The organism is Streptomyces sp. NPDC005494 (assembly GCF_042872025.1).
Classification (GTDB): domain Bacteria; phylum Actinomycetota; class Actinomycetes; order Streptomycetales; family Streptomycetaceae; genus Streptomyces.
Genome location: NZ_JBIAJR010000009.1, coordinates 224,710 through 278,996 on the forward strand (window position 1 = coordinate 224,710; position 54,287 = coordinate 278,996).

At 72.3% G+C, this 54,287-nt stretch carries 54 protein-coding genes, 5 tRNA genes and 1 pseudogene (1 of these 60 running past the window's edge); 38 read left to right on the forward strand and 22 right to left on the reverse strand.

What is annotated here, in order from left to right; translation table 11 throughout:
• From ACFYQ6_RS25435 to ACFYQ6_RS25450, 4 genes are all read left to right on the forward strand, one after another.
• Positions 1-754, forward strand: partial view of a PLP-dependent aminotransferase family protein gene (locus tag ACFYQ6_RS25435; RefSeq protein ID WP_388765065.1) — the 3' portion only. The gene continues 695 nt to the left of window position 1, outside the view; only the last 754 of its 1,449 coding nucleotides appear in the window; its start codon lies beyond the left edge, outside the window; its stop codon occupies positions 752-754.
• 10 nt (positions 755-764) lie between these two features.
• Entirely contained in the window at positions 765-1,202 is a 438-nt protein-coding gene (locus ACFYQ6_RS25440; RefSeq protein WP_388765067.1) for a GNAT family N-acetyltransferase, read from the forward strand.
• Between the two features lie 70 nt (positions 1,203-1,272).
• Positions 1,273-1,848 (forward strand): histidine phosphatase family protein, encoded by a 576-nt coding sequence (locus ACFYQ6_RS25445; RefSeq protein ID WP_388765069.1) that lies wholly within the window; start codon positions 1,273-1,275, stop codon positions 1,846-1,848.
• Positions 1,849-1,974: 126 nt separating this feature from the next.
• Complete coding sequence (locus ACFYQ6_RS25450) at positions 1,975-3,138, forward strand: serine hydrolase domain-containing protein (RefSeq protein ID WP_388765071.1); 1,164 nt, start codon at positions 1,975-1,977, stop codon at positions 3,136-3,138.
• On the opposite strand, the gene ACFYQ6_RS25455 is transcribed toward ACFYQ6_RS25450, so the two are convergent.
• From ACFYQ6_RS25455 to ACFYQ6_RS25475, 5 genes are all read right to left on the reverse strand, one after another.
• Positions 3,132-3,800: a response regulator transcription factor gene (locus ACFYQ6_RS25455; protein ID WP_356740002.1), complete on the reverse strand. Its 669-nt coding sequence runs from the start codon at positions 3,798-3,800 to the stop codon at positions 3,132-3,134. The two genes, ACFYQ6_RS25450 and ACFYQ6_RS25455, sit on opposite strands and share 7 nt — an antisense overlap.
• The gene (locus ACFYQ6_RS25460) at positions 3,797-5,101 is read right to left on the reverse strand and encodes a histidine kinase (RefSeq protein WP_361574429.1); all 1,305 of its coding nucleotides are present in this window, start codon (positions 5,099-5,101) and stop codon (positions 3,797-3,799) included. Before ACFYQ6_RS25460 ends, ACFYQ6_RS25455 begins: the two co-directional genes overlap by 4 nt.
• A complete protein-coding gene (locus ACFYQ6_RS25465) occupies positions 5,094-6,281 on the reverse strand; it encodes an acyltransferase (RefSeq protein ID WP_361574427.1) in 1,188 nt (395 codons plus the stop codon). The genes ACFYQ6_RS25460 and ACFYQ6_RS25465 overlap by 8 nt, the downstream gene beginning before the upstream one ends.
• Positions 6,274-7,233: an alpha/beta hydrolase gene (locus ACFYQ6_RS25470; RefSeq protein ID WP_388765074.1), complete on the reverse strand. Its 960-nt coding sequence runs from the start codon at positions 7,231-7,233 to the stop codon at positions 6,274-6,276. The genes ACFYQ6_RS25465 and ACFYQ6_RS25470 overlap by 8 nt, the downstream gene beginning before the upstream one ends.
• Before the next feature lie 138 nt (positions 7,234-7,371).
• Positions 7,372-8,154, reverse strand: a complete 783-nt coding sequence (locus ACFYQ6_RS25475) for a LysR family substrate-binding domain-containing protein (protein ID WP_361574423.1) — start codon at positions 8,152-8,154, stop codon at positions 7,372-7,374.
• A 37-nt stretch (positions 8,155-8,191) separates the two neighbouring features.
• Between ACFYQ6_RS25475 and ACFYQ6_RS25480 the strand changes: the two genes are divergently transcribed.
• Positions 8,192-8,611 (forward strand): DUF5997 family protein, encoded by a 420-nt coding sequence (locus ACFYQ6_RS25480; RefSeq protein ID WP_361574421.1) that lies wholly within the window; start codon positions 8,192-8,194, stop codon positions 8,609-8,611.
• A gap of 314 nt (positions 8,612-8,925) precedes the next feature.
• On the opposite strand, the gene ACFYQ6_RS25485 is transcribed toward ACFYQ6_RS25480, so the two are convergent.
• On the reverse strand, positions 8,926-9,558 hold the full coding sequence (locus ACFYQ6_RS25485) for an SRPBCC family protein (protein WP_388765077.1): 633 nt from the start codon (positions 9,556-9,558) through the stop codon (positions 8,926-8,928).
• An 85-nt stretch (positions 9,559-9,643) separates the two neighbouring features.
• Positions 9,644-10,717, reverse strand: a complete 1,074-nt coding sequence (locus ACFYQ6_RS25490; RefSeq protein ID WP_361574417.1) for a hypothetical protein — start codon at positions 10,715-10,717, stop codon at positions 9,644-9,646.
• A 139-nt stretch (positions 10,718-10,856) separates the two neighbouring features.
• Between ACFYQ6_RS25490 and ACFYQ6_RS25495 the strand changes: the two genes are divergently transcribed.
• Together ACFYQ6_RS25495 and ACFYQ6_RS25500 are read left to right on the forward strand one after the other, a co-directional pair.
• A complete protein-coding gene (locus ACFYQ6_RS25495; RefSeq protein ID WP_388765079.1) occupies positions 10,857-11,552 on the forward strand; it encodes a hypothetical protein in 696 nt (231 codons plus the stop codon).
• A 13-nt stretch (positions 11,553-11,565) separates the two neighbouring features.
• On the forward strand, positions 11,566-11,964 hold the full coding sequence (locus ACFYQ6_RS25500) for a hypothetical protein (protein ID WP_388765081.1): 399 nt from the start codon (positions 11,566-11,568) through the stop codon (positions 11,962-11,964).
• Positions 11,965-12,191: 227 nt separating this feature from the next.
• Here the strand turns inward: ACFYQ6_RS25500 and rox are convergent, their stop codons facing one another.
• Positions 12,192-13,619 (reverse strand): rifampin monooxygenase, encoded by a 1,428-nt coding sequence (gene rox / locus ACFYQ6_RS25505; RefSeq protein WP_361574411.1) that lies wholly within the window; start codon positions 13,617-13,619, stop codon positions 12,192-12,194.
• Between the two features lie 500 nt (positions 13,620-14,119).
• On the opposite strand from rox, the gene argC reads away from it, so the two are divergent.
• The 5 genes from argC (at position 14,120) to ACFYQ6_RS25530 (ending at position 19,069) form a co-directional block, all read left to right on the forward strand.
• On the forward strand, positions 14,120-15,148 hold the full coding sequence (gene argC / locus ACFYQ6_RS25510) for an N-acetyl-gamma-glutamyl-phosphate reductase (RefSeq protein ID WP_361574409.1): 1,029 nt from the start codon (positions 14,120-14,122) through the stop codon (positions 15,146-15,148).
• 88 nt (positions 15,149-15,236) lie between these two features.
• Positions 15,237-16,391, forward strand: coding sequence for a bifunctional glutamate N-acetyltransferase/amino-acid acetyltransferase ArgJ (gene argJ, locus ACFYQ6_RS25515; protein ID WP_388765083.1), 1,155 nt, complete (start codon positions 15,237-15,239; stop codon positions 16,389-16,391).
• Positions 16,388-17,314, forward strand: coding sequence for an acetylglutamate kinase (argB, locus tag ACFYQ6_RS25520; RefSeq protein ID WP_361574405.1), 927 nt, complete (start codon positions 16,388-16,390; stop codon positions 17,312-17,314). The genes argJ and argB overlap by 4 nt, the downstream gene beginning before the upstream one ends.
• The gene (locus tag ACFYQ6_RS25525; RefSeq protein ID WP_361574403.1) at positions 17,311-18,507 is read left to right on the forward strand and encodes an acetylornithine transaminase; all 1,197 of its coding nucleotides are present in this window, start codon (positions 17,311-17,313) and stop codon (positions 18,505-18,507) included. The genes argB and ACFYQ6_RS25525 overlap by 4 nt, the downstream gene beginning before the upstream one ends.
• A gap of 25 nt (positions 18,508-18,532) precedes the next feature.
• Positions 18,533-19,069 (forward strand): arginine repressor, encoded by a 537-nt coding sequence (locus ACFYQ6_RS25530; RefSeq protein ID WP_073751528.1) that lies wholly within the window; start codon positions 18,533-18,535, stop codon positions 19,067-19,069.
• 7 nt (positions 19,070-19,076) lie between these two features.
• Here the strand turns inward: ACFYQ6_RS25530 and ACFYQ6_RS25535 are convergent, their stop codons facing one another.
• A complete protein-coding gene (locus tag ACFYQ6_RS25535; protein ID WP_388765086.1) occupies positions 19,077-19,778 on the reverse strand; it encodes a L,D-transpeptidase in 702 nt (233 codons plus the stop codon).
• A 64-nt stretch (positions 19,779-19,842) separates the two neighbouring features.
• A pseudogene (locus ACFYQ6_RS25540) lies at positions 19,843-19,974 on the reverse strand (pyridoxamine 5'-phosphate oxidase family protein); the annotation flags it as partial.
• A gap of 251 nt (positions 19,975-20,225) precedes the next feature.
• Here ACFYQ6_RS25540 and argH point away from each other — a divergent pair.
• Together argH and ACFYQ6_RS25550 are read left to right on the forward strand one after the other, a co-directional pair.
• Positions 20,226-21,659 (forward strand): argininosuccinate lyase, encoded by a 1,434-nt coding sequence (gene argH, locus ACFYQ6_RS25545; RefSeq protein WP_388765088.1) that lies wholly within the window; start codon positions 20,226-20,228, stop codon positions 21,657-21,659.
• Between the two features lie 63 nt (positions 21,660-21,722).
• Complete coding sequence (locus tag ACFYQ6_RS25550; protein WP_361574396.1) at positions 21,723-22,694, forward strand: aldo/keto reductase; 972 nt, start codon at positions 21,723-21,725, stop codon at positions 22,692-22,694.
• Between the two features lie 83 nt (positions 22,695-22,777).
• On the opposite strand, the gene ACFYQ6_RS25555 is transcribed toward ACFYQ6_RS25550, so the two are convergent.
• Positions 22,778-23,278, reverse strand: coding sequence for a hypothetical protein (locus ACFYQ6_RS25555; RefSeq protein ID WP_388765091.1), 501 nt, complete (start codon positions 23,276-23,278; stop codon positions 22,778-22,780).
• A 96-nt stretch (positions 23,279-23,374) separates the two neighbouring features.
• On the opposite strand from ACFYQ6_RS25555, the gene ACFYQ6_RS25560 reads away from it, so the two are divergent.
• Entirely contained in the window at positions 23,375-23,926 is a 552-nt protein-coding gene (locus ACFYQ6_RS25560; protein ID WP_361574392.1) for a TetR/AcrR family transcriptional regulator, read from the forward strand.
• Entirely contained in the window at positions 23,923-25,470 is a 1,548-nt protein-coding gene (locus ACFYQ6_RS25565; RefSeq protein WP_388765093.1) for an MFS transporter, read from the forward strand. The genes ACFYQ6_RS25560 and ACFYQ6_RS25565 overlap by 4 nt, the downstream gene beginning before the upstream one ends.
• A gap of 124 nt (positions 25,471-25,594) precedes the next feature.
• Here the strand turns inward: ACFYQ6_RS25565 and ACFYQ6_RS25570 are convergent, their stop codons facing one another.
• Positions 25,595-26,266, reverse strand: coding sequence for a lysophospholipid acyltransferase family protein (locus ACFYQ6_RS25570; protein WP_361574388.1), 672 nt, complete (start codon positions 26,264-26,266; stop codon positions 25,595-25,597).
• Between the two features lie 232 nt (positions 26,267-26,498).
• Between ACFYQ6_RS25570 and ACFYQ6_RS25575 the strand changes: the two genes are divergently transcribed.
• The 3 genes from ACFYQ6_RS25575 to ACFYQ6_RS25585 all read left to right on the forward strand — a co-directional run bounded on the left by ACFYQ6_RS25575 (position 26,499) and on the right by ACFYQ6_RS25585 (position 28,965).
• Entirely contained in the window at positions 26,499-27,662 is a 1,164-nt protein-coding gene (locus ACFYQ6_RS25575; protein WP_361574386.1) for a glycerophosphodiester phosphodiesterase, read from the forward strand.
• A gap of 192 nt (positions 27,663-27,854) precedes the next feature.
• On the forward strand, positions 27,855-28,424 hold the full coding sequence (locus tag ACFYQ6_RS25580) for a sigma-70 family RNA polymerase sigma factor (protein WP_361574384.1): 570 nt from the start codon (positions 27,855-27,857) through the stop codon (positions 28,422-28,424).
• A gap of 37 nt (positions 28,425-28,461) precedes the next feature.
• Positions 28,462-28,965 carry a GNAT family N-acetyltransferase gene (locus tag ACFYQ6_RS25585; RefSeq protein ID WP_361574382.1) on the forward strand — a complete coding sequence of 168 codons (504 nt, stop codon included), beginning with the start codon at positions 28,462-28,464 and terminating at the stop codon, positions 28,963-28,965.
• A gap of 22 nt (positions 28,966-28,987) precedes the next feature.
• Here the strand turns inward: ACFYQ6_RS25585 and ACFYQ6_RS25590 are convergent, their stop codons facing one another.
• A complete protein-coding gene (locus ACFYQ6_RS25590; RefSeq protein WP_388765096.1) occupies positions 28,988-29,437 on the reverse strand; it encodes a hypothetical protein in 450 nt (149 codons plus the stop codon).
• Positions 29,438-29,439: 2 nt separating this feature from the next.
• Positions 29,440-29,799 carry a hypothetical protein gene (locus ACFYQ6_RS25595; protein ID WP_361574379.1) on the reverse strand — a complete coding sequence of 120 codons (360 nt, stop codon included), beginning with the start codon at positions 29,797-29,799 and terminating at the stop codon, positions 29,440-29,442.
• Positions 29,800-30,393: 594 nt separating this feature from the next.
• On the opposite strand from ACFYQ6_RS25595, the gene ACFYQ6_RS25600 reads away from it, so the two are divergent.
• The 8 genes from ACFYQ6_RS25600 to ACFYQ6_RS25635 all read left to right on the forward strand — a co-directional run bounded on the left by ACFYQ6_RS25600 (position 30,394) and on the right by ACFYQ6_RS25635 (position 41,444).
• On the forward strand, positions 30,394-31,461 hold the full coding sequence (locus tag ACFYQ6_RS25600; RefSeq protein ID WP_356739944.1) for an ATP-binding cassette domain-containing protein: 1,068 nt from the start codon (positions 30,394-30,396) through the stop codon (positions 31,459-31,461).
• The gene (locus tag ACFYQ6_RS25605) at positions 31,458-32,129 is read left to right on the forward strand and encodes a methionine ABC transporter permease (protein ID WP_356739942.1); all 672 of its coding nucleotides are present in this window, start codon (positions 31,458-31,460) and stop codon (positions 32,127-32,129) included. Before ACFYQ6_RS25600 ends, ACFYQ6_RS25605 begins: the two co-directional genes overlap by 4 nt.
• A gap of 74 nt (positions 32,130-32,203) precedes the next feature.
• Positions 32,204-33,070: a MetQ/NlpA family ABC transporter substrate-binding protein gene (locus ACFYQ6_RS25610; RefSeq protein ID WP_361574374.1), complete on the forward strand. Its 867-nt coding sequence runs from the start codon at positions 32,204-32,206 to the stop codon at positions 33,068-33,070.
• A 142-nt stretch (positions 33,071-33,212) separates the two neighbouring features.
• Positions 33,213-33,860 (forward strand): GNAT family N-acetyltransferase, encoded by a 648-nt coding sequence (locus ACFYQ6_RS25615; RefSeq protein WP_356739938.1) that lies wholly within the window; start codon positions 33,213-33,215, stop codon positions 33,858-33,860.
• Positions 33,861-33,981: 121 nt separating this feature from the next.
• The gene (cbiE, locus tag ACFYQ6_RS25620) at positions 33,982-35,217 is read left to right on the forward strand and encodes a precorrin-6y C5,15-methyltransferase (decarboxylating) subunit CbiE (RefSeq protein ID WP_361574371.1); all 1,236 of its coding nucleotides are present in this window, start codon (positions 33,982-33,984) and stop codon (positions 35,215-35,217) included.
• A 332-nt stretch (positions 35,218-35,549) separates the two neighbouring features.
• Entirely contained in the window at positions 35,550-38,891 is a 3,342-nt protein-coding gene (gene cobT, locus ACFYQ6_RS25625; protein ID WP_388765100.1) for a nicotinate-nucleotide--dimethylbenzimidazole phosphoribosyltransferase, read from the forward strand.
• A gap of 405 nt (positions 38,892-39,296) precedes the next feature.
• Positions 39,297-40,550, forward strand: a complete 1,254-nt coding sequence (gene cobA, locus ACFYQ6_RS25630; RefSeq protein WP_361574367.1) for a uroporphyrinogen-III C-methyltransferase — start codon at positions 39,297-39,299, stop codon at positions 40,548-40,550.
• 69 nt (positions 40,551-40,619) lie between these two features.
• Entirely contained in the window at positions 40,620-41,444 is an 825-nt protein-coding gene (locus ACFYQ6_RS25635; RefSeq protein ID WP_388765103.1) for a TrmH family RNA methyltransferase, read from the forward strand.
• Here ACFYQ6_RS25635 and ACFYQ6_RS25640 read toward each other — a convergent pair.
• On the reverse strand, positions 41,417-42,787 hold the full coding sequence (locus ACFYQ6_RS25640; protein WP_361574363.1) for a serine/threonine-protein kinase: 1,371 nt from the start codon (positions 42,785-42,787) through the stop codon (positions 41,417-41,419). The genes ACFYQ6_RS25635 and ACFYQ6_RS25640 overlap by 28 nt on opposite strands.
• Positions 42,788-42,993: 206 nt before the next feature.
• On the opposite strand from ACFYQ6_RS25640, the gene ACFYQ6_RS25645 reads away from it, so the two are divergent.
• From ACFYQ6_RS25645 to ACFYQ6_RS25665, 5 genes are all read left to right on the forward strand, one after another.
• On the forward strand, positions 42,994-43,254 hold the full coding sequence (locus ACFYQ6_RS25645; protein ID WP_361574361.1) for a hypothetical protein: 261 nt from the start codon (positions 42,994-42,996) through the stop codon (positions 43,252-43,254).
• Positions 43,255-43,675: 421 nt separating this feature from the next.
• The gene (locus ACFYQ6_RS25650; protein ID WP_356739924.1) at positions 43,676-43,882 is read left to right on the forward strand and encodes a hypothetical protein; all 207 of its coding nucleotides are present in this window, start codon (positions 43,676-43,678) and stop codon (positions 43,880-43,882) included.
• A gap of 263 nt (positions 43,883-44,145) precedes the next feature.
• The gene (locus ACFYQ6_RS25655) at positions 44,146-45,102 is read left to right on the forward strand and encodes an aminoglycoside phosphotransferase family protein (RefSeq protein ID WP_388765106.1); all 957 of its coding nucleotides are present in this window, start codon (positions 44,146-44,148) and stop codon (positions 45,100-45,102) included.
• 61 nt (positions 45,103-45,163) lie between these two features.
• Complete coding sequence (locus tag ACFYQ6_RS25660) at positions 45,164-45,451, forward strand: zf-TFIIB domain-containing protein (protein WP_361574357.1); 288 nt, start codon at positions 45,164-45,166, stop codon at positions 45,449-45,451.
• A gap of 129 nt (positions 45,452-45,580) precedes the next feature.
• On the forward strand, positions 45,581-46,930 hold the full coding sequence (locus tag ACFYQ6_RS25665) for an OFA family MFS transporter (RefSeq protein WP_388765108.1): 1,350 nt from the start codon (positions 45,581-45,583) through the stop codon (positions 46,928-46,930).
• Between the two features lie 155 nt (positions 46,931-47,085).
• Here the strand turns inward: ACFYQ6_RS25665 and ACFYQ6_RS25670 are convergent.
• The 5 genes from ACFYQ6_RS25670 to ACFYQ6_RS25690 all read right to left on the reverse strand — a co-directional run bounded on the left by ACFYQ6_RS25670 (position 47,086) and on the right by ACFYQ6_RS25690 (position 47,531).
• Positions 47,086-47,160: transfer RNA gene (locus ACFYQ6_RS25670), tRNA-Val, on the reverse strand.
• Positions 47,161-47,183: 23 nt separating this feature from the next.
• Positions 47,184-47,255: transfer RNA gene (locus tag ACFYQ6_RS25675), tRNA-Val, on the reverse strand.
• A 19-nt stretch (positions 47,256-47,274) separates the two neighbouring features.
• Positions 47,275-47,346, reverse strand: a tRNA-Val gene (locus tag ACFYQ6_RS25680).
• A gap of 1 nt (position 47,347) precedes the next feature.
• Positions 47,348-47,421 (reverse strand) — tRNA-Cys (locus ACFYQ6_RS25685).
• Positions 47,422-47,458: 37 nt separating this feature from the next.
• Positions 47,459-47,531: transfer RNA gene (locus ACFYQ6_RS25690), tRNA-Gly, on the reverse strand.
• 145 nt (positions 47,532-47,676) lie between these two features.
• Between ACFYQ6_RS25690 and ACFYQ6_RS25695 the strand changes: the two genes are divergently transcribed.
• The 3 genes from ACFYQ6_RS25695 to ACFYQ6_RS25705 all read left to right on the forward strand — a co-directional run bounded on the left by ACFYQ6_RS25695 (position 47,677) and on the right by ACFYQ6_RS25705 (position 50,450).
• Complete coding sequence (locus ACFYQ6_RS25695) at positions 47,677-48,729, forward strand: chorismate-binding protein (protein WP_361574353.1); 1,053 nt, start codon at positions 47,677-47,679, stop codon at positions 48,727-48,729.
• The gene (locus ACFYQ6_RS25700) at positions 48,726-49,547 is read left to right on the forward strand and encodes an aminodeoxychorismate lyase (RefSeq protein ID WP_361574351.1); all 822 of its coding nucleotides are present in this window, start codon (positions 48,726-48,728) and stop codon (positions 49,545-49,547) included. The genes ACFYQ6_RS25695 and ACFYQ6_RS25700 overlap by 4 nt, the downstream gene beginning before the upstream one ends.
• A gap of 66 nt (positions 49,548-49,613) precedes the next feature.
• On the forward strand, positions 49,614-50,450 hold the full coding sequence (locus ACFYQ6_RS25705; RefSeq protein WP_361574349.1) for a GNAT family N-acetyltransferase: 837 nt from the start codon (positions 49,614-49,616) through the stop codon (positions 50,448-50,450).
• A 248-nt stretch (positions 50,451-50,698) separates the two neighbouring features.
• On the opposite strand, the gene ACFYQ6_RS25710 is transcribed toward ACFYQ6_RS25705, so the two are convergent.
• On the reverse strand, positions 50,699-51,214 hold the full coding sequence (locus ACFYQ6_RS25710; protein ID WP_361574347.1) for a DsbA family protein: 516 nt from the start codon (positions 51,212-51,214) through the stop codon (positions 50,699-50,701).
• A gap of 154 nt (positions 51,215-51,368) precedes the next feature.
• On the opposite strand from ACFYQ6_RS25710, the gene ACFYQ6_RS25715 reads away from it, so the two are divergent.
• The 3 genes from ACFYQ6_RS25715 to ACFYQ6_RS25725 all read left to right on the forward strand — a co-directional run bounded on the left by ACFYQ6_RS25715 (position 51,369) and on the right by ACFYQ6_RS25725 (position 53,446).
• On the forward strand, positions 51,369-51,830 hold the full coding sequence (locus ACFYQ6_RS25715; RefSeq protein WP_361574345.1) for a hypothetical protein: 462 nt from the start codon (positions 51,369-51,371) through the stop codon (positions 51,828-51,830).
• 287 nt (positions 51,831-52,117) lie between these two features.
• Positions 52,118-53,128: a LacI family DNA-binding transcriptional regulator gene (locus ACFYQ6_RS25720; protein ID WP_388765111.1), complete on the forward strand. Its 1,011-nt coding sequence runs from the start codon at positions 52,118-52,120 to the stop codon at positions 53,126-53,128.
• Positions 53,129-53,290: 162 nt separating this feature from the next.
• The gene (locus ACFYQ6_RS25725) at positions 53,291-53,446 is read left to right on the forward strand and encodes a hypothetical protein (RefSeq protein ID WP_356739906.1); all 156 of its coding nucleotides are present in this window, start codon (positions 53,291-53,293) and stop codon (positions 53,444-53,446) included.
• Between the two features lie 51 nt (positions 53,447-53,497).
• Here ACFYQ6_RS25725 and ACFYQ6_RS25730 read toward each other — a convergent pair whose 3' ends face one another.
• On the reverse strand, positions 53,498-54,055 hold the full coding sequence (locus ACFYQ6_RS25730; protein ID WP_361574340.1) for a CGNR zinc finger domain-containing protein: 558 nt from the start codon (positions 54,053-54,055) through the stop codon (positions 53,498-53,500).
• Between the last annotated feature and the right edge of the window lie 232 nt (positions 54,056-54,287).

Sequence of the window (54,287 nt, forward strand, 5' to 3'; positions counted from 1 at the left end):
GCCCGACCTGCTGGAGGAGGCCTTCCGGGCCACCGGGGCCAAGGTCTTCGTCTGCCAGCCGCTCTTCCACAACCCCACGGGCGTGATCCTCGCCCCCGAGCGGCGCGAACGTGTCGTACAGGCCGCCCGGAAGGCCGGCGCCTTCGTCGTCGAGGACGACTTCGCCCGCCACCTCGCCCACCAGGACGCCGGACCCCTGCCCGAGCCGCTGGCCGCCCACGACCCGGATGGTGTCGTGATCCACGTGCGCTCCCTCACCAAGGTCACATCGCCCAGCCTCCGCGTCGGGGCCCTCGCCGCCCGGGGGCCTGTCCGGGAGCGGCTGCGCGCCATCCAGGTCGTCGACAGTTTCTTCGTACCGCGACCGCTCCAGGAGGCCGCACTCGAACTCGTGGGCGCCCCGTCCTGGGACCGGCATCTGCGTACCGTGGCAGCGGAGTTGGGCAGCCGCCGCACCGCCGTGACGGCGGCCGTGCGCACCCTGCTCCCCGAACTCACCCTGACGCACGTGCCGTCGGGCGGCGGCAGCGTCTGGCTGCGGCTCCCCGGCCCGGGAGCCGACGAGCCCGCCCTGGTCTCCGCCGCCCTGCGGGCCGGTGTCGCCGTGGCGCCGGGCAGCCCGTACCACTGCGCCGAACCCCCCGCCGGACACATCAGGCTGAGCTTCGCGGGCCTCTCGGGACCGGCCGAGATCGCGGAAGGGGTACGCAGGCTGCGCACCGCCTGCGACGAGCTGCCGACGTCCGGGCGATAGCCTCCCGTCCATGACCGACACCGACACCGCCGGGCGGCGATACGAGATCTCCTCCGACCCGGCGCGCCTCGACCACGCCCGCATCCACCACTGGCTCTCCACGGACGCCTACTGGGCGCAGGGCCGCACCCGCGAGCACCAGGACCGCGCGATGGCGGGCTCGCTCAACTTCGGTGCGTACGACCTAGCGTCGGGCGAGCAGAAGGCCTACCTGCGGGTGGTGACGGACCACGCCTCGTTCGCCTGGCTGTGTGACGTGTACGTCGACCGCGACGCCCGTGGCCACGGCCTGGGGACCCGGATCGTCACCACCGCCCGGGACCACCTGGCCTCCCTCGGCGTGAGCAGGCTGGTCCTCGCGACCCGGGACGCCCACGGCGTCTACGCGAAGACAGGGTTCGCCCCGCTCGCCGAACCGGACATGTGGATGGCCCTCCAGTTGAAGTGACCCGAAGGCGCCCGTACGCCGCCCGCTCGCCCTCTTGACCGGCGCGGCGTTCGGCTCCACGATCGCGCCCATGAGTGTTCGCGTCTCACTGGTCGCCGCAGCACGCAGCTCCGCCCTGCTCGCCGAGCGCTTCGACGACGACCGGCCGCTCGACGCCACGGGCTGGCACGAGGTGAGGCTCGCCGCGCACTCCCTGATCCCGCTGGCCGCCGCCGAGCTGCGCTACTGCTCGCCCACGCCCCGCAGCCGTGCCACCGGCGACGCCCTCGGCTTCGCGCCGCTGGTCCAGCCCGCGTTGCGCGACTGCGACATGGGCCGGTGGCGAGGGATGACCCTTGCCGACGTGGCCGCCCACGAACCGGCCGGGGTCGACGCCTGGCTCGCCGATCCGCGCGCGGCCCCGCACGGCGGCGAGTCGCTGCTCGGCTTCATATCCCGCGTAGGCGGCTGGCTGGACACCCGGCCGGTGCGCGAGGGCTGGATCGTCGCCGTCGCCGAGCCCGCCGTCGTCCGCGCCGCTCTCGTGTACGCGCTGAAGGCCCCGCCGTCGACGTACTGGAACGTCGACGTGCGCCCGCTCTCCACCGTGACACTCAACGGACTGCCCGGCCGCTGGAGCCTCAGCCTCGAACTGCCGCCGGGCTGACGTGCCGGACCGGGCTGACGTGCCGGACCGGCGGACGTGCCGGCCCGGCGGAAGAGCGCGGCCCGGCGCCTTCCCGCCAGTCCGACCAGTCGGTATGGTGCGTGCCAACGAGACGAGGAGACGCCCGTGCCCCAGATCCATGGCCACTGTGACGACCGGTTCGCGGCGGTGCGCGACGCGTTCGCGGCGAACTTCGCCGAGCGTGACGAACTGGGGGCCGCGGTCACCGTCCTGCTCGACGGAAACCCGGTGGTGGACCTCTGGGGCGGCTGGGCCGACGGGGACCGGAGCCGCCCGTGGGAGCGGGACACCGTGGTCAACGTCTGGTCCACGACGAAGGGCCCGACCGCCCTCTGCGCCCACATCCTCGTCGACCGCGGACTCCTGGACCTGGACGCCCCGGTGTCCGCGTACTGGCCCGAATTCGCCGCCGCGGGCAAGGAGTCCGTCCTCGTACGCCATCTGCTCTCGCACCGTTCGGGCGTCGCCGGGCTGCGGGACCCGCATACCCTGGCCGAGCTCTACGACTGGGAGCTGACCACGGCCCGGCTCGCGGCGACCGAACCCTGGTGGGAGCCGGGCACCCGCTCCGGATACCACGCCATCTCCTACGGTTTCCTCGTCGGGGAGGTCGTCCGCCGGATCACCGGCCTGCTGCCCGGCGAGTTCCTGCGGCAGGAGATCACCGGGCCGCTCGGCATCGACTTCACCGTCGGCCTCCCCGAGAAGGACGCCGGCCGGGTGGCCGAGCTCGTCCAGCCGAAGACCGTCTCCCGCGAACAGGCCGCGCTGTTCGCCCAGATGGAGCCCCTGGCCATCGCCTCGCTGCTCAACCCCGGCACCGGCACCGCCGCCGCCAACACTCCCGAGTGGCGGGCCGCCGAGATCCCCGCCGCCAACGGCCACGGCACCGCCCGCGCGGTCGCCGCCCTCTACGGCATCGTCGCCGGCCGGGGCACCCTGGACGGCCGGCGGATCCTGTCCCAGGAGGCGGCGGAACGTGTCCGCGAAGGACAGGGCAGCTGCCGGGACCTGGTCCTGGGAGCGGGCTTCGCCCACGAGACGGAGCTCGGCCTCGGTCTCTGGCTGAGCGGCCCGAACTCGTCGTACGGTCCCAACCCGCGCGCCGTCGGCCACGACGGGGCGGGCGGCTCCTGCGGTCTCGCCGACCCGGAGGCCGGCATCGCGCTCGGTTACGTCATGAACCGCATGGGCCCGAACATCGCGGACGACCCGCGCAAGATGGCGCTGATCGACGCGGTGTACGACGCCCTCCCGGCAGCTCAGTAACCCGCCGGGCGCACCAGCCCCGACTCGTACGCGTACACCGCTGCCTGGGTCCGGTCGCGCAGACCCAGTTTCACCAGGATCCGGCTCACATGGGTCTTCACGGTCTGCTCCGCCACCACCAGGCGCACCGCGATCTCCGCGTTCGACAAACCCTGTGCGATCAGGGACAGCACCTCCGTCTCCCGCTCGGTCAGGTCGCCGACGCGCTCCCGCGAGGGGGCGCGCGGCCCGGCACTCACCCGGGAGAACTCGGCGATCAGACGCTTGGTGATGTTCGGGGCGAGCAGCGCGTCACCGGCGGCCACCACCCGTACCGCCTGGGCGAGTTCGTCGGCCGAGGCGTCCTTCAGCAGGAAGCCGGAGGCACCCGAGCGCAGTGCCTCGTACACGTACTCGTCGAGGTCGAAGGTGGTCAGGACGAGAACACGGGCCGTCGCGCCGGGTGCCCCGGTGATGCGGCGCGTGGCGTCGATGCCGCCGAGCCGGGGCATCCGTATGTCCATCAGGACGACGTCGGGGTCGAGTTCGGCCGCCTTCTCCAGCGCGTCCACACCGTCCACCGCCTGGCCGACGACCTCGATGCCGGGCTCGGCGTTCAGGAGCACGGTGAAGCCCTGGCGGACCATCATCTGGTCGTCGGCGATCAGCACGCGGATGGTCATGTGAGGTCCTCCAGGGGGAGCGTCGCCACTACTTCGTAACCCCCGCCGGGGGTGGGGCCGTGCGTGAACTCGCCGCCGAGCATGACGGTGCGTTCCCGCATGCCGAGCAGTCCGTGGCCCCCACGGCCCGCCTTCCGTCCGGGCGATGCCGGGGCGGTGTTGGCGACGCGGACGGTGATCGCGTGGGAGTGGTAGCCGACCTCGACCGTGGCCCGTGCCCCGGGGGCGTGCCGGAGCACGTTGCTCAGGGCCTCCTGCACGATGCGGAAGGCCGAGAGCTCCACCCCCGGCGGCAGTGGGCGGCGCAGGCCCGTGCTCCGCGCCGCGACGGTGACGCCCGCGCTCCGTACCTTGTCGATCAGTTCGTCCAGCCGGTCCAGGGTGGGCTGCGGGGCGTGCCGCACCCCGTCCGCCACCGCGTCCTCCGAGCGGAGCACCCCCAGGACCCGGCGCAGCTCGGCCAGGGCCTCCACGGCGTTCTCCCGTATGCCGGCGAGATTCTCCCGGAGCTCGGCCGACGGGTTCTCGACCAGATGCGGGGCCACCTGCGCCTGGATGGAGATCACCGACATGTGGTGGGCGACCACGTCGTGCAGCTCGCGGGCGATCCGGTTGCGCTCCTCCAGAAGGGTGCGGCGGGCGCGCTCCTCCTCCGTCAGCCCCGACTGCACCACGAGCTGACCGCGGGCGACCCTGAGGGCGCGCAGTGCCGAGCCGATCACCACGGTCGTGATGACGGCCAACGCCCCCACGTCAAAGGCGTAGTTGTGGGCCCGGGTGGTGAAGCCACCGGCCAACAGCCCCGCCAGCAGGCTCAGCGTGAGCGCGAGGACCGCCCTGCGCGGCTGGACCCGCAGGGTGAGCAGGAAGAGTGCGCCGGCCTGCAGCGCGATCTCGGGTCCCGACCACGGAAACATGTCACCGGGTGTGGTCGCGGACTCCGCGATCCGCACGCTGACCACCATGAGGACCAGCGAGACCCACCACGCGTACAAGGGCTGCCACATGCCCGCGAGGAGAGCGAGCGCCTGGCAGACGACGAGGAGCACCGCGTACTCGGGCACGGCGGCACCGTGGGGGACCAGGTCGGACACGTGCCACAGCGAGACCGTCGTGGCGCCCAGCGTCAGCAGCATCCCGAACGCGGGCCGCCACACCGGGGCGCCGGGCGCGCCCACGGGCGGCAACGGATCGACGGGTGAGGTCCACAGATCCTCGCGCAGCATGCGGGGCAGCCCGCGCACCGCCGTCACGACCCGGCTCCAGGCCCCCGCCCCCGTCATGCCGTTCAGCTTAGGCATGACGCGACTCCGGGGTGCACGCGGGGGAACCCGACGTCACGACGGTCGAACGCCCGCCGCGCTCCTGTTCGTACGCCCCGAAGGCCGCCCGAAGACCCAGCAGCGCCAGGGCGAACACCGGGAGCCACGCGAACCGGGCGAGCACCCAGCCGAGGTCGTCGGGGACCGTGTGCAGGCCGGGCAGCGGACCGCCCAGGAACAGCGTGGTGGACGTGACCACGATCATCGCGGTCTGGTGCCACAGGAACACGGTCATCGCGGACAGATTCAGCAGGGCCACGGCCGCCCACACCGCGGGCCGCGCGAGGGCCCGCCGCAGAGGTCCGAGCAGCAGCAGGGCCGCCCCGCACTGGGTGAGTCCGAAGGTGACGGCGGCGAGCGTCGGCGGGTCGAGATTGGAGAGAGCGGCGCCCGGCACCCCGACCATGGCGGCGGGGTACCCGGCGAACGACACCAGCCCCGCCGTGGCCACCACGCCTCCGAGCAGCAGCGTCCAGCCGGTCCGGCGGTCGCTCAGCCCGCCCCGGGCCCAGGCCGCGCCCAGGCAGTAGGGGACCAGCCATCCGGCGGGCACGTCGATCCAGCCGAGGGCGGCAGGACCGTCGAGCCCCAGCCGGAGCAGGTCGACGTGCAGCACGACGGCGAACGGCCACACCGGGTGCAGTCGTGCCACCAGCGGGGTCACCGCGGTCAGCGCCGCGAACACCAGCAGGAACCACAGGGGCGACCACACCAGCTTGCCCAGCGTGCGCACGGTGGTCTCGTCCACCCCCGAGACCAGCATCACCCCGGCCGCCACGGCCCATACGACGGTCACCGCCGCCACCGGCCGGAAAAGACGTGCCGTCCGGACCCGCAGCCACCTCCCGTAGGACTCCCCCCTGGCCCGGGCGGCGGCGTAGCCCTTCGTGTTCACCTGACCGCCCACCAGGAAGAAGACGGCGAGCGTCTGGAACACCCAGGAGACGGGGGCGAGCCGGGGCATGTGCTGAAGGGGACTCGCGCCGTGCACCGTGCCGCTGTCGGCGACCAGTGAGGTCACCAGCCAGTGGCCGCACACCACGCCCAGGATGGCGAGGGCACGCAGGCCGTCGACCGCACGGTCGCGGTGCCGGGGTGTCGCCGCGTCGATCCGCCGCACCAGTTCCCGTACACCGCCGCGGCGCGCGAGGTCACGCATCACGGCCCCCGGTCGCGCCCGTCACGATCGCGGCGATGCCGCGCAGCGAGACCGAACCCGGTCTCAGGTAGTCGCTGTGCGCGGCGTCGCCCGCGTCGAACACCTCGGCTCCGAACCCCGGCGACACCGGATCCGCCCCGAACCCGAACGTGAGGAACGGCAGTCGCAGAGCCGTGTGCGGGACATGCCCGACCCAGTCCTCCGCTCCCGTACCGGCCCATACCGTGGCCCGGGTCCGCAGGCCGGCGGCGCTGCCGGACCCCGTCCCCGGACTTCCGTACAGCACGATGTCCGCGACGTCGAGCCCGGACGCGGCCCTGGCACAGACCACGGAGCCGTAGGAATGGCAGAGGAGCGAGATGCGGGCGGCAGGCCTGGCTCCGGCCAGCTCCCGCACGAAGGACCGCAGGACGGGCGCGGCTTCCCCGGCCCGCCCCGTGGTCAGGGCCGAGGGGCTCAGCAGGTCGGGTGTCCGGTAGCCGAGCCAGGCGACCACGGCCGATCCGCCGCCCAGCTCGCCCAGGAGCGTTCCGGCGTCACGCCGTAAGCGCCAGTAGTGATCGAGGCCGACGCCCGCCCCCGGCACCATCACGGCGATCCGCCGCGCCGAGGACAGGTCTCCGAAGACCTCCACGCTCCGGCCACCGTCGCGTCCGTCGAACATCAGGAACGTACGCCCCGGAGCCGCCATGGCCGTGAGTGCCGCGGCCCGCCGCCGGTCGCCGTGGCGGGCGGCCGTCTCGCGCGCCGCCCGGATCTCCTCACGGCCGACCGCGTATCTGGCGTCCAGCGCCGAGGCGCCCGCCCCGCCCAGCGGGGTGAGGGCGGCCGGCGCGGGTGCCGGAACCGCTGCGGGGCGGGCAGCCCCCGAGACGGGGAGCGCCACCGAGGCGGTGACGAGTGCGCTGAGCAGCGCGCGCCGAGCGCGGCTGCTCCATGGGCGGGACGCCATGGGAGGTCCTTCCGTACCGGACGGTCTCGTTGAATCCGGTACCGAAGGTATGGAGCGGGCCGTGCGACCGGCGTCCCGCCGGGGAGCGCACCTGCCGCGTAGCTCCGAAGTACTACGGGTAGGGGTGCGGGCCTCCCGTCACGGCCGGCGGCGGGGCTTTCCGCGCTTGGCCGCGGCCCTGGGGTTCTTCGCGCCGCCGCCCTTGGCGCTCTTGGCGCCGCCCCTTGGCGTCTGGCCGGCCGCCGGTTTGCGCGGGGTGCCGCTCTTCTTCGCGGCGTCGCGCCCGGCCTTGGGCTGCGGCGGTGTCGGGGGACGGCCCCGGGTGCTGTTCACCGTGCGCCCACGGACGATCCCGATGAACTCCTCCACCAGGTCGGTCGTCCTCTCCTCCGGCCACGACAGCGCGATCCGCGACTCGGGAACGCCCGTCAGCGGCCGGTAGGTGAGGTCCTTGCGGTGGTGCAGGCGGGCCAGCGACTGCGGTACGACGAGCAGCCCCACCCCCGCCGCCACGAGCTCGACCGCGTCCGCCGTCGTGGCGGGCCGCTCGAACGCGGGCCGGCCCGGCGGGCGCTCCCAGTCGAGGACGTCGTCGAGGGGGTGCAGCACGATCTCCTCGGCGAGATCCTCGGCCGCCATCTCCTCGACGGCCGTCGCGTCGTGGTCCTTGGGGATCACGACCACGGTCGTCTCGGTGTAGAGCGGGATCGCGCTGAGGTCCGTACGGTCCACGGGCAGCCGCACGAAACCGGCGTCGGCGCCGCCTTCGCGCAGCAGGTCCGCGGCTTCCGCGGCGGGCACTCCGACGAGGGTCAGCGGGGTACCGGGCAGCCGCTCGTTCCAGATCCGCACCCACTTGGTCGGGGTCACGCCGGGGACGTAGGCGAGCCGGAACGCAGGGGGTACTTCCGAGCCTGTCACCCCGCCAGGTTACCGGCCGTGGTCGGAGGCGGTGCACATGCTCGATACCCTGGACACCATGACGTCGCACCAGACCACCCAGACGATGAAGCCCGCCACCGCGGCGAAGAAGCTGGGTGTGTACCTCGAAGCCACCCCCGCCGAGTTCCAGGAGGGCGTCGTCTCGCGCGCCGAGCTGAACGCGCTGCAGTCCGACCCGCCCCAGTGGCTGCAGGAACTGCGCCGCAACGGCCCGCACCCCCGGCCCGTCGTCGCCTCGAAGCTGGGCGTCTCCATCGCCGGCCTCGCACGCGGCGGTGTCACCGAGCCGCTCACGACCGAGCAGATCGACGCGCTGAAGCAGGAGAGCCCGGAGTGGCTCGAGAAGGAACGCGCCACCCAGGCCGAGGTCCGCAAGGAAGCGGTCCGCATCAAGGAGCGCAACGCCGCACGCGCCGAGCAGACCGACCGCGACTGACGGTCCCGCCGGGGACGCCCGCCTCCGGGCCGCCGGCCACGCGCGGGACGCGGGGGCGGTGACCGGGTCCTGGCCGCAGGCGCCGATCCGGACACATCCGGGGGACGGCCCGCCGGCCCTGTGCGCGCCCCTTGGTGTCGTACGCCGTACCCGTGATCGCCGTCCTTGCGGCGGGGGCGCCGATCCGCACCGCCGCGGCTGCGGGACCGCTCCTGTGAGGGTGGTCCCGGCTGCGGGGCAGGGCACGAAGGGCGTCTGCGGCTGCCGTCCCGTTGCGGCGACCGCGTCCCGAAGTTCTCTGCCGGCGCGGCGGTCTATTCCCCCGTGTAGAACGCGATCGTGGCCACCGTCGTGGCGGTCACGATCTCCGGGTCCGCCCCGGAGGCCGCGAACGCGCGCCCCCACTCCTCGCCCGAGCGCGCCACGAAGGCCTTCGCCGCGGGTGAGTTCTGCCACTCGACGGCGTCCTCCGGGCTGAGCCCGCCGCCCGTCAGGTGCCAGCCGAGCCCCAGAAGGGCCAGGTCCCAGCCGATCCCGACGGCTCCCGGGCCGTACTGGCTCCGGAACTCCTCCGGAAGCACGGACGCGTGCTCCAGCTCGAACACCGTGCCACCGCCGTTCGCCGGTGCCAGGCGTACCTCCACCTCGCTGAAGCCGGGATCGGGCCCGAACAGCCAGGACACCCGGAGCCGTTCCCGGGGCACGCACTCCAGGATCTCGCCGCCGGCGTTCCCCTCCAGCTGGTAGCGTCCGCCGGCCCGGAACTCCCCGGTCACCGGGAGGAACCACCGGGCGATCCGCTCCGGCGAGGTCAGCGCGTCCCAGACGTCCGGGGCCGCGGCGTCGAAGGTCCGCCGCAACAGGACCGTCCCGGCCTCGTCCGACGCCACGTGGCGCGTGCCTACCTGCCGGTGCACGCGCTCGATCGCGTCGAGGATCTCGTCCATGGCCGCTCCCTGTCCTCCGCCTGCCGGTCCGCTCGGTGGTGCCGGGCACCCGAGCCCATGTAACCGAAGTTCCGTCCGTCCCGCCTCAGCCGGCACAGGCGTCCGCCTCGGCCCAGCGGCTGAGCGTCCCGGTCGTGTCGTCGTAGGTGAGCCAGGTGCCGTCGCCGAGCGGGCGTACGTAGCTGTCGACGGGGCCCCCGGGGTACTCGACCGTCCCGCGCACCTCCAGGGTGCGGCCGTCGAGCAGCCGGTGGCGAGGGCGCCCGAGGCCGTCGGAGCAGGTCACGGAGGCGATGACGGTGCGGGCGTCGACGAAGCCGCAGTCGTGGTCCCAGCGGGGCGGGTCGTCCTCCTCGTCGTCCGGATCGAGGCAGGCCTCGGCGATCGTCGTGCCGTCCAGCGCGTGCAGTTCCAGGTCCGACCCGTAGTGCTCGACCGTCAGGAAGCCCGGATGCGCGGGGTGGGCGTCCATCAGGATGCGGTCCGTACGCCGGCCCAGATCCCAGCCTGTCAGCACCTCGCCGTCCCAGCGCGCCCAGTGCAGCAGAATGCCGTCCTGCCCCATACCGATGCACAGCCCCATGTGGACGCCGTCCGGGTGGCGCAGATGACGCGAGCCGGCTGCGGCACTGTCCAGCGGGATCCGGCCGAGTTCCCGGCCGTCCCGGGCGTCCAGGAGGACCCAGAACTCCTGCCAGTTTCCGCCCTCCTGCTCCGTCACGACATGGGCCCAGACGAGCCGGCCGTCCGCGGACACCTGGCAGGAGCCGTGTTCGAGGCCGCGGCACACCTCCTGCTCGTCCCCCGTGTGCGGGTGGCCGATCTCGGGTCCCCAGCAGGCGTGCCGGTACTCCCACAGGGTCTCTCCACCCGGGCCGACGGCGCGGACCGCGCGCTGACCCGAGAAGACCGCGAAGGTGGTGTCGGGGCTGACCGAGTGAACGCCCCGGTCCCATCCAGGCCAGGGAAGGGGGAAGACGGCGGCAGGGGCCCGCTCGCCGGCGAACACCTCGTGGAGGTCGTGGACCTCCAGCTCGTGCCCGTTCTGGAGGAGGGCGCGAGGCAGCCGTTCCCCGCTGACCTCGAAGGCGCAGCCGTTGACCAGCGCGCCGCCACCCGGCAGCGTCACCGACTCGCGCAGTTGTGCGGTGATCGACATGGCGGCAAGGTAGCGGACCCCACTGACACGGGCCGCCCGGTCCGGCCCGCGACCGCGCGGACACCTGGTTTTGATCTTCGACATGTGCATGTCCTAGGGTCCGGAGTTCAGGCGGTGGCGGAGCGGCGGGGGAGCGGACATGCGTGGGGTGCGGGCCTTGGCGGCCGTGGCGGTCATGGGAGCAGCGGTGGCGGGTCTGGCCGGGTGCGAGGACGGCTCGGACAGCGCGAACCCCGCAGAGATCGGCGCGATCGGCGGCGCGGTGGACCCACCGGCCCCGGAAAGCGGTGCCCGCAACGGTGGCGCGGGGGGAGAGGGCGAGCAGTCCGGCGGGCTCAGCACGCGGCAGAGGTTCATGCTCGACAACCTCCCGGAGTCCGGATCGGTCATGGCCGCCGGTGAGTTCCTGCAGCGGTTCACGACCTGCGAGCAGTACAGCATCGACCCGTCCGACACCCGCTACTACCCGATGGACGAGCAGTTCGACGAGAGCTGGGGTGTCCGCTTCCGGGGCACCTGCGACGACGGGGGCCACGGCTACATCCGCGTGTTCTGGACCGGAACCGACGGCATGAGGACGCTGCAGAACGCCTACCGTGCCGACATCGCCGAGCGGGTCAAGACCTCGCCCGACGCCGGCATCGAGGGAGGATTCGGCGTCGGCAAGGACTTCGCCGTCATCGCACCCGACCCGGACACGCTGGGAGACCTCTCCGCGTCCAACCTGCTCGTCCTCAACTGCAACCCGGACTTCGAGGCGAGCGGCGACGTGAGTACGGCCCCCGCCCAGGCGGACGGCTGCGTCCTGACCGACGACTTCCACTCGGCTGACTGAGGGGTACGGGGCCGTGCTGCTTCCGGAGGACGCCGTGGCCGCCACCGCGCTGATCGAGGTCGTCAGGATCTCCGCCCTCCCGGCCGGACGGAGCGACCCGTATCCGGGCGAGGTGGCCGGCCACTGGGCCGACGGCGAGGCCGCCGCAGCCCTGGCCCTGATCGAGGCCCTGCCCGCCGGCGAACAGCACCGCTGCGGCTTCTCGCCGGGCTGGGGCATCCGGGCGTACGACGACACGCTCGGCCTCGCGCTGTACGAGGCGGCGTTCTGCTTCCGCTGCCACGAGGTCCGGATGCGGGGCACGGCTGTGCCGCCCGCCCTGGCCACGCAGTTCTTCGACGCGGACGCCCCGCAGGCCCAGGAACTCCTGGCCCTGTTCCGTGCCGTGACCCGGGGCCGCCCGACCGGATGAGCGCCGGCGGGAGGTGCGACCGGCCGGGGCCGGGGGAGGCGGCTCCTCCGGCTCGCCCCGACGGGCCTGGCCGGTTCGCCCCCACCGGCCTGGCCGGTTCGCCCCGACCGGCCTCGTCGGCTTGCCGGGCCCCGCGGGCCTGGCCGGTTCGCCCGGACCGGCGGGCCCGGCCGGTTCCTCCGCCGCCCCGTGCTCCGAGGCGCCCGTACCCCCGGAAGCCCGCAGGGTCACACGGTGGCGGCGCCGAACCACCTGGGCAGGTGCCCGAGCAGGTCCTGCTGGTCCTCGCCCACCCACGCCACATGGCCGTCCGGCCGCAGGAGTACGGCGGGCGCGTCCAGTTCCTTGCTGCCGTCGACGACGTGGTCGACCCGGTCCGCCCAGCCCGCCACCGACAGCCGTCCCGCCGGGTCGAGCAGCAGCCCGCGCCCTTCGTGCATCAGCCCGTAGAGGCGACCCCGCTCCAGCTCGACGTCCCGGAGCCGCAGGCCCAGCAGTTCGTGGCCTTCCCCGAAGTCGTAGCGGATGCCGATGCCGATGATCTTCGAGATCACCTGCCGGTTCACCTCCTCGATCTCCATCAGCTCCGACATCAGCCGGCGCACCGCCCGGGGACCCGGCCGGTCGGACATGAGCTCCATCTGTGCACGGGTGTTGTCCAGTACGGCGGCGGCCACCGGGTGCCGTTCGGTGTGGTAGCTGTCCAGGAGCCCTTCGGGGGCCCAGCCGTTCACCTCGGCGGCCAGTTTCCAGCCCAGGTTGAACGCGTCCTGCACGCCCAGGTTGAGCCCCTGGCCGCCGGTCGGCGGGTGGATGTGCGCCGCGTCGCCGGCCAGCAGCACCCGGCCCGCCCGGTAACGCTCGGCGAGCCGGGTGGCGTCGCCGAACCGGGAGATCCAGCGTGGCGAGTGCACGCCGAAGTCGGTGCCCGCGAACGCCCGCAGCTGCGCCTTGAGTTCGTCGAGCGTGGGCGTGGCCGTACGGTCCTCGGCCACGCCCTCGGCGGGTACGACCACGCGGTACACCCCGTCCTTCAGGGGCGCGAAGCCGAACCGCTTCTGGGTCTTGCGCACCTCCGCCGTCGCGGCGGCCAGCGTCTCGGGCGGAACGGCCGCCTCCACCTCGCCGAGCAGGGTCTCGACCCTGGAGGGCTCACCGGGGAAGCCGATACCGAGCAGCTTGCGCACCGTGCTGCGCCCGCCGTCGCAGCCGACGAGGTACCGGGAGCGCAGCTGCGTGCCGTCGGCCAGTTCCACCTGTACCCCGTGGTCGTCCTGACTCAGCCCGGTCAGCTCGTGGCCCCGCAGGATCTCGGTGCCCAGTTCGGCGGCGCGCTCGGCCAGCAGCCGCTCGGTGACCTGCTGCGGGATGGCGAGAACGTAGGAATGCGCGGTGTCCAGCCGGTCGGGCCACTTGTCGCTGAGGCCGGCGAAGAAGCCACCGACCTCGAACTTCTTGCCGAGCGCGAGGAAGCGCTCCAGCAGGCCGCGCTGGTCCATCACCTCCACGCTGCGGGCGTGCAGGCCCTGCGCCCGGGACTGAACGGTCGGCTCCGTCTCCTTCTCCAGCACCAGCACCCGCACGCCGTGCAGCCGGAGCTCGCACGCCAGCATCAGGCCGGTCGGCCCGCCGCCTGCAACGATCACGTCGATCATGAAAACCCGCCCCATTCATCGCACTTGCTCTTCGGCCGGCCGCTCCGCGCGGCCCACGGGCGTACGCGCCGACGGTTTCCACCGGTGTCCCGCTGCCCTGACGAGACCGGTGCACCGACAAACCGCGCGTACGCCGCGAAACCCTGATTTCCGCAGGTTCCGGCTTCGAGCGGATATTCTGCGGCACCACCGGGGCCTTGCCGCAAGGCCCCCGGTGCGCTATATCTTGAGAGTGGCGAGGAGTGGGTGAGCTCCTTGCCCTTCTTTTTTTCGCCCGTCCCCCTCCCTTTCGTCCGCGCCCCTCCTCGCCGTGGCCTCGCGCCTGGCCGTCGCGCGATCGGCGACGGCGGACTTCTTCCGGCGGGCTCCTCCCTCGACCCGGGCCCTGGGCGGCTGGCTCCCTCCCGTGTACTCCCAGGCCGCAGGCGCATGCCCTTGAAACTCTTTGCATAAAACTGCATAGGTGCGTATAGTCATGCCATCGACAAGGAGGCTTTCCGATGGTGGTACGTGCGGCAGTGGCAGGAGCGAGCGGATACGCCGGCGGGGAACTGCTCCGCCTGCTCCTCACCCACCCCCAGGTCGAGATCGGCGCCCTCACCGCCCACACCAACGCCGGAGAGCGGCTCGGCGCCCTGCAGCCGCATCTGAGGCCGCTCGCGGACCGCGTTCTCCAGCCGACCACCGCCGAGGTGCTCGGCGGGCACGACGTCGTCTTCCTGGCCCTCCCGCACGGGCAGTCCGCCGCCGTCGCCGAGCAGCTCGGCGACGATGTGTTGGTCGTGGACATGGGGGCCGACTTCCGGCTGAAGGACGCCGCCGACTGGGAGAAGTTCTACGGCTCCCCGCACGCGGGTACCTGGCCCTACGGCCTGCCCGAGCTCCCCGGGGCCCGCGCGGCGCTGGAGGGGACCAAACGCATCGCGGTGCCCGGCTGCTACCCGACCGCCGTGTCCCTCGCGCTCTTCCCGGCCTACGCCGCAGGGCTCGCCGAGCCCGAGGCCGTCGTCGTCGCCGCGTCCGGCACCTCCGGGGCGGGCAAGGCGCTGAAGCCGCACCTGCTCGGCTCCGAGGTCATGGGCAACATGACCCCGTACGGCGTCGGAGGCGGACACCGGCACACCCCCGAGATGATGCAGAACCTCGGTGCCGCCGCCGGTGAACCCGTCACCGTCTCCTTCACCCCGACCCTCGCGCCCATGCCCCGCGGCATCCTCGCCACGTGCAGCGCCAAGGCGAAGCCCGGGGTGAGCGGCGGGTCGCTGCGGGCGGTGTACGAGAAGGCCTTCGCCGACGAGCCGTTCGTCGACCTGCTGCCGGAGGGCCGGTGGCCCTCCACCGCGGCCGTGTACGGCTCGAACGCCGTGCAGATCCAGGTCGCCCACGACGAGACGGCCGGGCGGATCGTCGTGATCAGCGCCATCGACAACCTCGCCAAGGGCACCGCCGGCGGCGCCCTGCAGAGCATGAACATCGCCCTCGGACTCCCCGAGGACACCGGTCTTTTCACGATCGGAGTCGCTCCTTGAGCGGCTCACACGCGGCCGCCGGGCCGCGGGCAACGAAGGAAACCGCGCCGCTGGGATGCGCGGGCGGAGAAGCGAACGAGGAGATGCAGTGAGCGTCACGGCACCCAAGGGATTCACGGCGGCGGGGATCGCCGCCGGGATCAAGGAGAGCGGTAATCCGGATCTGGCCCTCGTGGTCAACCACGGCCCCCGCCGCGCCGCCGCGGGCGTCTTCACCTCCAACCGGGTCAAGGCCGCGCCCGTCCTCTGGTCCGAACAGGTGCTGAAGGGCGGCGAGGTGACCGCCGTCGTCCTCAACTCCGGTGGCGCCAACGCCTGTACGGGCCCCAAGGGCTTCCAGGACACCCACGCGACCGCCGAGAAGGCAGCCGAGGCCCTCGGCGGTCACAGCGCGGGCGAGATCGCCGTGGCGTCCACCGGGCTGATCGGCGTGCTCCTGCCCATGGACAAGCTCCTGCCGGGCATCGAGAAGGCCGCACAGGCCCTCAGCGAGCACGGCGGTGAGAAGGCCGCCATCGCGATCAAGACCACGGACACCGTGCACAAGACCGCCGTCGCGGGCGGCGAGGGCTGGACGGTCGGCGGCATGGCGAAGGGCGCGGGCATGCTCGCCCCCGGCCTCGCCACCATGCTCGTCGTCCTCACCACCGACGCCGACGTGGAGGCACCCGCTCTCGACACCGCGCTGCGCGCCGCCACCCGCACCACCTTCGACCGGGTCGACTCCGACGGCTGCATGTCGACCAACGACACCGTGCTGCTGCTCGCCTCGGGTGCGAGCGGAACCACCCCCGCGCAGGCCGATTTCGAGCAGGCCGTGCAGAGCGTCTGCGCCGACCTCGCCCGCCAGTTGATCGGCGACGCCGAGGGCGCGTCCAAGGACATCCGGATCGAGGTGATCAACGCGGCGACCGAGGACGACGCCGTCGAGGTCGGCCGGAGCATCGCCCGCAACAACCTCCTGAAGTGCGCCATCCACGGCGAGGACCCCAACTGGGGCCGCGTCCTTTCCGCGATCGGCACCACGCGGGCCGCCTTCGACCCCGACCAGCTCAACGTCGCCATCAACGACGTCTGGGTGTGCAAGAACGGCGGCGTCGGCGAGGACCGCGACCTGGTCGACATGCGCTACCGGGAGGTCCGCATCACCGCGGACCTCGCCGCCGGCGACGAGTCGGCCGTGATCTGGGCCAACGACCTCACCGCCGAGTACGTCCACGAGAACAGCGCGTACAGCTCATGAGCGCCGCGAGGAAGCACACCGCGCTGCCCAAGGCCCAGATCCTCATCGAGGCGCTGCCCTGGCTCACCCGGCACAACGGCAAGACCGTCGTCATCAAGTTCGGCGGCAACGCCATGATCGACGACGAGCTGAAGGCGGCCTTCGCCCAGGACGTCGTCTTCCTGCGGCACGCCGGCCTCAAGCCCGTCGTCGTGCACGGCGGCGGCCCGCAGATCAGCGCCCAGCTCGACAAGCAGGGCCTGGTCAGCGAGTTCAAGGCCGGGCTGCGTGTGACCACCCCCGAGGCCATGGACGTCGTACGCATGGTGCTCGCCGGGCAGGTCCAGCGTGAGCTCGTCGGGCTGCTCAACCAGCACGGCCCGCTCGCCGTCGGAATGACCGGCGAGGACGCGCACACGATCACCGCCACCCAGCACCGCCCCGTCATCGACGGCGAGGCCGTCGACATCGGCCGGGTCGGCGAGATCACCGCCATCGACACCGGGGCGATCCAGGCGCTGCTGGACGACGGCCGGATCCCGGTCATCTCCTCCATCGCGCGCTCCGCCGAGGACAACCACGTCTACAACGTCAACGCCGACACCGCCGCCGCCGCACTCGCCGCCGCGCTGGGCGCCGAGACGCTGATGGTCCTCACCGACGTCGAGGGGCTCTACGAGGACTGGCCGAACAGCGACGACGTCATCAGCCGTCTCACCGCCACCGAGCTGGAGAAGCTGCTGCCCGACCTCTCCAGCGGCATGGTCCCCAAGATGCAGGGCTGCCTACACGCCGTACGCAACGGGGTCGAGACCGCCCGCGTCATCGACGGCCGGGTCCAGCACTCGATCCTGCTGGAGATCTTCACCGACGAGGGAATCGGCACGATGGTCGTGCCCGACGCAACAGCCGCGGCACAGCCCGGCGCCGAGGGGGAGTCATGAGCAACGAGGAGATCACACAGCGCTGGCAGGGCGCGCTGATGGACAACTACGGCACCCCGCAGCTCCCCCTGGTGCGCGGCGAGGGCGCCCGCGTGTGGGACGCGGACGGCACCGGCTACCTCGACTTCGTCGGTGGCATCGCGGTCAACGCGCTCGGCCACGCCCACCCCGCGGTGGTCGAAGCGGTGTCCACGCAGATCGCCTCCCTCGGCCACGTCTCCAACCTCTACACCGCCGAGCCGCCCGTCGCGCTCGCCGAGCGGCTCCTCCAGCTCTTCGGCCGCAAGGGCAGGGTCTACTTCTGCAACTCCGGCGCCGAGGCCAACGAGGCGGCCTTCAAGATCGGCCGGCTGACCGGGCGCACGCACATGGTCGCCACCGACGGCGGCTTCCACGGCCGCACCATGGGCAGCCTCGCCCTGACCGGCCAGCCCGCCAAGCGCACCCCCTTCCTGCCGCTGCCCGGCGACGTCACGCACGTGCCGTACGGCGACATCGAGGCGCTCCGGACCGCGGTGACCACCGACACCGCGCTGCTGATCATCGAGCCGATGCAGGGCGAGAACGGTGTCGTCGTGCCGCCCGCGGGCTATCTGGAGGCCGCCAGGGAGATCACCCGGGCCACCGGCACCCTGCTCGTCCTGGACGAGGTGCAGACCGGGATCGGACGCTGCGGCCACTGGTTCGAGCACCAGGCCCACCAGAGCGTCGAGCCCGACGTGGTCACGCTCGCCAAGGGGCTCGGCGGCGGACTGCCGATCGGCGCCACCGTGGCGTTCGGCGCCACCGCCGACCTGCTGAAGCCCGGTCAGCACGGCACGACGTTCGGCGGCAACCCGGTCGCCTGCGCCGCCGGCCTCGCCGTACTGGACACGCTCGCCGCCGACGGCATCCTGGACGACGTGAAGCGGCTGGGCGAGCGGATCAGGGACGGCGTCGAGGGGCTGGGGCACCCGTTGGTCTCCCACGTCCGCGGCTCCGGACTGCTGCTGGGTATCGTGCTCACCGGCCCCCTCGCACCGAAGGTGCAGCAGGCGGCTCAGGGAGCCGGACTCCTGGTGAACGCGCCCGCCCCCGACGTCGTACGGCTCATGCCGCCGCTGATCATCGGTGACGCCGAGGTGGACGAGTTCCTGCGGATTCTGCCGGGAGCCCTCGACGCGGCTTACGGGGACGGACGATCCGGGGAGTGACGATCCGGAGAATGAGGCGACGACGATGACCGAGGCACAGGACACCGATCACGGCGGGCCGTCGGTGCCGCAGACCCGCACGGCACGCCACCGCAGGATCGTGGACATCCTGAACCGGCAGCCGGTGCGCTCCCAGAGCCAGCTGGCCAGGCTCCTGTCCGACGACGGGCTGAGCGTCACCCAGGCGACGCTCTCGCGCGACCTGGACGAGCTGGGTGCGGTGAAGATCCGCAACACCGGCGGCGAGCTGATCTACGCAGTGCCGAGCGAGGGCGGCTTCCGCACCCCGCAGGCGCCCCTCGGAGGCTCGGCGAAGGAGGAGCGGATGCGCAGGCTCTCCGCGGAGCTGCTCATCTCCGCCGAGGCCTCCGCCAACCTCGTGGTGCTGCGCACGCCTCCGGGCGCCGCCCAGTTCCTCGCCTCGGCCATCGACCAGGCCGAACTCCAGGCGATCCTCGGCACGATCGCGGGTGACGACACGCTGATGCTGATCAGCCGTGACCCGAACGGGGGTCAGGCGCTGGCCGACCACCTGCTGCGACTGGCCCAGAACGACCGCTGACAGGTCCTCAGTAGAGGGTGATCGCAGTCGGTCCGGACGCCGTCCCGACCGCGATGTGCGGACGGCGTACCGGATCGGCCCAGGCCAGGATCCGGTCCATGGCGACCGCCGGCACGGACACACAGCCGGCGGTCGCGCCCTTTCCGTCGACGTGGAGGAAGATCCCGGCGCCCCTGCCGCGCTCCGGCCGGTGGTAGTTGAAGCCGACGACGAGCGCACGGGCGTACTGCGCGCGGTAGGTGATCAGATGCTCGGCCTCGTCGGCCCGGCAGTCGGCGGGGCGCGGCTCCACCCAGCGGTTGTACGCGGTGGAGGCGTTGTCCTGGCACCACCACGAGGCGTCGGTGACCCGGCGGTACGGGTACCGGGTTCCGGGCGCCGCGGCCTCGGTCCCGAAGGCGTACGGCAGGTCGTAGAGCCCCGTGGGCGTGGTGTTCGTGCCCTGCGTACGGGTCCTGCCCTCGGCGAGCCCGTTCGCCCCGAAGCGCGCGGGCGCCGAGCCCGCCGCCACCCAGCCGCCCGGACGCAGGTCCCACCAGGTGACGGTTCCCGTGGTGGAGTCCGTGCCGGGAGCCTCGGCGGTGATGAGCTGGGTGCCGCCGCCCGTGTCGGTCAGCCGCTCGGGAAGGGGCGGCGGTGCGGCGGGCCGCGCCGCGAGCGAACCGGCCAGAGCCAGCAGGACCGACACGGTCACCAGGAGTCTGCGCATGCTCCGGACCGTACGGCGCACGGCGCGGCGCCCCCACCGCGCCTGCTCCGTACGGCCCAGCGCCTTACTCCGAGAACGGGGCGGGCAGGGCGGGGAGAGGGAGGGGGAGTCCCGGCAGGCCGTCGATGCTGGTGCCGATGCCGGACTTCTTCTCGAAGTACCGGCTCAGGCTGGAGTCGTCCTCGCGCCTGAAGCGGTCCGGCCTTGCGCGCGGGGCGTCGGCGGCGACACGGACGACGGGAGGCACCGGATCGTCCAGCAGCGGTTCCAGCCACGGTGGGACCGTACGGCGCCGATCGTGGAGGCGGGAGTGCCTCCCGCCCCAGTGATTTCCGGTGGCGGACCAGCAGCTTTGACAAAGCATGCAGACCCTTGCATAGTTATGCCATTACTGGTCGCGCGCCGTGAGGCGGACGCACACCCCCTTGCACTCCCGAGGAGCACGCAGTGAGCAACGGCACCGGAAACAGCGACGTACGGCTCTGGGGCGGCCGTTTCGCCGACGGTCCGGCCGAGGCGCTGGCCAAGCTGTCCGCGTCCGTCCACTTCGACTGGCGGCTCGCGCCGTACGACATCGCCGGCTCCCGTGCCCACGCGCGCGTGCTCAGCAAGGCAGGGCTGCTGACCGACGACGAGCTGGCCCGCATGCTCGAAGGGTTGGACTCGCTGGAGGCCGCCGTCGCCGACGGCACGTTCACCGGAACCATCGCCGACGAGGACGTCCACACCGCGCTGGAGCGTGGCCTCCTGGAGCGCCTCGGCCCCGACCTCGGCGGGAAGCTGCGGGCGGGCCGGTCCCGTAACGACCAGGTCGCCACGCTCTTCCGGATGTACCTGCGCGACCACGCCCGGATCATCGGCGGCCTGATCGCCGAGCTCCAGGACGCGCTGGTCGGGCTCGCCGAGGCGCACCCCGACGTGGCCATGCCGGGCCGCACGCACCTCCAGCACGCCCAGCCCGTCCTCTTCGCCCACCACGTCCTGGCGCACGTGCAGCCGCTGTCCCGGGACGCCGAGCGGCTGCGGCAGTGGGACGAGCGGACGGCCGTGTCCCCGTACGGCTCCGGCGCCCTGGCCGGCTCCTCCCTCGGGCTGGACCCGGAGGCGGTCGCCGCGGACCTCGGATTCGAGCGGGGCTCCGTGGGCAACTCGATCGACGGCACCGCGTCACGTGACTTCGTCGCCGAGTTCGCCTTCATCACCGCGATGATCGGCGTCAACCTCTCCCGGATCGCCGAGGAGATCATCATCTGGAACACGAAGGAGTTCTCCTTCGTCACCCTGCACGACGCGTTCTCCACCGGCTCCTCGATCATGCCGCAGAAGAAGAACCCGGACATCGCCGAGCTCGCACGCGGCAAGTCCGGCCGGCTCGTCGGCAACCTGACCGGGCTGATGGCGACCCTGAAGGCCCTGCCGCTCGCGTACAACCGCGACCTCCAGGAGGACAAGGAGCCCGTCTTCGACTCCTGCGACCAGCTGGAGGTCCTGCTGCCGGCCTTCACCGGGATGATGGCCACGCTCACCGTCAACCGCGAGCGCATGGAGGAGCTGGCCCCGGCAGGCTTCTCGCTCGCCACGGACATCGCCGAGTGGCTGGTCAAGCAGGGTGTGCCGTTCCGTGTGGCCCACGAGGTCGCGGGGGAGTGCGTGAAGGTCTGCGAACAGCAGGGCATCGAGCTCGACGAGCTGACGGACGAGCAGTTCGCGAAGATCTCCGAGCACCTCACCCCGGAGGTGCGCACCGTGCTGAACGTGCCCGGCGCGCTGGCCTCCCGGAACGGGCGCGGCGGGACGGCCCCCTCGGCCGTCGCCGTCCAGCTGGCCGAGGTGAAGGCCGACCTGGTGACGCAGCACGCCTGGGCGACCGCGCGCGGCTGATTCGCAGGCATCGCGGGCTACGTTGACGGGAAGGCGTTCGGAACCGACCCAGAGGAGCCCGCGATGCCCTTCGCCCGCCTGAACCGAGCGACCACCCCGACCTCCCACATCGGGCTCGGCCTGGCCGCCGTCGGCAGGCCCGGCTACATCACCCCGCACCGTGACCGGGACCTGCCCGGCGACCGCAGCGCCGACGCCCTGCGCGCCCGCACCCATGAACTCCTGGACGCCGCCTACGCGCAGGGTGTCCGTTACATCGACGCGGCCCGCTCCTACGGCGGTGCCGAGGAGTTCCTGGCGGACTGGCTCGGCGCCCGCCCCGATGTGACGGACGTGGTCATCGGCAGCAAATGGGGTTACACCTACACCGCCGACCGGCGCAGCGACGCCGAGGCGCACGAGGTCAAGGACCACAGCCTGGCCGCGTTCGAACGGCAGCACGCCGAGTCGGCCGAACTGCTCGGGGACCGGCTCGACCTCTACCAGATCCACTCGGTGACGGCCGACAGCCCCGCGCTGAGCGACAAGGACCTGCACGCCCGGCTCGCCGAACTCGCGACCCGGGGCACCACCATCGGCTTCTCGGCGAGCGGGCCCGCCCAGGCGGACGCCATCCGGTCCGCCCTGGCCGTGACCGTCGACGGCGAGCCCCTCTTCCGTACGGTCCAGGCGACCTTCAACGCCCTGGAGACCTCCGCCGGGCCCGCGCTCGCGGAGGCCCATGACGCGGGGCTCACCGTGATCGTCAAGGAAGCCATGGCCAACGGCCGGCTCGCCGGGACCGAGGCGCCCGCCGTCCTCCGGGAGATCGGCGCCGAGGCGGGACTGGACGCGGACGCCGTCGCCCTGGCGCTCGTGCTCCACCAGCCGTGGGCCGGAGTCGTCCTGTCCGGCGCGGCGACGGTCACGCAGCTGGCCGCCAACCTGCACGCGCCGCTCCTCGACCTGGACGCCGGCCGGCTGGACAGGCTGGCCGCGCTGGTGGAGGAGCCGGAGGCGTACTGGCGTCACCGGGCCGCACTGCCCTGGAGCTGACGGCCGGGCCCGGGGGACGGACCAACGGCGCTGGGCCCGTACAGGCGGGACAGGAGGCGGGCCCGCCGTGTCGCGGGTCCGGGTCACGCCCAGTCCGCGAGCGCCTCGAAGTCCGACCGCACCAGCCCCACCCAGGGGTCGATCCGCCGGAGCAGGGCACGGCCCGGGTGGTGCGCCGCGACCCACTCCACGTCCGGCGCGGCGATCTCGTCGTCGATCCAGGCGAAGGGCCTGCCGTCCGCGTACTCGACGACGTACCGCGTCTTCCAGTACGTCCCGTCCGCCGTCATCGCGTGCATCGCGGGCCAGTCGACGTACGGCAGCGGCGGCAGTCCGAGGCGCGGGCCGACCCACTCGTTGGCCTCGTCCTTCCAGGTGGTCGCCCACACGAGCTCGTACCGGCCGGCGAGCGCCAGCAACTCCTCGCCGTGCCCGGGGCTGAGCAGGACGGGCAGCGGCACCCCCGCCTTCCACCCCGTCGGCCGCATCCGGTGGAGCAGATAGCCCTGCGGCGGCGCGGGGCGGGCCAGTGCCGCGTACGGGTTGAGCGGACCGTCGATGTCGATCAGCAGCAGCGGCTTCATCCCGTCATGGTGCCTCCTGATCCTCCAAGCTCCGAGGCGTTACGCGCGGGCCGGTCCAGTGGGACGTTCATGTCTCATATGGTCTAGTGTCGTCTCATGACTCTTGATCGTGAGCAGGTGCTGCGGAGCGCCGCCGCGCTGCTGACCCGCAGATCGACCGCGACCATGGACGAGGTCGCCAGGGCCGCCGGGATCGGCCGCGCCACCCTGCACCGGCACTTCGCCGGCCGGGACGCCCTCGTGGGAGCGCTGGAAGATCTCGGGATCCGGGAGTTCGAAGCCGCCCTGGAGGCCGCCGGGCTCGACGAGGGCAGCGCCGAGGACGCTCTGCGACGCCTGATCACGGCCGTCGAGCCCAGCGCGGGACTGCTGTCCTTCCTCGTCACGGAGAACCAGCTCTTCGAGGGCGACGACGTCAACGAGGGCTGGAACCGCCTCGACGCCCGAGTCTCCGCCTTCTTCCGACGCGGACAGGAGCGCGGCGAGTTCCGGATCGACCTGACCCCGGCATGGCTGACCGAGGCACTGTACGGCCTGATCAGCAGCTGCGCGTGGTCGGTGCAGACGGGGCGGGTCGCCGCCCAGGACTTCCCCTACATGGTCGTCGAGTTGCTGCTGGGCGGCGCACGCCGGAGCGTGGAGAAATGAGCAGCACCTCTCAGCACGCGGGCGTCACGGGCGATCCCCACCATCCGGGCCGGTGGATCGCCCTCACCGTGCTCGTCCTGGCCGTGCTGCTGGTCGCCGTGGACGCCACCGTCCTGGGCCTGGCCACGCCGTTCCTCAGCGAGGACCTCGAACCGACCGGCACCCAACTGCTGTGGATCGGCGACGTCTACTCCTTCGTCATCGCCGGACTCCTGGTCTCCATGGGCAGCCTCGGCGACCGCATCGGCCGTAAGAAACTGCTGCTGACCGGTGCCACGGCCTTCGGGGCGGTCTCCGTGCTCAACGCCTACGCGACGAGCCCCGAGATGATGATCGTGGCCAGGGCCCTGCTCGGTGTCGCGGGCGCCACGCTGATGCCGTCCACGCTCGCCCTGATCCGCAACCTCTTCCACGACCCGCGGGAACGCAGTCTCGCCGTCGGCATCTGGGGCGCGATGGCCGCGGCGGGCGCCGCCGTCGGCCCGGTCGTGGGAGGCCTCCTGCTGGAGCACTTCTGGTGGGGGTCGGTCTTCCTGATCAACCTGCCCGTGATGGCGGTCCTCGTCGCCGTGGGCATCAAGATGATCCCCGAGTCGAAGAACCCGGCGCCGGGCCCCTGGGACCTGCTCAGCGTGGGGCTCTCCCTGGTCGGAATGATCGGCATCGTGTACGCGATCAAGGAGGCCGCGGCCCACGGGGTGAGCTGGGGGACCGGCGTGGCGGCCGTCGGCGGTGCGGGAGCGCTCACCTGGTTCGTACGCCGCCAGCTGAAGCTGCCGGCCCCTCTGCTGGACATGCGGCTCTTCCACCACCGCGGTTTCTCCGGAGCGGTCCTCGCCGACCTCCTGACCATCCTCGGCCTGTCCGGGATCGTCTTCTTCCTCTCCCAGTTCCTCCAGCTGGTCCAAGGCAGGGGACCACTCGAGGCGGGGCTCGCCGAACTGCCCGCGGCCGTCGGCGCGGTGACGGCCGGGCTGCTGGCCGGGAGGGTCGCACGCCGCTACTCGGTGCGTTCCGTGGTCGCCGTGGGGCTGGGGGCCATCGGCGTGTCGCTGGCGGTGGTCACACTGATCCACAAGGAGACCGGCTATCCCCTGATCGGGGTCCTGCTCCTCGTGGTGGGCGTCGGCGCCGGCTTCGCCTTCACCGTGACCTCCGACGTCATCCTCTCCAGCGTCCCGAAGGAGCAGGCGGGCTCGGCGTCGGCGGTGTCCGAGACGGCGTACGAACTCGGCGCCGCCCTCGGCATCGCGCTGCTCGGATCCATCGTCACGGGGGTCTACCGGGGCTTCGGAACACCCGAGGGCATCCCCGCCGCAGCCGAGGCCGCGGCCCACGAGTCGCTGGGCGGTGCCGTGGAGACGGCGGAACACCTGCCGGCGCACCAGGGGAGCGAACTCGTCGTCGCGGCCCAGGAGGCCTTCGTCAACGGGCTGCGGGTGTCGGCGGCGGTCGGGGCCGTGGTCCTCCTCGCGACCGCCGTGGCCGCGTGGTTCATGCTGCGCGGCCAGCGGCTGGAGGACGGCATCATCCCCGACGAGTGAACCGCCCGGGAGCACGCGTGAGGCAGCGCCGGCCTGCCCCCGGGAGGGCGGAAGCGGCGGGCCCGGACGCACGAGTGGCCCGGCGCGTGATCGCGCCGGGCCACTCGAAGAACACTCGTACGGCTCAGGCGGCCTTGGCCTTCGTGGCGTACATGTCGACGTACTCCTGGCCGGACAGCCGCATGACCTCGGCCATCACCGAGTCCGTCACCGCCCGCAGCACGTAGCGGTCGCGGTCCATGCCCTCGTAGCGGGAGAACTCCATCGGCTCGCCGAAACGGACCGTGACCTTGCCCGGGCGGGGCAGGCCGGCGCCGCCCGGCTGCAGCTTGTCCGTGCCGATCATCGCGAACGGCACCACCGGCGCGCCCGTCATCAGGGTCAGCCGCGCGATCCCTGTGCGGCCCCGGTAGAGACGGCCGTCGGGGGAGCGGGTGCCCTCGGGGTAGATCGCGAAGGCCTTGCCCTCCTCCAGGACCCGGCGGCCCGTCATCAGCGCCGCGACACCGCCGCGCCCGCCGTCGCGGTCCACCGGAATCATCCCGCAGCCCGTGAAGAACCAGGCCATCAGCCGTCCCTTGACGCCCTTGCCGGTCACGTACTCGTCCTTGCCGATGTAGAACACCGGCCGGTCGCAGCAGATCGGCATGATCATCGAGTCGATGAAGGTCAGGTGATTCCCCGCGAGAATGACCGGACCCGTCCCCGGGATGTTCTCCACGCCCTCCACGCTGGGCCGGAAGAGCAGCCGCAGGATCGGTCCGAGCACTGCCTTGATGACCGTGAGTCGGGACAACGCGTCCTCCGGTTTCGTGGCCGGGCGGCCGGGGCGGGAATTCGTGAGGGTCTGTGCAGGTGAGGACGATACTCGCGGGTACCGCCTCCGCGCACATCGGGTTCACCGAGCCGATACGCAGTGTTGACGTGTGTTTCCGCCATGTTCGTCCACAGGCCGCCCCGCCGATGGCGTAGCTGCCTACGATCAAGCCTGCCCCGAAGGTGCGGGACATCACATGCGAGGAGCATTCATGACAGAGCGCGCGCAGACTGCACCCGGTCGGCGGACACTCCTGGGGGCCGCGGTCCTCGGGACGGCCGCCCTCGGAGTGCCCGGCACCGCGAACGCCGCCGCGAGCAGTGGGTCCGGTGCGCGGAGCGGCAGGCACGGCTCCTACCGGGACCTGCCCGTGCCCACCGTCATCGGCCACCGGGGAGCCAGCGGCTACCGGCCGGAGCACACCCTCGGCTCCTACCAGCTGGCCCTGGACATGGGCGCGCACATCGTGGAGCAGGACCTCGTGCCGACCAAGGACGGCCACCTCGTCTGCCGCCACGAGAACGACATCACCGGGACCACGGACGTCGCCGACCACCCCGAGTTCGCGAGCCGCCGGACGACCAAGAAGGTCGACGGCGTGTCGCTCACCGGCTGGTTCACCGAGGACTTCACCCTCGCCGAGCTGAAGACCCTGCGGGCCGAGGAGCGCATCCCCGGCACCCGCCAGGAGAACACCCTGTACGACGGCCGCTGGCAGATCCCCACCTTCGAGGAGGTCCTGCGCTGGGCCGACGAGGAGGGCCGCAAGCGGGGCGAGCCCGTCTGGCTCTACGTCGAGACCAAGCACCCCTCCTACTTCAGGGGCCTCGGGCTGGGCCTGGAGGAGCCGCTCGCCCGGCTGCTGCGCCGCCACGGCCGCCACCGCGCGAACTCCCCGCTCATCCTCCAGTCCTTCGAGCCGAGCTCCATGCAGCGGCTGTCGAAGCTCGTGTCCACCCCTCGTGTGGTCCTGCTGTCCGGACCGAAGGAGCGGCCCTGGGACTTCGTGGAGGCGGGCGACCCGCGCACGGTCGCGGACCTGGTGAAGCCCGCGGGGCTGAAGTGGATCGCCTCCTTCGCCCAGGGCATCGGCCCGACGCTGGACCTGGTCATACCCAAGGACGCGGCGGGGCGGCTGACCACCCCCACCACGCTGGTCGCGGACGCGCACGCGCGGGACCTCGTCCTGCACCCCTACACACTGCGCAACGAGAACGCCTTCCTGCCCGCCGACTTCCGGCGCGGCACCGACCCGAACGCGTACGGCGACGCGTTCGGCGCCCTGCGGGCCTACTTCGACGCGGGCATCGACGGGATCTTCTCCGACAACCCGGACACCGCGCTGCTCGCGGCGGCCGACTTCACCAAGGCCTGAGAGCCCGCGGTGCCGCCGGGTGCGGTTCCGGGCCGCCCCGGGACCGCTCGGCAGGCGTCGGTCACCCGGTGAGCCCTGCCGGACGGTTCCCGGGCCCGTCCGGCAGGCGTCAGCCACCCGGCCGGGATGCCCCGGTCGGGTGGAGCTCCCCGTACGCGGCAACCGGCCGCGCGCGGGAAGCGTTGACGGGGCATGACTCTTCTTGATCATGCTCCGAGCGTCCTGGCCGGCAGGGCGGAGGACGGCGGGCGGGCCCTCGTGCGCGCCCTGCACGCACTCGTGCGGGCCGAGGCCGGAGCCGAGGCGCATGCCGCGGGCGTGGAAGCCGCCGACCTGGAACAGGCGGTATGGGTGCGGCTGCTGGAGCGCCCGACCGGTCCCGGCCTTCCGGCGGACCCGGCCCGCCGGGTCCGCGCCGCGGTGCGGGCCGAGGTCCGCGCCGCCCGCCGCAGGGCCCGGCGGGAAAGCTCCTACGCGAGAGGCGAGTCCCCGGGCGACTGGGCCGGCTGTCCCGAACGCCTCGCCCTCGGAGCCGCCGAACGCCGGGCGCTGCGCACCGCGGTGAACCGGCTGCCCGGCAGGTGCCCGCGCTTACTGGAGGCGATGCTGGCGCCCCACGATCCGACGTACCGGGAAATCGCAGGGGAGTTGGGTATGTCACAGGGCAGTTTGGGTCCTATGCGTTCCCGATGCCTTGGATGTCTGCGCAGAATGCTCGCGGCGGAGGTTGTAGCTCCTGAACTGCGGGGAAAGGAGCGGTAGACAACCGGCGGACCAGGTGAGCGGGAGGCATGCACACATGGGCATGAGCGTGACCATCTCGGCGGCGACAGCACAGGACGTCGAGCAGATCTTCAGACTCCAGTACCTCTGCTTCCAGAGCGAGGCGGAGCTCTACGGCAACTACCGGATAGACCCACTCGTCCAGACACTCGACTCCGTCCGGGACGAAGTCGCCACCGATCTGGTGTTCGTGGCCCGGCTCGGCGACGAAGTCGTCGGTTCCGTACGCGGCTTCACCGACGAGGACGGCGTCGGCCGGATCGGCAAGCTCTGCGTCCACCCCAGGCTCCGCAACCACGGCCTCGGCGGCAGGCTGCTGCGCGCCGCCGAATCGGGCCTGGCCGACGGGCGTTCGGCGACCCGCTTCCGGCTGCACACCGGTGAGCGCAGCGAGGGCAATCTGCGGCTGTACCGCAAGGCCGGCTACGCGCGGGTGGGCAACGCCACCGGAGGGGACGGCGTCCGGCTGGTCCTGCTGGAGAAGGACGCCACCGCACCGGCCTATGTGGCCAGTGCCTGAACGGCCCCTGTGAGGCTGCGCGTCACGGGGTCCGCGCGCGGCGCAGCCAGATCATCCCGGTGACCGGAAGGATCACCGGGATGAGCAGGTAGCCCATGCCGAATCCCGACCACACCGTGCTGTCCGGGAAGGCGGAAGGCTCCACCAGCGTCCAGGTGCCGACGACCAGTACGCCCGCGAGCTCGGCGGCGCAGCACATCAGCGCCGCCCTGCGCGCCTTCTCGCCACCACGCACCAGGGAGTACGTGATGAAGCCGTACACGACGGCGGCGAGCGCCGAGAGCATGTAGGCGAGCGGGGCCTTCTCGAAGTCCAGGATCATCTCGACGACCGAGCGGGACGCGGCGGCCACCGTGAACACGCCGTAGAACCAGACCAGTACCCGGCCCGGCCCGCTGCCGAGCTCGAACTGCCGCACCTGCCCGGCGGGCCGGGCGTCTTCCGGGGCCTTCGTGCGTTCGGTGTCGCTCATGGTCAGTTTCCCCAGATGTCGTAGAGCCGCACTTCGAGGACGGCGAGCACAACCGCCCCGGCCGCCACCGTCACCGAACCCCAGCGGGTCCGTTCCGACAGTGACAGGAACGCCGCCGCCGGCACGGCCGCGAAGGCACCGATCAGATAGGCGATGAAGATCGTCATGCCCTGATCAGGCCGTTCGCCCCGCGCGAGCTGCACGATCCCGACGAGCAGCTGCGCCAGCGCGAGGACGGAGACGACCGCCATCCCGATGAAGTGCCAGTCCTTCGTGGGCTGGTCCCGGTAGGCGGCGTGTCCGCACCAGGCGGCGAGGGCGAGCGCGGTCACGGCGACCGCGACCGTCAGGGCGTCAAGCATGCAGTGAGGGTATTACGGGCGGCGGCGGCAGCCGCGTGCGGGCCCGGTCGCGTGACGGGGGCCGGAGGGGCGGAGGGAGGCGCGGGAGCCGGCTCCCGGAATGGTGGCCTTTGCCACAGGGTGCCCACGGCAAGATCGCCCCGCGCTCGGTGGACAGGTCGGTAGGGATCCACGTTTTCGCAGGTCGACGTGGGGATGACGGGAATCTTGGGGGGTGGTGCGAGCACCCCGCGCTGTCCGCTATCCGGACAGCCAGGCTCGGCGGAACGTTACGTCTGTTTTACTTGGGCCATGACCACGACGAGCTACCGCAGCCCTGCGACCGAGGCGATCACGACGCCCGGTGCTCGTTGTATGTGTCGAATGCGCGCCTTCTGAGGGCCCCCGCCTGAGCCTCGCGCCCCGAAGCGAGACCGAGCCCGTGCCGTCCGCATCCAGCGGATCGAGCCTGCCCTGGCCTGTGCCGCCCCCGGCCGTCCGCCGGTCCGCACACGCCGAGACTCCCACCGGTCGACCACTGAGAAAAGTCTCATCAGATGAATGCCCCGTGCCCGGCGGACACCGCGCCGTGCACTCGACAGTGACGGAAACCCTGTGATCACCACTTCGGGCCTCACGAAGGTCTACCAGTCACGCGGCCGTGAGGTCACCGCCCTGGACGGCGTGGACCTGCACGTCCGCGAAGGCGAGGTCTACGGCGTCATCGGACAGAGCGGCGCCGGCAAGTCCTCCCTCATCCGCTGCGTCAACCTCCTCGAACGCCCCACGTCGGGCACCGTGACGGTCGCCGGTCAGGACCTCACCGCTCTCGCGGGCCGCGGCCGGCGCGCGGGCAAGGAACTGCGCCAGGCGCGCAGCCGCATCGGCATGGTCTTCCAGCACTTCAACCTGCTGGACTCACGCACCGTCCGGGACAACGTCGAGCTGCCCCTAGAGATCCTCGGGATCTCCGGACAGGCCCGCACCCGCAAGGCGCTGGAACTCCTCGACCTCGTCGGCCTCGCCGACAAGGCGAAGGCCTACCCGGGCCAGCTCTCCGGAGGCCAGAAGCAGCGCGTCGGCATCGCCCGCGCCCTCGCGGGCGACCCGAAGGTGCTCCTCTCCGACGAGGCGACCTCCGCGCTCGACCCGGAGACGACCCGTTCCATCCTCCAGCTGCTGCGCGACCTCAACCAGGAACTCGGCCTCACCGTCCTGCTCATCACGCACGAGATGGACGTCGTCAAGACGGTCTGCGATTCCGCCGCGCTGATGAGGAAGGGCCGCATCGTCGAATCGGGCACGGTCGGCGAACTGCTCGCCACCCCCGGTTCCGAGCTGGCCCACACGCTGTTCCCCGTCGGTGGCTCCCCCTCCGCCCCCGACCGCACCGTCGTCGACGTCACCTTCCACGGCGAGGCGGCCGCCCGCCCGGTGATCTCGCAGCTCTCCCGTACGTACAACATCGACATCTCGATCCTGGGCGCGGCGATGGACACCGTCGCGGGCAAGCAGATCGGCCGGATGCGCATCGAGCTGCCCGGCCGCTTCGAGGAGAACGTCGTACCGATCGGCTTTCTGCGCGAGCAGGGCCTCCAGGCCGAGGTCGTCAACGGCGGCCCCGCCACCGCGGACATCCCCGCACAGACCCCCGCACCGCTCACCAAGGAGGTGGCGAAGTGACCTGGTCCGAAATGCAGCCACTGCTCACGCAGGGAACCGTCGACACCCTCTACATGGTGCTCTGGTCCACCCTCGTCACCGTCATCGGCGGACTCCCGCTCGGCATCCTGCTCGTCCTCACGGACAAGGGCGGACTGCTGCAGAACACCGTGGTGAACAAGGTCATCGGCGTGATCGTGAACATCGGCCGCTCGCTGCCGTTCATCATCCTGCTGATCGCCCTGATCCCCTTCACCACCTGGGTCGTCGGCACCTTCATCGGCCCCTCCGCCATGATCGTGCCGCTCGCCGTCGGCGCCATCCCCTTCTTCGCGCGGCTCGTCGAGACGGCGGTGCGCGAGGTCGACCACGGGCTCGTCGAGGCCGTGCAGTCGATGGGCGGATCCATCCCCACGATCGTCCGCAAGGTCCTGCTGCCGCAGGCCCTCCCCTCGCTGGTCTCCGGCGTGACGACCACCGTCATCGTGCTCATCGGCTACTCCGCGATGGCCGGCGCCGTCGGCGGCGAAGGACTCGGGTCCAAGGCCATCACCTACGGATTCCAGCGCTTCGACGACCAGTTCATGCTCATCACCGTCGTGCTGCTCATCGTCATCGTGACCGTGGTCCAGCTCATCGGCGACGGCGCCGTACGGCTGCTGGCCCGCCGGGGCCGCACCGCCTCCTGAACCTCATCTCCCCCCTGAAGCCCGCACTCCTTGTCCGGGCGCACCACCATCACCACCGGAAAGAGGCACTCTTCGTGCGTAAGAACATCAAGATCACCGCTGCCGCAGCCGCCACCGCCGCCCTGGCCTTCGGGCTCAGCGCCTGCGGTACGGACTCCGACCCGGCCGCCAAGGGCGGGTCCGGCGCGAGCGCGGACACCTCCAAGGCCCTCGTCGTCGCCGCGTCCCCGACGCCGCACGCCGACATCCTGAACTTCGTCAAGGACAACCTTGCGAAGAAGGCCGGCCTCAAGCTGGAGGTCAAGGAGTTCACGGACTACGTCCTGCCCAACACCGCCACCGAGAGCGGCCAGGTCGACGCCAACTTCTTCCAGCACCGGCCCTACCTGACCGACTTCAACGAGAAGAACGGCACCCACGTCGTCCCGGTCGTCGACGTCCACCTCGAGCCCCTCGGTCTCTACTCCAAGAAGATCAAGGACGTCAAGGACATCAAGGCCGGCCAGACGGTCGCCGTCCCGAACGACACCACCAACGAGGGCCGCGCGCTCCAGCTGCTCGCCGAGAACGGCCTGATCACCGTCAAGGACGGCGTGGGCACCAACGCCAAGCTCAGCGACATCACGGACAAGAAGGGCCTGGAGTTCAAGGAGGTCGAGGCCGCGACCGTGCCCCGCGCCCTGGACGACGTCGACGCCGCCGTCATCAACGGCAACTACGCGATCGAGGCCAAGCTCCAGCCGGGCAAGGACTCCCTGGTCCTGGAGAAGGCCGAGGGCAACCCGTACGCCAACATCCTCGCCGTCAAGGAAGGCAACGAGGAGGACCCGCGGGTCCAGAAGCTCGCGAAGCTCCTGAACAGCGACGAGGTCAAGAAGTTCATCGAGGACACCTACAAGGGCTCGATCGTCCCGGCCTTCGGCGAGGACGCCAAGTCCTGACCTCCTGGCACCACTTGCTCCACGAGCCCCGCACACCCCCACCGGGTGTGCGGGGCTCCGCCGTGCGGCGACCCGGCCATGCACATCATCGGCCCGATGCTGCATGCTGGGTCTTCACACGGTCCTCGGCATGGAGCTGCGCATGACTCTCACCTTCCCGTCCATCTCCATCAGCACGGACAGGTTGGTGCTGCGCCCCTTCGACATGGCGGACGTGCCCGCGTACATCGAGATGATGAACGACGAGCTGGTCACCGCCTGGACCGACGCCCCGTACCCCTACACCCAGGTCGACGCTGAACGGTGGGTGCGCCGGATCGCCCCCGCCGAGCGCACCCAGGGCAACGGCATCGTCTTCGCCGTCACCGAGTTCCTCACCCAGCGGCTCGTCGGATCCGTCCGGCTGCTGAACACCGACCGGCGCACCCTGGCCACCGAGGTCCGCTACATCACCGCCCCCTGGGCGCGCGGTGAGGGATACGCCACCGAGTCCGTGCTGGCACTCGCCGAGTGGCTCTTCCGCGACCAGGGCTTCGAGCGCATCGAGCTGCGCACCCCCGCGGGCAACACGGCCTCCCAGCAGGTCGCCCAGAAACTCGGCTGCATCAGCGAGGGCGTCCTGCGCAACGCCCGCATAGCGCGGACCCGGACCGAGAACGGCACGGACGGCGGCTGGACCGACATCAGGACCGACCTCATCGTGTGGGGCCTGCTGCCCGAGGACCTGGAAGGCGTCGCCGAGCAGCTGGCCGACGCGGGCGGCTACGGCACCTACAACGACTGGAACTGACCCCTCCGCCCTGCCCGGGGGAGCCACCGGCAAGGCGTTGGTACGGACCGGATACGCTCACCCTTGCTCCGCCCCCCGGAGGAGTGCCCCCGCCTGCTACACCCCCAGGAGACTGACGACGATGGCCGACCGGGTCACGGTGATCGGCTGGGACGGCTCGCCGCTGACCAGAGCGGCCACGGCCGCGCTCTCGGCCGCCACCCTCGTCGCCGGCGCTGCCCACCACCTCGCGCTCCCCGAGGTGCCCGAGCGCGCGGAACGCATCCGCCTCGGCAGTGTCGACCTGGCCGCCCGCAGGATCGCCGGACACCGCGGCAGCGCCGTGGTCCTCGCCGACGGCGACCCCGGGTTCTTCGGCGTCGTACGCACCCTGCGCGCCCGCGAACACGGCCTCGAGGTCGAGGTCGTGCCCGCCGTCTCCTCGGTCGCCACCGCGTTCGCCCGGGCCGGCATGCCCTGGGACGACGCGCAGATCGTCGTCGCCCATCCACGCACCCTGCGCCGCGCGGTCAACGTCATCCGCGCCCACCACAAGGTGGCCGTCCTCACCTCTCCGGGAGCCGGTCCCGCCGAACTCGCCCTGCTGCTCGAAGGGATCCACCGCACCTTCGTGATCTGCGAGGAACTCGGCACCGTACGCGAGCGGGTCACCGTCCTCACCTCCGACAAGACCGCCGACCACACCTGGCGTGACCCCAACGTCGTCATCGCCGTCGGCGGCGGCCCCGAGACCACGGCCAACGGCGCCTGGATCGCGGGCCGTCGCCCCGCCCAGCCGGAGAACGTCCGGGGCTGGGCCCTGCCCGCCTCGGCCTACGGCCCCGGCAGGGACGGCACGGGGGAGGGCGGCGAGGGCGAGGCGCCCGGGCTGCGAGCCGCCCAACTGGCGCGGCTCGGACCCCGTACCGGTGACCTGGTCTGGGACATCGGCTGCGGCAGCGGAGCGCTCGCCGTGGAAGCGGCCCGTTTCGGAGCGGCCGTCCTGGCCGTGGACAGCGACCCCGACGCCTGCGCCCGTACGACTGCCGCGGCCCGCGACTTCCAGGTGGCCGTGCAGGTGGTCCGGGGCACGGCGCCGCACGTCCTGGAAAGCCTGCCGGAACCCGATGTCGTGCGCATCGGAGGCGGCGGCGCCCGGGTCGTCACCGCGGTGGCCGACCGGCGGCCGGAACGTATCGTCACCCATGCCTCGAACCGTGACGAGGCGGAGGCCCTGGGCGCGGCCCTCGTGGAGAACGGCTACACGGTCGAGTGCCAGCTGCTCCAGTCCGTCGAACTGGACACCTCGGACTGGGCGGAGCGTGAACGTTCCGTCGTCTTCCTGCTCTCCGCCGTACGTTCCGACCTCGCCCCCTGAGCCGCCCGCGCCGAGGCGCGAGGTAGGCTGACCGATTGTTGTACCGCGCCCGGGCGTTCGATCTTTCGTTCGTCAATGTCCGGAAAAGTGGACCGTTTTGGTCCGCGATGTGGTACAGCGCAACCGGGGGACGCGCAACGTGGCGCAGTCCACAGCGAGCCGTGGCGGAACTGTCTGTCGCGGTGGCGAACGACCGCGAGAATGTATACCTCCGCGCGCGTTTCGTGCCGCGCGGCGAGCCCGCTCGTTCTTGTTGACGAGCACCGGCGTGCCGTGGTTCGGGCATCCCGGGCGAAGGGCGAAGGAGCACTGACGATGGGCGAGGGGTACGCATGACTGACACCGGCCAGATCCCGGGCGAGGGACTGCCGGAGAACGCAGGCATGGTGGAGCAGCCGGGCATCCCCGCCCAGGACGCCTACACCTACCTCGAGCCCTCCGAGCATCCCACCCCCGAGGACGACGACCTCCTTCTGATGCCCGCGGCCCAGGGCGCGTGGAGTGACGCACCCACCGCACCCGTGGGTCAGCCCGAGCCGTACGCGGCGCAGGTCCCGGCTGCCGCCGCTCCGGCACGCCGCCCGCTGCACCGCGGTCCTTCGTCCACCGAGGCGCCCACCTACGGCGGGTCGTCGACCGGGGGAGTGGTCCGCTCGCTCGCGGACCGAGGGCCTGCCGGGGCGCCGCAGCCCCCGACGCCGGCCCGCCACGCCGGACCCCTCACGACGGGTCCCGAGTACTTCGACCTGCCCGCGGACGACGCGGCTCGGCTTCCCGGCCCGCAGCTGGGCGAGATCCCGCCGCAGAGCGCGCCCGCGTGGGGCGCCCCGGAGCCGGAGCCGGTGGCGGCACCGGAGGCGGTGGCCGCGCCCGAGCCGGTCGCCGTGCCGGAAGCGGTGGTCGCCGCCCCGGAGCCGGCGGCTGCCCCGGAGCGGGTCGTGGCCGAGGCTGCGGTACCCGCCGAGGCTGCTGCGCCTGCCGAGACTGCTGTGCCCGCCGAGACTGCTGTGCCCGCCGAGACCGTGGCACCGGTCGAGGCCGTGGCACCGGTCGAGGCCGCCGTTCAGGCCGTGCCCGTCGAGGCCGTCGGGCCGGAGACGTCTCCCGTGCCCGCAGAAACGGTCGCCCAGGACACCGCCCCCGCCGAGGCAGTCGCGGAGACGGTGGAGGAGCGCCCCGAGGAGATCCTGGTCCAGCTGCCGCCGCAGGGGCCGGCCTCCGTACCCGCTGAGCCTCCTGTCGAGATCCCTGCCGAGATCCCCGACGAGCCGGTCCTGGACGCCGCCGTCGCCCCGGCCCCTCCGACGGGTCCGTTCGAGCCGGTGGAAGGGGCCGTGCAGGCTTCCCCCCACCTCGCCCCGACGCCCGCAGCGGGCACCCAGGCCGACCCCGCGCCGGCGCCGGGCCCCGAGCAGACCGCGCCGCAGCCGACGGCCCCCGTCGCGCAGCCTGTGGCCGAGGTGGCCGCCGAGCCCGAGCCCGTACCGTCCGCACCCGAAGTTCCCCAGGTGCAGGAGCCGGCGGCGGTCCAGCAGCCCGAGATCGTTCCCGAGCCCGCCGTGGAGGCCGCGCCGGCCCCGGCGGCCGAGCCCGTCGCCGTGCCCCAGGCCGCTCCCGGCCTCGCCGAGGATCCGGAACAGGCCACCGGGCCCGAGATCATCGAAACCCCGGAAGCAGAGGTCCCCGAGGCTCCGGAAGCGGACGTTCCGCAGCCGGAGGCCCCGCAGGCGGTGATCCCGCAGGCGCAGGCTCCCGAGGACGCGGAGGTGGCACAGGCCGAGTCGCCCGTCGTGGCCGAGGAACCGTCCACGGCCCAGGACGCCCCGCTCGCCGAGGTGCCTGAGGCACCGGAGGCGCTGGAGGCACCCGAGACGCAGGAAGTTGCTGAGACGCCCGAGGCAGTCTCGGAAGTACCCGAGGCGTCCGAGGCCGCCCCCGTCTCTCCGCCCGCGCCCGGCTACGACGACGCCGAGCGCGAGGCCGTCCTGCGCGTCATGCGGGAGCGCCGCGACATCCGTAACGGCTTCCGCAGCGACCCCATCCCGCACGAGGTCCTCCTCCGCGTCCTCGAAGCCGCCCACACCGCGCCGAGCGTCGGCCACTCGCAGCCCTGGGACTTCGTCGTCATCCGCTCCGCGGAGACGCGCCGCTCCATGCACGAACTGGCGCAGCGTCAGCGCGAGGCGTACGCCAAGTCGCTTCCCAAGGCGCGGGCGAAGCAGTTCAAGGAACTGAAGATCGAGGCCATCCTCGACACACCGGTGAACATCGTCGTCACCGCCGATCCCACCCGGGGCGGCCGGCACACCCTCGGCCGGCACACGCAGCCGCAGATGGCGCCGTACTCCTCGGCGCTCGCCGTGGAGAACCTCTGGCTCGCCGCCCGCGCCGAAGGGCTCGGCGTCGGCTGGGTGAGCTTCTTCGACGAGCGCGAGATGGTCCGCGCGCTGGGCCTTCCCGAGCACCTCGAAGTCGTCGCCTACCTCTGCGTCGGCTACGTCGACGAGTTCCCCGAGGAGCCCGAGCTGATGCAGGCGGGCTGGTCCAAGCGCCGCCCCCTGTCCTGGGTGGTCCACGAGGAGACGTACGGCCGCCGTGCCCTGCCGGGCGAGGAGCCGCACAACCTGCTCCAGGAGACCATCGCCAACATCCGCCCGCTGGACGCCAAGGCGCTCGGCGAGGCGTGGGAACGCCAGAAGCGGATGACGAAGCCCGCCGGAGCGCTCGGCATGCTGGAGATCATCTCCGCGCAGCTGTCCGGGCTCTCCCGGCTCTGCCCGCCGCCGATCCCGGAGCCCGCCGCCGTCGCGATCTTCGCAGGTGACCACGGGGTGCACGCCCAGGGCGTCACCGCGTGGCCGCAGGAGGTGACCGGCCAGATGGTCGCCAACTTCCTCGGGGGCGGCGCCGTCTGCAACGCCTTCGCCTCCCAGGTCGGTGCAGAGGTCTGCGTCGTCGACGTCGGTGTCGCGACGGAACTCCCGGCCACCCCCGGCCTGCTGCCGAGGAAGGTCCGTGCCGGTACGGCCGACTTCACCACGGGCCCCGCTCTCACGCGGGAAGAGGTGCTCGCGGCGATCGAGGTCGGCATCGAGACCGCCCGCGACCTGGTGGCGGCAGGCAACAAGGGCCTGCTCACCGGCGAGATGGGCATCGCCAACACCACCGCGTCGGCCGCGCTGATCTGCGTCTACACCGGCATGGACCCGGCGGAGGTGACCGGTCGCGGCACCGGCATCAACGACGAGATGCACGCCCGCAAGGTCGACGTCGTCCGCCGCGCCCTGGATCTGCACCAGCCCGACCCCACCGACCCGATCGGGGTACTGGCCGCGGTCGGCGGCCTGGAGCACGCCGCCATGGCCGGCTTCCTCCTGGGCGGAGCGTCCCTCCGTACGCCGGTGATCCTCGACGGTGTGAGCGCCGGAGCGGCCGCGCTGGTCGCCCGCGCGATTGCCCCCGAGGCGCTCGCCGCGTGCATCGCGGGCCACCGCAGCGCGGAGCCCGGCCATGTCGCCGCGCTCAACAAGCTCGGTCTGCGCCCGCTGGTGGATCTGGACCTCAGGCTCGGCGAGGGCACGGGCGCGCTGCTCGCGCTCCCCATCGTGCAGAGCGCGGCCCGCGCGATGCACGAGGTGGCGACCTTCGACTCCGCGGGCGTCACCGAGAAGTAGGCGGCCCTTGTGCCCGGACGCGCCCCCAGGCCGTCCGGGCACCGTCTCGCGCGGGCGAACCCCGTCCCGTGTACTCCCCACCCGCCTGCACCCGGGGGCCCGGCTCGTCAGGCGGACGAGGAACGGGAACCAGGGCCGTAGGACGACCGGAGCCGGGACGTACGAGGACCGGCGCCAGGCCCCTGCGACGAGCGGAACCAGGACCGGGACCGGTACGGGTCCGGCCCACCGCGGGGGCGGGAGACCGTGCCCGCCCCCGGTCACGGCAGACGCACCGCGAAACCCCCCGCCAGGGCCACCCCGTATCGTGGTCCCACGCCCCACCGCTCCACCTCACGTCACAGCCGCTCCACCGCCGCAGCGGCCCGCAGCACACCGCACCCTGCACGAGGAGCCCGCCCGCCCATGGCCGAGCATGACGATCACCCTGCCTACCCCGTCGGACTGCGCCTGAACGGGCGCCGCGTCGTCGTCGTCGGCGGCGGCCAGGTCGCACAGCGCCGGCTGCCCGCCCTCATCGCGGCCGGAGCCGACATCACCCTCGTCTCACCGTCCGCGACGCCGTCCGTCGAGGCGATGGCCGACACGGGCGAGATCCGCTGGGAGCGCCGCAGGTACCAGGACGGGGACCTCACCGACACCTGGTACGCCCTCGTCGCCTCGTCCGACGCGGCCGCCAACGACGCGGCGTCGGCAGAGGCCGAACGCACCCGCACCTGGTGCGTCCGGAGCGACGACGCCGAGGCGGCCACGGCCTGGACCCCCGCCACCGGCCGCAGCGAGGGCATCACCGTCGCGGTGCTCACCACCACCTCGCAGGGCCGCGACCCCAGGCACTCCGCCGCGGTCCGTGACGCGATCGTGGAGGGCCTGCGTGACGGTACGCTCGCCGCCCCCCACCACCGCACCCGCGCCCCCGGGGTCGCCCTGGTCGGCGGAGGCCCCGGCGACCCCGACCTCATCACGGTCCGCGGCCGCCGTCTCCTCGCCGAGGCCGACGTCGTCATCGCCGACCGTCTCGGCCCGCGCGACCTGCTCGACGAACTGCCTCCGCACGTCGAGGTCATCGATGCCGCGAAGATCCCCTACGGCCGTTACATGGCGCAGGAGGCGATCAACCAGGCGCTCATCGACCACGTCAAGGCCGGCAAGTCCGTGGTCCGTCTCAAGGGCGGCGACCCCTTCGTCTTCGGCCGCGGCATGGAGGAGGCCCAGGCACTCGCCGCCGAGGGCATCGCCTGCACCGTCGTCCCCGGAATCTCCAGCTCGATCTCTGTGCCGGGCGCCGCCGGGATCCCCGTCACCCACCGCGGGGTCGCCCACGAGTTCACCGTGGTCAGCGGCCATGTGGCGCCCGACGACCCGCGCTCCCTGGTCGACTGGCAGGCCCTCGCGCAGCTGCGCGGCACCCTGGTCCTCCTGATGGCCGTCGACAAGATCGGTGCCATCTCCCAGGCGCTCATCAGCCACGGCAAGTCCCCCGACACCCCCGTGGCCCTGGTCCAGGAGGGCACCACGGCCGCCCAGCGCAGGGTGGACGCGACCCTCGCGACCGTCGGTGAGCGAGTCGTCTCGGAAGAGGTCCGGCCCCCGGCCGTCATCGTCATCGGCGATGTCGTCGCCGTCGGCGCGCACATAGCCGCACCGCTCGCAGACTGAGCTGCGGGACGCCTGCCCCGGCCAGGCCCTCGCCGCACCCCACCACCCGACAAGGCAGTAGCGATCCCCGTGGCTGAACTCATCACCGTCGATGACCCGGACGACCCCCGGCTCGCCGACTACACCGGTCTGACCGACGTCGGACTCAGGCGCCGGAGAGAACCCGCCGAGGGCCTGTTCATCGCCGAGGGCGAGAAGGTGATCCGGCGTGCCGGGAACGCCGGGTACGAGATGCGGTCCATGCTCCTCACCGCCAAGTGGATCGACGTCATGCGGGATGTGATCGACGAGGCCACGGCTCCGGTGTACGCGGTGACACCGGAGCTGGCCGAGCGCGTCACCGGCTACCACGTGCACCGGGGGGCCCTCGCCTCCATGCGGCGCGAGCCGCTCCCCGACGTCCGCACCCTGCTCGCCCCGGAGCGGGGCGACGTACGGCGGGTCGCCGTGTTCGAGGACATCGTCGACCACGCCAACATCGGTGCCGCCTTCCGCAACGCCGCCGCGCTCGGCGTGGACGCCGTCCTTCTCACCCCGCGCTGCGCCGACCCGCTCTACCGGCGGGCGGTGAAGGTGTCGATGGGCTCGGTCTTCCACGTCCCCTGGACCCGCCTGACCTCATGGCCCGATGACGTGGGCCTGCTGCGCGAGGCCGGTTTCACCACGGCCGCGCTCTGCCTCAGCGACCGGTCGATCACACTGGACGAACTCGTCGCACGGCGCCACGAGAAGCTGGCGCTCGTCTTCGGCACGGAAGGCGACGGCCTCACGCCCGCGGCACTGGCCGCGGCCGACGCCCACGTACGGATCCCGATGGACGCGGGAGTCGACTCGCTCAACGTTGCCGCGGCCTCCGCCGTCGTCTTCTACGCGACCCGGCCCGACCCCGCCTGACCGGCAGGGGAGTCCTCAGGAACCGCCGTCGGCCCGGGCTGCGATACGGCCCCGTCGTACGTCTGCGACGGAGAGCCGCCCAGTCCGCGGGCCGGACCCTGGCACCCCTGGGCGGCGGCGATACCCAGCGCCACCAGCAGGGTCACCACGACGAAGACGACGAGCCGCTGCCGCAGCAGCCGCGGATTCGCCGGCCGCCGCTTCGTGCCGTTGCCCGCAGAGGTCGTCCGGACACCCGGCCGGGAGGCGGGCCTGCCGTTGGTGCCGTTCGTGCCCTTCGGCGCGTTGGGCTGCCGGCCGGGCCGTGTGCCGTTACGCGACCCCCGGGGCTGCGATCCGCCGGTACGGGGAGGAGCCTGACGCGAGGACGCCGGCCGCCGCCCCGGGGCGCGCGAAGGCTGGGCGCCACCTCCGGCCGTACGGCGGGTGGACTGCTCGGTGTACGGACCGTCCAGCCGGCCCGTCGGCCGGTCCAGCTCCTGCTCGCCGCGCTGCGAGGGCGGCCGGCGCTCCTGCAGCCCCTGCGCCTCGCGGGCCGCGATCTCCTTGAGCCGCATGGAGAGCTGCAACGTGCTCGGCCGGTCCTCGGGATCCTTCGCCAGACATGCCCGTACGAGCGGGGCGAGGGCGTCGTGCACGTCGAACAGGTGCGGTTCCTCGTGGACCACGCGGTAGAGCATCACTTCGGAACTGCCGTGCCCGAAGGGCGAGTCGGCCATGGCCGCGTACGCAAGGGTGGCGCCGAGCGAGAACACGTCGGTCGCCGGTGTCACGGCCGCGCCGCGCACCTGCTCGGGTGCCAGGAAGCCGGGCGAGCCGACCGCCGTCCCGACATGGGTGAGCGTGCTGGCGCCGGTCGCCCAGGCGATACCGAAGTCGATGATCCGGGGGCCCTTGGGGGAGAGCAGGATGTTCGACGGCTTGAGGTCACGGTGGACGACACCCGCCTCGTGCACCGCCACGAGCCCCTCCGACAGCGCCGCCCCGATCGAGGCCACCTCGGCGGCCGCCAGCGGGCCCTCCTCCACGACCTTGTCGTGGAGGGACGGCCCGGGTACGTACTGGGTGGCGAACCACGGGCGGTCCGCCTCCAGGTCGGCGGCCACCAGGCGCGCCGTACAGCCGCCGCGGATCCTCCGTGCGGCGGACACCTCGCGTGCGAAACGCGAGCGGAACTCCTGATCCTCCGCCAGGTCCGGCCTGATCACCTTGAGCGCCACCCGCTGGCCGCGCCGGTCGGATCCGAGATAGACGACGCCCATGCCGCCCGCGCCGAGCCGCCGGTGGAGCCTGAACGAGCCGACGACACGCGGGTCCTCGCGCCGGAGCCGCATCATCGCCATCGTCTGCCCATCCCCGCTGCCGGTCCGCCTGACGAGGCACAGCTTACGTACCCGCGGCGCGGCGCGCTCAGAGGCCGCGCCCTCACCGCCCCATCGATTGTCAGTCCCCGGTGGGAGAATTGAGGGGTGGTCAAGGAGCCGGAGATCCGGACTCCGTGACCTGTGCGAGATCCCAAAGGTCCGTCACCGAAGGGGGAGTTGGATCAATGAAGGGCGATCGTGTGGAAATAGTCGTGGACGCGGGTGACACGACCAGGACGTACGAAGTGGTGGCCTCCAGGGCAGGCCGCCGGGTGGAGACAGCGGTCCGTCGGGGTGTGGTGGAAGTGAGTGAAGTCACCCGAAGTGGATCAGTTGTCCGTACCGCCCGCTTCATGGCGACCAGGGTGCTCGCCCTGGTCGAACAGCCGGTCCCCCGGGAGGACGCCTCCGAGCGCCCGCTCGCCGGAGGCCTCGACTCCCAGTAGCGCCGCGTCGGGTGCTGTGCGTCCGGGCGGGTCCGGCCGCACTGCACTCCCGCCGCACAGCACCTCCGTGCACCCGCACGCCTGCACCACCCGCTCCCGCACCCGTTCCTGGCGCCGATGACCCCACCGAGTGGCCGGCGGCACCGTGCCCGACGTGTCCGCACCGGCCCTGCTCGCGTCGTCCGAACGGGGGAATCCACGGCGGCCCCCTAGGTGGCTGGTACCGCAACCAGCACCATTTCTCCACCCAGGGGAGTACACCGAAGTGCGCCGGCTCATCCTCCGGGAGGCCCGGCATTCGGTACGCGGGCATGACGCCCGGTGGCTCGCGCCTCCCTAGTGTTGAGGTCATGCGGCGGGCGAGGAACTCGTCCCCCGAGGCCAGACGCCCGCCGCTCCGGAACAGGTCAGGAGAGGAACCATGGCGGACGCCGCCACGCGGACGATGATCCGCACGCAAGGACGCAGGGCCTACGCCTCGTTCGGCGCACGCCCGTCCGGTCGTCGCCACCCGCTGGTGGCGACGGCGATGGTTCTTCCTCTGGCGGCCCTGCTCGTGGTCGTCTTCGGCGGCTGGGACGCAGTGGTCACACAGGCGTCGTCCGTGGGCGTGATGCTGGGGCGCTGAGCGGCGCCCCGGGTCCGGAAGAGCGGTCCGGACCGGGACATCCGGCCAACAGCCCCGTGGGGACGGGGGTGCGGCGGGCGGCAGCGTTTGTCCGGCCAGCTGGGGAGCTGGCCGGACATCGCGCTTTCCGGGGTCTTTTCCAGCGCCTGCCGACGGCTGCCCGCGTCGGTCGCCGGGGTCTTTCCACCGGCTTCTCTGCCGCCCGCGTACGATCGCCGGGGCCGGCCGCAGGTCGGCAGACCACCGTCGGGGGAGCCGAGCAGATGACCACCACCCCTGTCGTACGCGTCCTGGGCGGTCTCGCGCACGACGCCGCCCACCGCCTCACCACCCCCTGCGCCCCGCCCCAGGTGCTCGCGGACCGGCCGGACGGCACGGTGGTCCGCAGTGGCCCCGTCGTCGCCAAGGCCCACGCTCCCGACGCCGACGCCCAGGCCCTGACCGAGCGTCTGTCCCTGGCCGCGGATCCCCGGCTCGCGGGCATCCTGCTCCCGCCGGTCCCCGGACTGGGCGCGCCGCCCCGCGTCGACGGAGGCCGCGTGGTGAGCCTCTGGCCGTACGGCGAACCCGTCGACCCCTCCGACCCGGACGCCGCCCCCTGGGAGGAGGCCGCCGGCCTGCTGGCCCGGCTGCACAGCACCCCGCCGCCGCGCCCGCTCCCGCCGATGCGCGGACCGGCCAAGGCCGCCAGGGCCGTCGCGCGGATGCGCGCGGCCCTCCCCGGGGACCCGGCCACCGCGCCGGTGCTCGCGGCGTGGCACGGGCTCCCCGGCTGGGCGCGCGCCGAGGAGCGGACGCCCCAAGGCAGGGACGGCTTCCTCTGCCACGGGGACCTGCACCTCGGCCAGCTCGTCCGGCATCCCGCCCCGCACGGGCCCTGGCAGCTGATCGACGTCGACGACGCCGGTTCGGGCGACCCCGCGTGGGACCTCGCGCGTCCTGCCGCCTGGTACGCGGCGGGACTGCTCCCCTCGGAGGTCTGGCTGCGTTTCCTGGGCGCCTATCGCGCCGCAGGCGGCCCCGCGGTGCGCGCCGAAGGGGACCCCTGGCCCGACCTGGACGTGCCGGCCCGCGCGCTCACGGTGCAGACGGCTGCCCTCGCCCTCGCCAAGTCCGCTGCGGAGGAGCGCAGTCCGGATGAGGTGGAACAGCTGATGATCGATGCATGTGTCCGCATTGCCTCCCTCCCGCCCGAGTTGGTGTCCGAGCACGCGTCGTAGGGTGAAGCGATCGCCGCCGGGCATGCATCCGGCGACGTCTCACGACTGAGGAGCCGATTCGATGATCCAGTGCCCCAAGTGTCACGCCCAGATGCACACGTACAACCGCAACGGTGTCCAGATCGAGCAGTGCAGCGGCTGCCGGGGGATATTCCTGGACTACGGCGAGCTGGAGTCCCTGACCCGTCTGGAGTCCCAGTGGGCCCAGCAGGCGCCGCCCGCCCCGCCCGCCCCGCAGGCCTACCCCGCCGCCCCCGCACCGGCCTGGGGCGCGCCGCACCAGGGCGGCGGTCACTACGGAGGCCACCACCGTCAGAAGAGCTTCGGCCGGATGCTGTTCTCCTCCTGACCGGTCTGCCGCGCGGCCGACGCCGCCGGGCGGGTCCGGGCCCCGCGCCCGGACCCGCATTGCATACGGTCGACGGACTTCCGTTCATGATCTAGTCATGGCCATGGCTGGTGCCTAGAGTGCGGGATCATGAACTTCCTCGACAGGTCCCGAACTGTCGCGCCCCCGGGGTGGAGCCGCTGGCTCGTACCACCCGCCGCGCTCGCCGTGCACCTCTCCATCGGACAGGCCTACGCCTGGAGCGTGTTCAAGCCACCGCTCGAATCCGCGCTCGACCTGTCGGGCACCGCGAGCGCCCTGCCGTTCCAGCTGGGCATCGTCATGCTCGGGCTCTCCGCGGCCTTCGGCGGCACGCTCGTCGAACGCAACGGCCCCCGCTGGGCGATGTTCGTCTCCCTGGTCTGCTTCTCCTCCGGCTTCCTCGTCGCCTCGCTCGGTGCCGCGACCGGCCAGTACTGGCTCGTCGTCCTCGGCTACGGCTTCATCGGCGGCATCGGGCTCGGCATCGGCTACATCTCGCCGGTCTCCACCCTCATCAAGTGGTTCCCCGACCGCCCCGGCATGGCCACGGGCATCGCCATCATGGGGTTCGGCGGCGGCGCCCTCATCGCCTCGCCCTGGTCCACCGGGATGCTCGAGAGCTTCGGTACGGACCGCTCCGGCATCGCCACCGCCTTCCTCGTGCACGGTGTCGTCTACGCCGCCTTCATGGCGCTGGGCGTCCTCCTCGTCCGGGTACCGCCGGAGGGCTGGCTCCCCGACGGCTGGGAGCCCAAGCAGGAGACCCGAAGGCTCGTCACCAACGGCCAGGTGTCCGCGCGCAACGCCCTGCGCACGCCGCAGTTCTGGTGCCTGTGGGTCGTCCTGTGCATGAACGTCACCGCGGGCATCGGCATCCTGGAGAAGGCGGTGCCCATGATCCAGGACTTCTTCGCGGACACCTCCACCCCGGTCTCGGTCTCCGCGGCGGCGGGCTTCGTCGCCCTCCTCTCGCTGGCCAACATGGGCGGCAGGCTCCTCTGGTCCTCCACCTCGGACCTCATCGGCCGCAAGAACATGTACCGGGTGTACCTCGGCGTCGGCGCACTCATGTACGTCGTCATAGCCCAGCTCGGCAACGACTCCAAGCCGCTCTTCATCTGCTGCGCGCTGGTGATCCTCTCCTTCTACGGCGGAGGGTTCGCGACCGCGCCCGCCTATCTGAGGGACCTCTTCGGCACCTACCAGGTCGGAGCGATCCACGGCCGTCTGCTGACCGCCTGGTCCACCGCCGGCGTGCTGGGTCCGCTGATCGTCAACCGCGTCGCCGACGCGGGGGAGCGGGCCGGTCACAGCGGCCCCAGCCTCTACACGACCTCGCTGACCATCATGATCGGCCTGCTGGTCGTCGGCTTCGTCGCCAACGAGTGCATCCGCCCCGTCCACGCACGTTTCCACGAGACTCAGGAAGGGAGCCCTCGTGTCCACCAGCAGTCGTAAGCCGCTCATGGTGTTCGCCTGGCTCTGGGTCGCCGTGCCGTTCGCCTACGGACTGTACGAGCTCGCCCGCAAGGCCACCCAGCTCTTCACCGGCTGACCCGGCCCCCACGCCCACGAAAGAACCCCCGGTCGTCGAGACGACCGGGGGTTCTTGCTGGTGCGCGATACTGGGATTGAACCAGTGACCTCTTCCGTGTCAGGGAAGCGCTCTCCCGCTGAGCTAATCGCGCAGGGTGACCCTGCGTGTACTGCGTGCGCGATACTGGGATTGAACCAGTGACCTCTTCCGTGTCAGGGAAGCGCTCTCCCGCTGAGCTAATCGCGCGGGGATCCTTGCGGATCAGTGGACGATACTGGGATTGAACCAGTGACCCCTTCCGTGTCAGGGAAGTGCTCTCCCGCTGAGCTAATCGTCCTTGGAGGTGGAGACGGGATTTGAACCCGTGTAGACGGCTTTGCAGGCCGTTGCCTCGCCTCTCGGCCACTCCACCAGGGGTGGGAGTTCGGGAAGATCCCCCACCTTCTGCGAGCGGACGACCAGGTTCGAACTGGCGACCTCAACCTTGGCAAGGTTGCGCTCTACCAACTGAGCTACGTCCGCTTGTCTTTCCCGGTCCGCTTGCGCGTCCCGGCGACGTGTTGAACTCTAGCGGATTACCGGGCCAGCACAAAAACGCGTTTGCGCAGCGTGCTGCGCCACCGTCGCACACCCGCAGGTCACCGCTCGCCGTCCTAGACTCGACGGCGTGCACGCCCTCACCCCCCTCGCCCGCTTCAGCGGCCTCGTCGCCACCGGTCTGCAGGACGTGACCAGCGATCCCGCCGCCCTCGGCTCGTCCGGTTTCTGGGCGGTGTCCGCCGACTTCGAAGGCCGTCTCGTCTGCGCGCGCTTCGCCACCGTACGGCCCGAGCAGGTCCCCCTTCCGGTGCCCGGGGCCTGGCGCGGTCCGGCGCCGGACGACTGGACGACATCACTGGACGAGGACGCCTACACGGCGGGCGTACGGCGGATCCGTGAACACATAGCGGCCGGCGAGGTCTATCAGGCCAACCTCTGCCGGGTGCTCTCCGCCCCGCTGCCCGACCCGGGCGCCGATGTGGACGCGCTCACCGCGCTGCTCGCCCGGGGCAACCCGGCGCCGTACGCGGGGACGATCCGGCTGCCCGGACACGGCGTGGAGATCGCGACCGCGTCCCCCGAGCTCTTCCTCGCCCGCGACGGCCGGACCGTCGAATCCGGTCCGATCAAGGGGACGGGACGCACCGAGGACGATCTGCTGGAGAAGGATCACGCGGAGAACGTGATGATCGTGGACCTGGTCCGCAACGATCTGGGCCGCGTCTGCGCCACCGGCAGCGTGAGCGTCCCCGACCTCTGCGTGGTGGAGAAGCACCCCGGGCTCGTCCACCTCGTCTCCACCGTGCGCGGGCGGCTCGCCGACGACGCCGACTGGCCCGAACTGCTCACCGCGGCGTTCCCTCCCGGCTCCGTCACCGGCGCGCCCAAGTCCAGCGCGCTACGGATCATCGACGCTCTGGAGACGGCCCCACGCGGCCCCTACTGCGGAGCCGTCGGCTGGGTGGACGCCGACCGGGGTACCGCCGAACTGGCCGTCGGCATAAGGACGTTCTGGATCGACCGCACCGGTCCCGAGCCGCTCCTGCGCTTCGGCACCGGAGCCGGCATCACCTGGGGATCCGACCCGGCCCGCGAATGGGCGGAGACCGAGCTCAAGGCCTCCCGGCTGCTCGCTGTAGCGTCAGGCGCATACGAGGAGACAGGAAGGACCGCGTCATGAGGATCTGGGTCAACGGCGGGCTGCGCGATGCCGATGACGCACGGCTGTCCGTGCTCGATCACGGGCTGACGGTGGGGGACGGCGTCTTCGAGACGGTCAGGGTCGCCGGGGGCAGGCCCTTCGCCCTCACCCGGCACCTCGACCGGCTGACGCGCTCCGCCACGGGCCTGGGCCTGGCCGAGCCCGACCAGGACGAGGTCCGCCGTGCGGTGGCCGCCGTCGTCGAGGCCAACCCCATGGCGCTCGGCCGGCTGCGGATCACCTACACCGGCGGCCTCTCCCCGCTCGGCTCCGACCGTGGCGACGCGGGCCCCAGCCTGATCGTCGCCCAGGGGGAGGTCTCCCGCCGCCCCGACAGCACGGCCGTGATCACGGTCCCCTGGACGCGGAACGAACGCGGCGCGGTGACGGGCCTCAAGACCACCTCGTACGCCGAGAACGTCATCGCCCTCGCGCGCGCCCACGAGCAGGGTGCGTCGGAGGCGCTCTTCGCCAACACGGTGGGGCAGCTCTGCGAGGGCACCGGTTCCAACGTCTTCGTCGTCCTCGACGGCCGCATCCACACCCCTCCCGTCAGTTCGGGCTGCCTCGCGGGCATCACCCGCGCCCTGGCCGTCGAGTGGACGGGCGCCCAGGAGACGGACCTCCCCCTGGACGTGCTGGAAAGGGCCGACGAGATCTTCCTGACCTCGACGCTCCGCGACATCCAGGCCGTTCACCGGGTCGACGGCCGGCAGCTGCCCGGCGCCCCCGGGCCGGTCACGGCGAAGGCCGCCCGGATCTTCGACGAGCGCGCGGCCGACGACCTCGATCCGTGAGCAGGCCGGCGGCCCGGCTTCCGTAATGGGGGTGACGGGCCGCCCTGCAGCGGATAGAACACCCTGATGACCACCACCCTCCGGCCGGCCGGGCCGATCGAGCAAGGCGCCGACGGCGCGCGGGCACGCACCTACGATGTCTGCGACAACGGACGACCCGTCGGGACCGTCGCCATCTCCACCGATCCCGTGTTCGGGCCCACGGCGGGGATACTGCAGTCGCTCAGCGTCGGGGAACCGGACCGCAGGCGCGGCCGGGGCACGATCGCCGCACTCGCCGCGGAGGAGGTGCTGCGGAGCTGGGGCTGCACCCAGGTCCGCCTGGTCGCCCCCGCGGACAACGAGGCAGCCCGGGCCCTGGCGTCCGTGCTCGGCTACACCGAGCGCAGCCGGAACATGCTGAAGACGCTCCGGCGGACCGCCCCCGCCCTGCCGGCCGGCGTCACCGGCCGCCCCATGACGGAGCGGGAGTACGCCGAGTGGGCCGCCACCGGCGTCGAGACGTACGCGCGGAGCTGGATGGAGCGCGGGGTCCCGGAGGAACAGGCCAGGCTCAAGTCCGAGGCCGACCACGCGGCGAACCTGCCGGACGGGCAGAGCACCCCGGGCATGTACTTCCATGTCCTCGTCCACGGGGAGGACGTCGTCGGCCACGTCTGGGTCGCGCGGCGCGAGAGCCCTCACGCCGAGGATCTCGGCTACGTGTTCGACGTCGAGGTGCGCGAGGGGAACCGGGGCAGGGGGTACGGCCGGGCGCTGATGCACCTCGCGGAGGAGATCACGCTCGACGCGGGTCTGGGGCTGCTGGGTCTGCACGTCTTCGCGTCGAACACGCCCGCACTGCGGCTGTACGAGTCGCTCGGCTACGAGGTCACCCAGTACAACCTCGCCAAGGCGCTGTAGAGGACCGCGGCGCCTCGGTCGGTGGCGGGCGGCTCGCCCGCCGTACGCCCCCGGCCCGGCGCTCGGCCGACACGGGCTCCTCGGCCTGGCGCACCGGTTCGGCCTGGCGCACCGGCTCGGCCGGCGTACGCCTGCGGCCTGGCGCCCGGCCGACGCGGGTTCCCCGGCCCGGCGCACCGGTTCGGCCCGGCGCACCGGTTCGTCCCGGCCGGCGCGGGCCGCCCCTGCGTCACCGGCGGGCAGGCGGCTCAGCCCTGGGCGGCCAGCAGCCGGTCGGCGATCTCCTCGATCCGCGCGCGCAGGCCCTCCTGGCTCTTCCCGCCGTCGAGCCGCTCGTCGCCGATGACATACGTCGGCGTACCGGTGACCCCGATCGCCTTGCCCTCGGCCTGGTCCGCGTCCACGATCAGCAGGTGCCTGCCGTCGATCAGAGCCGTGTCGAACTCCTCGGCGTCCAGGTCCAGTTCGCGAGCCACGTCCAGCAGCAGGGGCTCGCCGCCGCGCGCGAGGTCGGCGGTGCGGGCCAGAACGGCCTCGATGTACGGCCACCCCTTGCCCTGGACGACGGCCTCCTCGGCAGCCTGGGCCGCCGCGTAGGCGTGCTTGTGCTTCTCCAGCGGGAAGTGGCGCAGCCGGATCTCCAGCCGGTCGCCGTAGCGGGCGCGCAGGGCGTGGACGTCGGAGAGGGCCTGGTGGCAGTCGGGGCACTCGAGCTCGCACCAGAGGTCGAGGACGACCGGCGCTGCGGAGGGGGAATCACTCATGGAATCAGTCTTTCAGGCCGGACCCACGCGTCCCAATCGGGACCTGGGGAGGAGCGCGGCCCTGAAATGTCCCTGAAGTGGTCCTGAACCGTGGCCCCGCCGACGGCGGCCGGTGCAGGATGGAAGGACAGATTTCCGATCGCTGGAGGCCCCGATGCTTGCCGAGACCATCTGTTCCGCGGTGTCGGCGGCCGGCCTGGGTGTCGCCGCGATCACCGCGTACCGCAAGCGGTTCCTCGCGGCGACCCGGATCGCCGCCTACTCGCTGGTGCCCCTCGGCCTGGTGATGACCGGGGTCGTCCAGTGGGTGTCGGACATCGCCTTCAAGCCGAGCGTCTGGATCGGCTTCGGTCTGCTGGCCGTCGCCTGGCTGCTCTTCATGACCACGCGGGCCGTGGAACGCCGCGCCGGATCGACCCGCAAGGAGCGCAGGGCCGCCCGGAACGCGGAGCGGGGTGCCGCCGTCGCCCCGGCGGCCTCGTCGCCGTCGCTGACCTCGGGATCCGGTGCGACGGCCCCGCAGGCACAGGCCGAGCCCCGGAAGAAGCAGCGGGAGGCCGCCCCCGGCGACGACTTCAGCGACATCGAGGCCATTCTGAAGAAGCACGGCATCTGACCGGCGCCCTGCGCAGGCTGCTGGGTATGAATCGATTCATGCCCGAACGTGGCAGCGCCGGACCCGTGCGGGTGCCGCACGTCGGTATATTCGGGTCACGCGGTCCGGATCTTGACGGTGTCCCGGGGCTGAGGCTAGCGTCCTGAGCAGATTGAAACAATTCAATCCCGGGCTGCGGTCAGGGCGACGGTCGGACGGATCGAGCAGGACGTCCGTCCGCGGACCAGGAGACCCGGCGCCGACCCGCGGCGGCCGAACGCATCAGTGGGGCAGGACAAGTGGGGCGTGTGGCAGGCATCAAGGACGTGGCCCGGCAGGCCGGAGTCTCGGTGGGCACGGTCTCCAACGTGATCAACCGCCCCGAAGCGGTGCTCCCCGACACCCGCGCGAGGGTGCTCGCCGCGATCGAGGAGCTCGGTTACGTACGCAGCGAGTCGGCCAGGCAGCTCAGGGCCGGCCGGAGCCGCATCATGGCCCTGCTCGTGCTGGACATGGGCAACCCCTTCTTCGTGGACATCGCCCGTGGCGCCGAGCGCGCGGCGCGGGAGGCCGGTCTCGGCGTGATGGTCTGCAACAGCGGCCAGAGCCAGGAGGAGGAGGCCGAATACCTCGGGCTCTTCGCCGAGCAGCGGGTCTGCGGCGTGCTCGTTACCCCGGCCGACGCCACCGGCGGCAACCTCGAGGCCTTCGCCCGTCACCGCATTCCCCATGTGCTGGTCGACCGGGTGGCGGCGTCCACCGACACCTGCGCCGTCTCGGTGGACGACGTCCGCGGCGGCATGCTGGCCGTCGGGCATCTCGTGTCGGCCGGTCACCGGTGCGTCGCCTATGTCAGCGGACCGGGAGATCTCCACCAGATCCGGGACCGCCGGCAGGGCGCCCTCGCGGCGCTCGCCGAGGCCGGGCTCGGCCCGGAGGCTCTGGTCGAGATCCCCTCCGACCGCCTCGACGTCGCGGCGGGCCGTGACGCGGGGGCCCGGTTGCTGGGGCTCGTACCGCGGCCGACGGCCGTCTTCTGTGCCAACGACCTGCTGGCGCTCGGTGTCCTGCAGTCGCTGTACGCGGCCGGCGTGCGGGTGCCCCAGGACGTCGCCATCGTCGGTTACGACGACATCGAGTTCGCGGCGGCGGCCGCCGTGCCGCTCACCTCCGTACGGCAGCCCGCCGTGGTCATGGGCCGCATGGCGGCGGAACTGCTCCTGGAGGAGGCGGACGACGAGGACCGCAGCCACCGGCACCGCAGCGTGGTCCTTCAGCCGGAACTGGTGGTGCGCGCCTCCAGCGCAGCTCCGCGCTGAGCTCCGGGAGCGGCGCGGACCCGAGCCGCCCCCGTGGCGCGAACACACGGCTGCCGTTCGGGCACGGGAGCGATTTCGCAGGTCCTGGAGAGGGTGAACCAGCCCTGGAAAAGGGTCTGTTGATCGCCAACGGGGTCCGCTCTGCGTCATGATCACTACGAGATGGTGGACACATCCCGGGGCGATGCCCCCGCACCCCCTGCCGAAGAGCCGCGTGGCTGCCTCTTCGCGCTTTCCCAGCCGCCCCTGATGATCTTCCTGACGGTGGTCGGCAGCCTGTTGCTCATGGCCGCCCTGCACGATCTCTTACTGCTGTGAGGCCGTGGGGTGATCAGCGCGACCTCTTACTGCTCTCGGGCCGTGGCGTGATCAGCCGGCCGCCTCGCGGCGCCGGGCGCGGTACGCGGCGACATGGAGCCGGTTGCCGCAGGTGCGGCTCGAGCAGTAGCGCCGGGACCGGTTGCGTGACAGGTCGACGAACGCGTCCAGGCAGTCCGGAGCCTCGCAGCGCCGCAGCCGTTCCTGCTCGCCCGCCACGACGATGAAGGCCAGGGCCATGCCGCAGTCGGCCGCCAGGTGGTCCGCGATCGAGGCGTCCGGTGCGAAGTAGTGGACGTGCCAGTCGTAGCCGTCGTGGTTCGTGAGCTGCGGAGTGGTGCCGGCGGCGGCGACCAGCCCGTTGACGAGGTCCGCCGCGGTACGGGCGTCGGGCGCCGCGAATATCTCGGCGAACCGGCTCCGTACGTCCTGCACGGCGCGCAGGTCCTTGTCGGTGAGGGTGCCGACGCCGCTGATGTGGTGGCGCTCGGCGAAGCCGTAGAGCGCGGCGAGGTCGGCGAGCCCGTCGCCCGCGGCGGTCTCCGGTGCGGTGTTCACCAGATCGACCACCGTTTCGAGGGCGATCCGGGTGTCGTGTGGGATCAGCACGCTTCGCTCCCTGGCCTCCGGCGGACGGGCGCCCGCCGATGCGGGCTGACTCTACTGGCTCGGCGGAGGCGCTCATGGCCCGGTGGGGCTTTCGGGCGCCACGAGAGGCCCGCGCGGAGCCACCGGGCGGCCTTCGGGGCCTGTGGGGCGCTCGGAGGGCTCTCCGGGGCGTCCCGGGAGCACGGAGGCGGGTGCGTGGTGCGAACGGTGCCCGGGGGCTTCCCCGGCGCCC

Bases quoted from the DNA above. Each gene is read 5' to 3' on its own strand.
- ACFYQ6_RS25440 (WP_388765067.1), top strand. From the start codon at position 765: ATGACCGACACCGACACCGCCGGGCGGCGATACGAGATCTCCTCCGAC.
- ACFYQ6_RS25445 (WP_388765069.1), top strand. From the start codon at position 1,273: ATGAGTGTTCGCGTCTCACTGGTCGCCGCAGCACGCAGCTCCGCCCTG.
- ACFYQ6_RS25455 (WP_356740002.1), bottom strand. From the start codon at position 3,800: ATGACCATCCGCGTGCTGATCGCCGACGACCAGATGATGGTCCGCCAG.
- ACFYQ6_RS25460 (WP_361574429.1), bottom strand. From the start codon at position 5,101: ATGCCTAAGCTGAACGGCATGACGGGGGCGGGGGCCTGGAGCCGGGTC.
- ACFYQ6_RS25465 (WP_361574427.1), bottom strand. From the start codon at position 6,281: ATGCGTGACCTCGCGCGCCGCGGCGGTGTACGGGAACTGGTGCGGCGG.
- ACFYQ6_RS25470 (WP_388765074.1), bottom strand. From the start codon at position 7,233: ATGGCGTCCCGCCCATGGAGCAGCCGCGCTCGGCGCGCGCTGCTCAGC.
- ACFYQ6_RS25480 (WP_361574421.1), top strand. From the start codon at position 8,192: ATGCTCGATACCCTGGACACCATGACGTCGCACCAGACCACCCAGACG.
- ACFYQ6_RS25485 (WP_388765077.1), bottom strand. From the start codon at position 9,558: ATGGACGAGATCCTCGACGCGATCGAGCGCGTGCACCGGCAGGTAGGC.
- ACFYQ6_RS25490 (WP_361574417.1), bottom strand. From the start codon at position 10,717: ATGTCGATCACCGCACAACTGCGCGAGTCGGTGACGCTGCCGGGTGGC.
- ACFYQ6_RS25495 (WP_388765079.1), top strand. From the start codon at position 10,857: ATGCGTGGGGTGCGGGCCTTGGCGGCCGTGGCGGTCATGGGAGCAGCG.
- rox (WP_361574411.1), bottom strand. From the start codon at position 13,619: ATGATCGACGTGATCGTTGCAGGCGGCGGGCCGACCGGCCTGATGCTG.
- argC (WP_361574409.1), top strand. From the start codon at position 14,120: ATGGTGGTACGTGCGGCAGTGGCAGGAGCGAGCGGATACGCCGGCGGG.
- argB (WP_361574405.1), top strand. From the start codon at position 16,388: ATGAGCGCCGCGAGGAAGCACACCGCGCTGCCCAAGGCCCAGATCCTC.
- ACFYQ6_RS25525 (WP_361574403.1), top strand. From the start codon at position 17,311: ATGAGCAACGAGGAGATCACACAGCGCTGGCAGGGCGCGCTGATGGAC.
- ACFYQ6_RS25530 (WP_073751528.1), top strand. From the start codon at position 18,533: ATGACCGAGGCACAGGACACCGATCACGGCGGGCCGTCGGTGCCGCAG.
- ACFYQ6_RS25535 (WP_388765086.1), bottom strand. From the start codon at position 19,778: ATGCGCAGACTCCTGGTGACCGTGTCGGTCCTGCTGGCTCTGGCCGGT.
- ACFYQ6_RS25550 (WP_361574396.1), top strand. From the start codon at position 21,723: ATGCCCTTCGCCCGCCTGAACCGAGCGACCACCCCGACCTCCCACATC.
- ACFYQ6_RS25555 (WP_388765091.1), bottom strand. From the start codon at position 23,278: ATGAAGCCGCTGCTGCTGATCGACATCGACGGTCCGCTCAACCCGTAC.
- ACFYQ6_RS25560 (WP_361574392.1), top strand. From the start codon at position 23,375: ATGACTCTTGATCGTGAGCAGGTGCTGCGGAGCGCCGCCGCGCTGCTG.
- ACFYQ6_RS25565 (WP_388765093.1), top strand. From the start codon at position 23,923: ATGAGCAGCACCTCTCAGCACGCGGGCGTCACGGGCGATCCCCACCAT.
- ACFYQ6_RS25575 (WP_361574386.1), top strand. From the start codon at position 26,499: ATGACAGAGCGCGCGCAGACTGCACCCGGTCGGCGGACACTCCTGGGG.
- ACFYQ6_RS25580 (WP_361574384.1), top strand. From the start codon at position 27,855: ATGACTCTTCTTGATCATGCTCCGAGCGTCCTGGCCGGCAGGGCGGAG.
- ACFYQ6_RS25585 (WP_361574382.1), top strand. From the start codon at position 28,462: ATGGGCATGAGCGTGACCATCTCGGCGGCGACAGCACAGGACGTCGAG.
- ACFYQ6_RS25590 (WP_388765096.1), bottom strand. From the start codon at position 29,437: ATGAGCGACACCGAACGCACGAAGGCCCCGGAAGACGCCCGGCCCGCC.
- ACFYQ6_RS25595 (WP_361574379.1), bottom strand. From the start codon at position 29,799: ATGCTTGACGCCCTGACGGTCGCGGTCGCCGTGACCGCGCTCGCCCTC.
- ACFYQ6_RS25615 (WP_356739938.1), top strand. From the start codon at position 33,213: ATGACTCTCACCTTCCCGTCCATCTCCATCAGCACGGACAGGTTGGTG.
- cbiE (WP_361574371.1), top strand. From the start codon at position 33,982: ATGGCCGACCGGGTCACGGTGATCGGCTGGGACGGCTCGCCGCTGACC.
- cobT (WP_388765100.1), top strand. From the start codon at position 35,550: ATGACTGACACCGGCCAGATCCCGGGCGAGGGACTGCCGGAGAACGCA.
- cobA (WP_361574367.1), top strand. From the start codon at position 39,297: ATGGCCGAGCATGACGATCACCCTGCCTACCCCGTCGGACTGCGCCTG.
- ACFYQ6_RS25640 (WP_361574363.1), bottom strand. From the start codon at position 42,787: ATGGCGATGATGCGGCTCCGGCGCGAGGACCCGCGTGTCGTCGGCTCG.
- ACFYQ6_RS25645 (WP_361574361.1), top strand. From the start codon at position 42,994: ATGAAGGGCGATCGTGTGGAAATAGTCGTGGACGCGGGTGACACGACC.
- ACFYQ6_RS25650 (WP_356739924.1), top strand. From the start codon at position 43,676: ATGGCGGACGCCGCCACGCGGACGATGATCCGCACGCAAGGACGCAGG.
- ACFYQ6_RS25655 (WP_388765106.1), top strand. From the start codon at position 44,146: ATGACCACCACCCCTGTCGTACGCGTCCTGGGCGGTCTCGCGCACGAC.
- ACFYQ6_RS25660 (WP_361574357.1), top strand. From the start codon at position 45,164: ATGATCCAGTGCCCCAAGTGTCACGCCCAGATGCACACGTACAACCGC.
- ACFYQ6_RS25665 (WP_388765108.1), top strand. From the start codon at position 45,581: ATGAACTTCCTCGACAGGTCCCGAACTGTCGCGCCCCCGGGGTGGAGC.
- ACFYQ6_RS25700 (WP_361574351.1), top strand. From the start codon at position 48,726: ATGAGGATCTGGGTCAACGGCGGGCTGCGCGATGCCGATGACGCACGG.
- ACFYQ6_RS25705 (WP_361574349.1), top strand. From the start codon at position 49,614: ATGACCACCACCCTCCGGCCGGCCGGGCCGATCGAGCAAGGCGCCGAC.
- ACFYQ6_RS25710 (WP_361574347.1), bottom strand. From the start codon at position 51,214: ATGAGTGATTCCCCCTCCGCAGCGCCGGTCGTCCTCGACCTCTGGTGC.
- ACFYQ6_RS25715 (WP_361574345.1), top strand. From the start codon at position 51,369: ATGCTTGCCGAGACCATCTGTTCCGCGGTGTCGGCGGCCGGCCTGGGT.
- ACFYQ6_RS25725 (WP_356739906.1), top strand. From the start codon at position 53,291: ATGGTGGACACATCCCGGGGCGATGCCCCCGCACCCCCTGCCGAAGAG.